This window comes from Hymenobacter perfusus (assembly GCF_003944765.1).
GTDB lineage: Bacteria > Bacteroidota > Bacteroidia > Cytophagales > Hymenobacteraceae > Hymenobacter > Hymenobacter perfusus.
In genome coordinates, this window is the sequence record NZ_RWIU01000002.1 from 112,196 (window position 1) to 168,227 (window position 56,032).

Below are 56,032 nucleotides of genomic sequence, written 5' to 3' on the forward strand. Positions count from 1 at the left end.
GCTGGTCGCCCGATTCGCGCAAGATTGCCACCTTCCGCCAGGACCAGCGCAACGTGGGCAGCATGTACCTGGTGAGCACCAACATCGGCCATCCGAAGCTGGAAAGCTGGAAATACCCCCTGCCCGGCGACAAGGACATTGCCCTGATTGAGCGCGTGGTCATCGAAGTAAACCCGGCCAGAGTGGTACGCTTCCAGTTGGCCCCCGACCCACACCGCGGCACCCTTTCCGACGATATTTCCAGCAGCGGCACCTTCGACGACGTGGACTGGAGCCCCGACACCCGGGAGCTGGCCTTCGTCTCGACTTCCCGCGACCATAAGGAGGAGAAATTCCGCCTGGCCGACGCCACCACCGGCACCGTGCGCGACGTGTTTACCGAAACCGTGGCTACGCAGTATGAGTCGGGCCAGGGGGCTATTAACTGGCGATACCTGCCCCGCAGCAAGGAAATTATCTGGTACTCGGAGCGCGACAACTGGGGCCACCTGTACCTGTATGATGCCGGCACCGGCAAGGTGAAGCGCCAGATTACCAAGGGCAACTGGGTAGTAACAAAGCTGCTGCGCGTGGATGAGCAGAAGCGGGAGCTGTACTTCCTGGCCGATGGCCGGGAGCCGGGCAACCCCTACTTCACCCACCTCTACCGCATCGGGCTGGATGGCAAAAACCTGAAGCTGCTGACCCCCGAGCCCGGCAACCACCAGGTGACCCTCTCGCCCTCGGGCCAGTACTTCATTGATACCTACTCCCAGCCCGACAAGCCCGGCCAAACGGTGCTGCGCGCCGTCGACGGCAAGCTGCTCTCGACGCTGGAGAAAACCGACATTTCCCGCCTAACCGCCACCGGCTGGAAGGCCCCCACGCCCATCACCGTAAAAGCCGCCGACGGCCAGACGGACCTGTACGGCCTCATGTTTACGCCTACTTCGCTGGATGCCAGCAAAAAATATCCGGTTATCGACTACATCTACCCCGGCCCGCAGGGTGGGGGCGTGGGCAGCTGGGCCTTTGCTTCGGCCCGCAACGACCACCAAGCCCTGGCCGAGCTGGGCTTTGTGGTGGTGGTGATTGAGGGCAGCTGCAACCCGCTGCGCTCCAAGAGCTACCACGATGCCTGCTACGGCAATATGGCCGAAAACACGCTGTCGGACCAGGTGAGCGGCATCAAGCAGCTGGCCCAGAAGTACCCGTATATGGATGTGGAGCGGGTAGGCATCTGGGGCCACTCGGGCGGCGGGTATGCCACGGCGGCGGCCCTGTTCCGCTACCCCGAGTTCTTCAAGGTGGGTATTTCCGAATCGGGCAACCACGAAAACCGCAACTACGAGGACGACTGGGCGGAGCGCTACATCGGTCTGCTCAAAACCAACCCCGACGGTACCACCAACTACGACAACCAGGCCAACGCCCTCTACGCCAAAAACCTGCAGGGCAAGCTCATGCTGGCCCACGGCCTGATGGATGATAACGTGCCACCCTACAACACCTGGCTGGTAGTGGACGCCCTCACCAAAGCCAACAAAAGCTACGACTTGGTGGTGTTCCCACAGGCCCGCCACGGCTTCGGCGCCTACGGCCCCTACATGATGCGCCGCCGCTGGGACTACTTCGTGCAGCACTTGGCCGGGGCCGAGCCCCCGCAGAACTACGAAATGAAGCCCGTACCCGACCCCCGCACCGCGGTGCAGTAAGAGCAGTTGAGAGCTAAAAACTACTTCCCCTCCTTGGAAAGGAGGGGTTAGGGGTGGTTGACAATCGTTGGACGGTTACTAGAATTAGATCTAAAAACTGTGCTGACGCTCATCAACCACCCCTAGCCCCTCCTTGGAAAGGAGGGGAACTGGTTTTTAGCTTTTGTCTCTGAGACTACAGGTCCGGCTTGGGCTGGGCGTTGCCGCCGGATTCCCGTAGCTTTGCGGCTTCCTGTTGAAACCCCACCCGTCTACTTTCTGATTTCGCCATGAGAATCCGTTCCACTACCGTGCTGGGCGTGCGCCACAACGGCCAGATTGCCCTCGGGGCCGACGGCCAGGCCACCATGGACAAGCACGTGGCCAAAAGCAACGTGCGCAAGGTGCGCAAGCTCCAGGATGGCAAGGTGGTCACCGGGTTTGCCGGTTCCACCGCCGATGCCTTCATGCTGCTCGATAAGTTTGAGGAGAAGCTGAACGGCTACGGCGGGCAGCTGCGCCGGGCCGCCATTGAGCTGGCCAAGGAATGGCGCAAAGACCAGTATCTGCGCAAGCTGGAAGCCATGATGGTGGTGGCCGATAAGGACGAGCTGCTCATCATTGCCGGCACCGGCGACGTGCTGGAGCCTGATTCCGACGTGGCTGCCATCGGCTCGGGGGCCATGTACGCCCAGGCCGCCGCCCTAGCCCTCAAGAAGCACGCCCCCCACCTCACCGCCCGTCAGATGGTGGAAGAAGCCCTGCACATCGCCGCCGACATCTGCATCTACACCAACCACAACCTCATGATTGAGGAGCCGGTATAGGTTGTCAGAAAGCAGGAAAAGAACGTCATGCTGAGCTTGCCGAAGCATCTCTACCGCCAAAGTAACCAGATAGCATTGCGGTAGAGATGCTTCGACAAGCTCAGCATGACGGCCAATAGAAACAACATAAAATACCTACCCATGCAAATCACCAACTTCCTCAAGCACCACTACCGCCACTTCAACGCCGCTGCTTTGATTGATGCCGCCGAGGGCTACAACAAGCACCTGGCCGATGGCGGCAAGATGATGATTACCCTGGCCGGTGCCATGAGCACCGCCGAAATGGGCATTCAGCTGGCCGAGCTGATTCGGCAGGACAAAGTCCAGATCATCAGCTGCACGGGCGCCAACCTGGAGGAGGATATCTTCAACCTCGTGGCCCACGACTTCTACGAGCGGGTGCCCAACTACCGCGACCTGACGCCCGCCGACGAGCAGGCCCTGCTGGAGCGCCACATGAACCGCGTGACGGACACCTGCATCCCCGAGGAGGAGGCCATGCGCCGCCTGGAGCACTCGGTGCTGAAATTCTGGGAAAAGGCCGACAAGGCCGGCGAGCAGTATTTCCCCCACGAGTTCTTCTACCAGATCCTCAAATCGGGGGAGCTGGAGCAGTACTACCAGATTGACCCCAAGGACAGCTGGATGCTGGCCGCCGCCGAGAAAAACCTGCCCATCATCTGCCCCGGTTGGGAAGACAGCACGCTGGGTAACATCTTCGCGGGTCACGTCATTTCGGGCGACATCAAAAACGTCCACACCGTGCGTACCGGCATCGAGTACATGATTTACCTGGCCGGCTGGTACACTGAGCAGGCCACCGAAGCCAGCCCGGTGGGCTTCTTCCAGATTGGCGGCGGCATTGCCGGCGACTTCCCCATCTGCGTGGTGCCCATGCTGCACCAGGACCTGGGCCGCACCTCGGTGCCGCTGTGGGGCTACTTCTGCCAGATTTCCGACTCCACCACCAGCTACGGCAGCTACTCCGGCGCCGTGCCCAACGAGAAAATCACCTGGGGCAAGCTGGGCCAGGACACGCCTAAGTTCATCATCGAATCGGACGCTACGATTGTAGCTCCGCTGGTGTTTGCCATGGTGCTGGGCCAGTAGGTTTCTGCTTAACCCACAAGTAAAGAAGCCTGCCGCTGATGTTCAGCGGCGGGCTTTTTACTTGTGTCTACTCAGGAAGCGGCAGCTGCTACTGCGGCTGCGGGGTGGTCCGGGGCGGCCGGGTACCGGTGGTGGTGCGCTGCTGTTCCTGCTTGGCCCGTGCCTGCTGCTTCACCGACTGCTTGATGCTGGACCAATTCAGGGCAAACACTACCACGACACCCACCAGGCTGAGCATAAGGTAGCCCAGCATAAAGGTCAGGAAGCCGCGCCAGAGGCGGCTCAGCCAGCCAAGAGCGGTGTGGTGCAGCAGGTTGCCGTAGGCCCACGAGGCGTACCCAATCACCAGCAGTATCGCGTAGAAACTGAATGTCTGGATCTGGGGCGTGCCGCTGTACACGTACGTGACGGGCATCAGCAACAGGGTGATAAAGTTATTGATGGCCGTGATGAAGGCGGCAATAATGAGGCACTCGGCGTAATTGTAGCCGCCACGCCGCAGAAATAAGCGGGCCGCCAGGGCCCAGGCCGGCACCGTTGCCACGTAAAACCAGCTCAGGTACTTCATGAAGAAGGTAGTGGAGGACGCCTGTAGCTGGTAGGCCACCTCAGGCATGGCCGGGTCGCGGGGCGGCAGCATGTTGATGTGCAGCACCGACGAGAGCAGCGCGTAGACGCCGGTGATGAAAAATAGCAGCGCCAGGGGCCGGAAATGGTCGACGCGCTTGCCGGCCAGGTACTCCCGGATGGTAGGGCCGGGCCGCCGGATCATGGTGCGCAGCGTGTACAGAATGCCCTTATCAACGTGCCAGATGCTGTGCAGCACGTCGTGGGGCATGTCGGCCATCGTGAAGCGGTGGGTGTGGTGCGCATCCTGCCCGCAGCGCCCGCAGAACCGGTCGGGCACGGGGTGGCCGCAGTTCAGGCAGGCCGAAGTAGCGTGCGCCGCCTCTGCAGGCAGTGAAGGATGCGCGGCAACAGGTGCGGAAGGCAGAGAAACGGAGGACATACGGAGAGAAACCGAAGGATTGAAGGATTAATAATAGCGGATATTACATAAAAAGCCCGCCGCTGACGTTCAGCGGCGGGCTTTTTTGTGAGGTACTGAAAGCGTTTATCCGCGTTAAAACAGTACGTGTTGGGCCAGTACTTTCTGCAAATCATAAATGTTGACCTGCTTATTGAATTTGCGCATCACGCTGGGTTGGGCTTCGCCGGAAACCCAGATTTTCAGTTCCGCATCCAGGTCCAGGTGGCCGGACGTTTCGATGCCGAAGCGGGAGATGCTCTTGTAGGCAATCGACAGATAGTCAATTTTCTTGCCCGTCAGGCCCTGCTTATCCACCAGAATCAGGCGCTTGTTGGTGAAGATAAAGACGTCGCGTACCAGCTTGAAGCCAATTTCAATGGCCTCGCCATCGGCCAGCAACTGGCTGTATTCGGCTTGGAGTTCGGAGGGTTGGGCCACGCCGGCGTTGCCGAGAATGGCGGAAAAGAATCCCATAAACGATAGAATGAAGTGAAAAGAAGGAAATTATGGAAGGAATTATTGCGGTGGCGCGGCCGTCACGCACCGGGGCCGCGTGACGGCCGCGCCACCGCCGCTACGATGGAGTTTGCGGAAACGGCGGGTTATGCGGCAGTTGGGGCAACTGGGGTTTTGGCGTGAAACACTTCGGGTCGTAGAGGGCCTTCACGGCTTCGGGCTCGTCGATGTGGAGTTTCAGCTGGTCCAGCAGGTCGCGGAAGTCTTCGCGGGTCAGATTTTTGGAGCTAAACGGATTTTTTTAAGAAGGGTAAAAGCATAAAGAAGAAAGAAATAAAGTGGAGCCGGGAAGGTAGCGCAACGGCCGATTTTCGCCAAAGCCCCGCCGCCGAAGTTGCCTGCTATACAGCAGGAACCCGGCCTTCCAAACCGCGGGGCGGCGTCTGTCAAGCGAAAACCAGCCATCCAAACCGCGGGGTGGCGTCCGGCGGGCGAAACCCGGCCTCCCAAACGGCGGGAAGGGCTGTCGGTTGCGGCCGGGTGCTGCTTTGCGTGCCCGGAACGCCTACCTTCGCCCCGTTCCACCCTCAGCCCGCCGCCATATGAGCATCGACCTTGCCAGCTTCCTGCACCACACGCCCGAGGAGGAGAAGACCACCGTGTTCATTCACATTGATGAGGACGAAATAGCCACCTACGATGCCCTGCTGGTGGCCCAGACGCGGTTTCGCAAGCTCTACATCACCCTGGAGCCCAAGCGCCGCTACCTCACCCACACCTCCCAGCCCGACGAGGAAGAGCCCGAAATCGACTTCCTGACCGACTACGAAGAAGTGGAAGCCCTGCTGGAAGACGCCGGCCTCGACGGCATCCACGACGGCGAGCAAGGCATCCTCTACCACAACCTGCTGTACCTGCTGCTGAACCCGTAGGAGGTATAGAAAACAGCTGTCATCCTGAGCTTGCGAAGGACCTTATCATGTTAGAACGGGTGTCGTCGCTACGACCCGTTCAGGCGTGATAAGGTCCTTCGCGCTGCTCAGGATGACAGCTGTTTTTGTCCTTCTTTTCCCTACCGCCCGGTGTAATCGGCCAGCAGGCCTTCGTAAATCCAGTTGGCGAGGGCCTGGCGGTTGTCGGGCACCACGAAGCGGCGCTGGTCCTTGGCGTTGCGGATGTTGCCCAGCTCCATGAACACGGCCGGGGCGTGGCTGGTGCGCACCTCGTACAGGCTGCCGCGCTCTGACACGTTGCCGGAATAAGGCCGGTTGGGCTGGGCGCGCTTGTAGCGGTTGGTGAACACCTTATGAATGTTCTTGGCCAGACGCAGACCCGAGGTGCTGTTGGCGTGGTGGTAGAAGAACACATCAATGTTCTGGCCCGCGCTGCGGCTGTCTACGTGCAGGCTCAGCAGGCGCTGGTAGGCCCCTTTGTGGTGGGCGTAGAGCTTGTTGACCTGGGCAATGCGCTGGCGCAGGCGGCCCAGCTGGCTCAGCGGAATCACCTGGTGCGGATAGGTCACCTCGTCGTAGTCGATGGGCAGCACGTTCAGGTCGCGGATGCCGTCGTTGGGGTCCTGCACCATCACGTACACGGTGGCCCCGTGCTCCATCAGCACCCGGGCCAGGCGCACGGTCACGTCGTAGGCGTACTCATCCTCGGCCAGTTTGTAGGTGCCGTACTGGCCAATGGCGCCGGGGTCGGGGCCGCCGTGGCCGGGCGAGAGGTAGTACACCGCTCCGCGCAAAGCCCGGTCGCGCACCGGCACCGGGCTGTACGCCGCCCCAAACAGGTTGGCCGTGAGCAGGGGCTGGGTGCTTTTGCCGCGGGAGGTGGGGTTGGTGGCCTTGAGGCTGCCGCTGGCTTTGGACTTTGCGCGGGCGGCCGTGGCTTTGGGGGCCGCCGCCGGCAGCACGTAGCTGCGGCCGGTTACCAGACCGCCCGCTTTCGTGAGCCGGCCCTGGTTGAGCCGCCGGAACTGCTGCTGCTGCTGGCGGGTGTTCAGGCCGTAGCGTTGCAGCAGCACCTGCACCCCGTCGCCGCGCCGGGCAGTGGCTTTACGAGGCTTGCTTTGGCCGAAAGCCACCCCGGTAAGCAGACAAAGCAGGAAGGCGAGAAGAGCAGCAGTACGCAAAAGCAAGGACGATTAAGAGGGTAGTGGAGCCGCCCGGGGCAGTCTGCCGCGCATGCGCCGGCCGTGGGTAACCAGCCGTTCACTCGTCGGGCCGATACGTAAGCGGAGTACAAAAAAGCAGTAAAACTTTGGGATACGGGCAATGCCAAGGGCAGTTTTGCAAACCCTGCCCCAGTCCGGTGGCCGCACATCTTTCCTGAAACTGTTAAACTGCCGCATGAAAATCTGGGAATTTCTGTTCGGCAAGCCGGTGTATGTGCAGGACGCAGAATTTGGCCGACTGCAATGGATAGCCACTGACCGCAAAGGGCAGGGCTATTTTGAAGGCACCCGCACCTTCGGACCTACCGGGCATACACTCAGTATCACCCTCAATGCGCCACGCACGGGCCCAACGGCCGCGCAACGCGCCTTCTGGCACGCCATTGAAGCCCGGTATCCGCAGCTGACCGACGCGGCTCAAGTACTGATCGAGGCGGAGTTGCGCCACTGGAAACCCGGCTTCACGGTGCATGATTTTCAGGCCGAATTCTGGCCGGTTGGGCTGGATATTCCCGCACTTGCCGAAGGCCAGCCCGTAGCGTGGGAGCTTGCCTTCGAAACGCACCATGACCCAAACCACATGATTACCGTCCTGTGGCGCGATTTTGCCCCGTCCGTTGTTCGTATTGACGGTTAACCCGCCTCCCCTCATCCTATGCCCACCACTGCCATCCCCAAGAAAATCCTGGCCCGCCAGCATGAAATAACCGCCGACTTCACCCGCCTCGTCCACGCCCACGTGGATGACATCGTGGCCGGGCGGACCACGGAGGCGCTGGAAATACGGGATTTTGCCGGGCAGCTGTGCATTCATCCCACCCACCTCAGCAATACGCTCAAGCTCACCACCGGCGAAGCGCCCTGCGCCATCTATGAGCGCAAGCTGGTGGCCGCATCCAAGGAGCTGCTGAGCAACCCGCGCCAGTCGGTGGCGGAAGTAGCGGCCCACCTGACGTATGATCCGTCCAACTTCACTAAGTTCTTCAAGCGGTTTGTGGGCCTCACGCCCCGGCAGTACCGGGAGGAGCTGTGGGCCGCGCAACGAACCGAAACTCCGGAAACTGTCACCAGTTAATCTGAACTACTCACCAGCGCCGGACAGCTTTCAAAGCCGAACTTTGCCCCATCATTCACCCTCACCGATTTAGCATGAGCACCACCAAAATAGCCCTGGTAACGGGCGGCAGCCGCGGCCTCGGCAAAAACATGGCCCAGCACCTGGCCCAGAAAGGCCTCGATGTCATCCTGACTTACCACAGCAAAAAGGACGAAGCCGAAGCCGTAGTGGCCGAACTGCAAGCCTTGGGCCGCAAAGCCGCCGCTCTGCCGCTTGATGCCTCCAGCGTGAGCAGCTTCGCTGGGTTTCTGGCGCAGGTGAAAGCCACGCTGCACACCGTCTTCGGCACCGAGCGGTTCGATTTCCTCATAAACAACGCCGGCACGGGCCTGTACCAGCCCTACCACCAGGTGACGGAGCAGCAGTTCGATGACATGCTGAACATTCACTTCAAAGGTCCCTACTTCCTGACCCAGGCGGCGCTGCCCCTGCTCAACGACGGGGGCGGCATCATCAATATTTCGTCGGGCCTAACGCGCATTGTGATGCCCAACTCCTCTGCCTACGCCAGTATGAAAGCGGCCATGGAGATGCTGACGAAGTATCAGGCTAAGGAGCTGGCCGGCCGCCGCATCCGCGTCAACGTGGTGGCTCCCGGCGCCATCGAAACCGACTTTGCCGGCGGCCGCACCCGGGATAACAAAGAGGTAAACGCCCACATTGCCAGCCTGACGGCCCTGGGCCGCGTGGGCCTGCCCACCGATATCGGGCCGGTGGTGGCATTCCTCTGCACCGACGAAGCCGGCTGGATTGATGCCCAGCGCATCGAGGTATCCGGCGGGCAGGGCATCTAACACAGTTTGCTTTCGGCTGACGCAAAACAGCCCGGCCTTTCCTGCACAGGAAAGGCCGGGCTGTTTGCGTCAGGTGGAGAAGGCCGTCTGTCGATTAGTACAGTTGCACGTTGAGGTGTACGCCGCCGTACTCGCCCATGCGCGCATCAATAGGGTAGGCCCCGCGCTTGATTTTGATGGCATGCACGCCCAGTGCGTCGGTTTCGGGCTGAGCCACGAAGAACTCGTCCGTCGGCCGGATGGTGAGCACCTTTACTCCCGCATCGAAGGGCGTGAGGAATTGTACATCGAGACGCTGACGATTCAGGGTCAGGCGGACGCGGGGAGTGCGCGGAGAGGGGCCACCGGTGCGCTCGGTCATATCGGCCGTGGCTGCTACGCCGCAGATGCCGTCGCCCCACAGGCACTGCTCGTACCGGGCATAGCCACGCATGTAGGAGTCGGTGGAGGCGGTGCGGGCCACGGCGCTGTTGGCCGCCGACGTTTGGCTGATCGTCTGATTAGGGGTGATTTCCTGTTCGCAGCCGCAAAGCAGCAGCAGGCTGAAGGGGAGAAGTTTGTTCACGCGTGTAGAATGGTTAGGTGGGAAGAGAACAGGGGCAAGATAGAAATTTGCCGCAGAGCATATCACGGAATAACAAAAAAAGACCAACCGGTGGGTTGGTCTTCTCAGGAGGTTTCGCTCCGCTTAAAACGTGCTTGGGATTAACCTAGACGTGAAAAAGCGGGCGGGCTGGATTCCAGATGCCCCAGGGAATCATAAGTAAAACAAGTAACAGTGCAATTAAAAACCAAGTAAATGCTTTCTTGTGCTTTAGCACAGGGTCAGTAGCTTTTTTGGATAAAGTCCGGCCCACCTGCGCGGCTATTACCGCCAGCAGCATGCCCACCAGGTGCTCTACGGCGAAGAACCGGCCGGTGGGGTCCTTCATCACGGCTCCACCAGCCGTTTCAAAGGCCTTAACGCCCACCGGGCTGATGAAATACAGAATAATACCCAGCAGCAGCTGCAGGTGCATGGAGCCCACGAAGGCCGCGCCCATGCCGTTATCGGCCCCCACGTAGGGTTTACGGCCCTGCCAGCCCGCGAAGGCGCGGAAAATGGCAATCAGGCCAAAAACGAGAACGAGCCAGCGCGTCCAGGAGTGGAGGAGGAGTACGGGTTGGTACATGAACAGAAAAGGTCAGAAGGTGAAGTGGAGGTGGTAAAGGTCGGGGCTGGTGGCGGAATTGCCACGGCCGGGCCGCAAATTAGGGGTTTGGGAGCTATTTGGCGGCTTCGAAAAGGGAAGGAACAGGCTCGTGCTTATGGCCTTCGAACGAGAAAATCTTTTCCGGCACAAACAGCTCGCCTTCTTCTCGCAGAATAGCCAGGTTGTTAACGGCCAGCTTCAGGTTGAACGTCTGCTGGTTGAGGTACTGCATCACGGGGCCCAGCAGCTCGGGCGTGGTATCGTGCAGGGCCAGGGAGATATGGGGCAGCCAGCAGTCGGGCCCGCTGAACTTGTCGGTGCGCAGGCACAGCGGCGCGGTGGCCCGCAGAATGCGCTTGTGCAGATGGTTGAGCGCATCGGAGCGCAGCACCGGGATGTAAATAACCGGATTCGGGCCCGGGAAGACGCCCAGGCCGGTGGTATGGGCCACGAAGGGCTGGGTGTGGCGGGCCACGTCGCGCAGTACCTGCTTCAGCGCGGAGAGCTTGCGGACTCCAGCCAGCTGGTAGGTAATGTGCGGATCGGGGGTGGCCTGCACGTCATCAAGCCCGAATTCTGATTCCAGGCTTTTAATCAGGCGGTTGATTCGATCCGCGTTCTGGGCGTTCAACAGAGAGGTTATAGCGAGCATCGGTCTTTTAACTGGAAGCACGTACGATTGGTTGGCCTGCTGACAAATCGGGCGGTCCGCCGGCCCCACCCGGGCCACTGCGGGCAGCCGGCCGCCGCTTCGGAACACCACCGGCCGCAGCAGGAGAAAGGCGGCGGGAATCGGGGGTATACAAAGCAGAAAATACGGGTGAGGCCCTGCGGGACGAAGGTAGGAGTTCCGGACCGGTTGGTTCGTTGGAAATCCGGGGCCGGCCCAAAGTGAAATAATGTAGGTACCGCTAATCTTCCCTGGCTGCTCTTTCGTAAGCCCAGCCGTGCCTGTTATTCCTCCCTTGCCTGCCGTTGATGTTTCTGCTTCTCGCCGCCGCTGGGGGCGTTGGCTGCTGGCCTTAGCCGGGCTGCTGGCCGTGGGAATCTGGGCTGGGCTCACGTTCTGGCTCGACCCCTGGCTGGGCCGTATGCTGGAGGATAAAGTGCAGACTGCCAGCCACGGCCGCTATCAGTTGCGCATCGGCGAGCTGCACACCAGCCTCTGGCACCGACGCGCCGAGCTGCGCGCCCTGCACCTGCGCACCATTGGGAGTACAGCTGATTCAGTACGGCTGCCACGGGTAGAAGCTACGTTGGGCACGTTGCAGATAGCGGGAGTTGGCCTCTGGCAGCTGCTCCGGCGCGGCGAGGTTCCGCTGGACAGTGTGGCTCTTGATGCGGTGACGGTGCAGCTGAGCGGGTGGCCCCAAAGCACGTCCTCGTTGCCCCTGCACCGGCAATTGCCCGTGGAAGGACTGCGGATCGGCAAAATTGCCGTGCGGCACGCCCGGGGCGTGTACGGCCCGGCAGCTGCCCCTGCGGCGCAGGTAGGAAACGCGGATTTTCTATTCCAGGATGTGCGCCTCAGTGCGGCCGGCGCGGCCGACTCCGGTCGTATTGGGTACGCGGCGGCCGTGGCAGTACAGGCCCGCAACCTCAGGGCGCAGGTGCCCGGCCATCGGCTGCACCTGCGCCGCCTGGTGGCCGCCTCCGGGTCGCGGCGGCTGGAGGCCGATTCCCTTACCATTCATCCGCTGCAACGCATTACTTCCCAGCGAAGTCGCAACGTGCGGGTGAGCCTGGTTTTGCCCCGGCTGGTACTGACCGGGCTCCATGCCGCTGGCCTCGCGCGCCGGCAGTTCCGGGCCGATTCGTTGCGGCTTTCCTCGCCCCGGATGGCCCTGACGCTGCCTGCCCGCCAGCCACCCGCGCTGCACGAAGCACTCCGCCCGTATCTGCGGCAGTGCCAGCTACAGACCTTGGCAGTTACCGATGCACAACTGCGGATAGCCGGTACGGAGCTGGCCCCGGCCGTGGCCGATGTGCACATCACCGGTTCCCGGGTGCAGGTGCTGCCCCACGTCGGCCGGCCGGTGGGCATGTATTACGCGCAGGCCTGGCAGGTACACACCGGCCGCGCCACGGCCACGCTCAACGCGCCCTACTACCACCTGGCCTGGCAGCGGCTGCGTGCCGACACGCGGGCCGGCCGGTTGCAGCTGACGAACGTACTGCTGCTGCCTACCATGTCAGTGGTGAAGCTGGCGCAGAGCAAGGGGCACCAGGCGGCCCACGTAACGGCCCGTATCCCTGAGCTGGCATTTACCGGGCTCGATTTTCCGGCGGCCCTGAACCAGGCGCAGCTGCGGGCTAGTACGCTTACGCTGCAGGCTCCCCGCGTCAGCACCCGAAGCGACGGACGCTTCCCGATCAACCCGGCTATTTCCCACGTGACGCCCGAGGCCCTGGGGCGGGTGCCGTTGCGGTTTACCCTGCAGCAGCTGCAGGTCCGGCAGGCCACCATCACTATGCTCTACCGGTCGCCCCGCAGCCCGCAGCCCGGCACCCTGCAGATAACCCGGTTTGCCGGCACGCTGCGCAACATCAGCAATGACCCGCGCCGCATGAATGCCGCGCACCCCCTTACCGGGGAGGCCAGCGGCCGGCTCCAGGATCAGTGCCTGGCCCGCCTGACACTGCGGGCAAATCTGCTGGACCCGGCCGGGCGGCATACCGTCACGGGTGTTTTCGGGGAGGCTCCGTTAGCCATTCTGAATGCCATGACGGTGCCAACCCGGGGCCTGGGTTTCAAAAGCGGCCAGATAAACAGGATTCGTTTTCAGATGGCGCTAAGTCAGACTGCCGCCGAGGGCACGATGTGGGGGCACTACACCGATCTGAAGCTGCAGCTGCTCAACCGGCAGAACAAACCGGGCCTGCTGCACCGCGCCGAGACTTCCCTGGTCAACGGCATTTTCATTCGGGACAACAACCCCCGGCGGCCAGGCCAGCCGCTGCAGCCAGGGCGGATGAGCTCGGGGCGGGAGCGGCGTTTCTCGGTGTTTTCGCTGTGGCGGCAGGGACTGGTGAGCGGCCTGCTGAACAGCGCCGGAGTGCCCTCGGGACTGGCCAAAAAGCTCAGCGAAGGAGAATAGCCCGTTACGCTGCCCGGGCAAAAGCCGGTGGAGCGTAACGGGCTATCAGGCAAAAAAGCGGGCCGGGTTAGAACTTCACCCGGGCAATGGTGAATACCGACACGGGCGGGTTCTGGTTGGCCTGCAGTGCGTTGAGGTTGGAGTACAGCACGTAGCTGTCGGCGCCCTCGCGGCGGGCCAGGGTAGTCGGGTACTGCGGCGGCGTAGTGAACGTGCCCGATACCGTTGCCGTGGCCCAGGCATCGGCCGAGGTGAGCCGGTACACTTTGGCCTGGGCGTTGGTTACCACCTGCAGCGTGTTGTTATCCTGCAGCAGCAGGCCATCGGCCCCCATCAGATTCTGGGCGCTGGCTACCTTGCTGAAAGCCGTAGGGTTGGTCAGCGGGACCTTGAACAGCACCCCTTCGTTGGACTTAGCCACCAGCAGATACCCATCCGGATGGTACACAATACCGTTGAGGCCAAACCCCCCGGCCGGCGCGGCCAGCTGCGCATTTTCCAGAAAAATGGTAGCCACGCCCTGCACATCCACTTTGTAGATAATAGGCGAAAAGCTGTCGGTGACGTACGCGTTGCCCTGCGCATCCACGGCAATGTCGTTGGCAAAGTGGTTCTGGCCGGGGCGCAGGGCCCCCAGGTCGGTGTAACTGAGGCGCTGGCCGTTGGCGCGGTTGAAGCTGGCCAGGCCGGCCAGCTTGCGTTGCGTGGCGGTGGAAGTACGCGCCGTGTTATAGCCCGGGTCAGACACTGCTACCAGCAGCCGGTTACGGCCCTCATCCAGCCGCATCCCAATGGTGGAAACCAGCACGGCATCATCGGCAAACTGCGCGTAGGTGCCGTCGTCCTTCACCTGCCCGATGGCTCCGCGCGTTTGGGAGCTCACGAAAAAGCGGTTGTCGGTGGCATCATATTGTACGCCTTCGGGGTAGAGGCCGGCCTGGGTGAAGGCTACCGCGTCGGGCAGGCCGGGAGAGGCGGTATCGTCGTCGTCGTTGGAGCAGGCGGGTGCCAGCAGGGCCGTAAGCAGGAGGGCGGCCAGGGTACGAACCGGAAAAGCAGGAAGAGAAGCAAGCATGACGTGGAAAGAATGTGTGTACATGCGTGCTTACGGCGCACGCTCGGCTTCGCCCGTGTAGAATTATGCCGACATCGGCGGCCCCGATACCTGCTGCTGCCGGAGCCAGTAGTAGGCAGTGGCCAGATCATCAAAGGACGCTACCGTGGGGTTGGCCAGATACTGCACAATGGCTTCTGAGGCCCGGCGCTGCGGAAAAGTGGGAGCGTATACCCAGGCCATGTAGTGCAGGCCCGCTGCATGCATTGCCTGCAGCCAGCTGATACCCCACTCCGTTACCTGAAAGGATGGGTGCGTGATGTTGGAGTTGTCATTGAGCAGCTTGGCTACGGGCCGCTGCCGAATCACCCCCGATATCAGAAGGCAGCCCTGCCGCGTCGAGTCTTGGTCATGCACGCCCTGCCAGTTCACGTACAGCCACTGGTTGTCGTGGTCGTAGCTGATGGTTAGTTGTGGTAGTTCCAGGATAGGTTCGAGTTGCATAGCGTCGGGTAGAGCAGCAAGGGCGGGATACGGGGGCAGAACGAGCAAATAGCAGTTGGCAAAACGATGGTCCGGCAGACCTTGTTGCCTGAAATGCGCTTAGCCAATAACAGGTTTGGGACTAATCATGTGTAGAGACACGAGATGACGTGCGGTAGGCAATAAATACGTGACCTGCCTCCGGTTAGATGTATTTCCCTGCTACCTTGGAAAACCAAACCTGCCTCTTCCCGCACCTCATGAACCGCCGAATATTTTTGCGCAACGGCTCCCTCGCCGGCCTCGCCCTTTCCACCGTTTCCCTCGCCGCCTGCTCCACCGGCTCCGATAAACCCGCCGCTCCGGCCGCTGATGCCGGTCCCGACACCGGCTTCGAGCTGCACGAAGCCACCGTGGCCGACTTGCAGGAGAAAATGAAAAGCGGGCAGCTCACGGCCCGCCGCATCACGGAGCTATACCTGCAGCGCATCGAACAGCTCGATAAAGCCGGCCCAAAGCTCCACGCCGTGCTCGAAATCAACCCCGACGCCCTGAAGCTGGCCGACCAGCTGGACGAGGAGCGCAAAAACGGTAAGCTGCGCGGCCCGCTACACGGTATTCCGGTGCTCATCAAAGACAACATCGACACCGCCGACCAGCAGCAGACTACCGCCGGCTCCCTGGCCTTGGCTGGCCACAAGGCCCGCCAGGACGCTTTTATCGTGCAGAAGCTGCGGGCGGCCGGGGCCATTGTGCTGGGCAAAACCAACCTGAGCGAGTGGGCCAACTTCCGTTCCACGCGCAGTACCAGCGGCTGGAGCAGCCGGGGCGGCCAGACCAAGAACCCCTACATTCTCGACCGCACGCCCAGCGGCAGTAGCTCCGGCTCGGGCGCGGCGGCGGCGGCCAATTTCTGCGCCCTGGCCATCGGCACCGAGACGGATGGCTCCATCGTGTCGCCGGCCTCGTGCTGCGGGCTGGTGGGCCTAAAGCCCACGGTGGGCCTGTGGAGTCGCGCGGGCATCATCCCCATTTCGGCCACCCAGGATACGGCCGGCCCCATGACGCGTACCGTCCGCGACGCGGCTATTCTGTTGGGTGCGCTGGCTGGCGAGGATGCCCGGGATGCCGTGACCAGGGAAAGCACCGGCAAAATTCAGCCCGATTACACGAAGTTTCTGACGGCGGACGGCCTCAAAGGCAAACGTCTCGGGGTGGAGAAAGGCCATCTGAAAGGCTCCTCCGACGCCATTGCGCTGCTGAACGCGGCCCTGGAAGTGCTGAAAGCCCAGGGGGCTACCATCGTGGAGGTGGAAGTGGAAAAGCAGACCGACCCGCTGGGCGAGGCCGAGTACGACGTGCTGCTTTACGAGTTCAAGGATGGGGTGAACAAGTACCTGGCTACGGCCGGGGCGAGCGTCAAAACCCTCACCGATGTCATTCGCTTCAACACCGCCAACAAACCGAAATCCATGCCCTTCTTCCAGCAGGAAATTCTGGAAGCGTCCGACAAGCTGGAAGGCCTGAGCAGCCCCAAGTACCAGGCCGCGCTGCGGAAGTCGCACGAAGGAGCCCGCGCCGCCCTGGATGGCGTGCTGCGCGAAAACAAGCTCGATGGCATCGTGGCCATTACCAACGCCCCCGCCCGCTGCATCGATTTGATTAACGGGGACGGGGGCGGCGGCCCGGGGTTTTCGTCGCCGGCGGCTATGGCCGGCTACCCGCACATTACGGTGCCCATGGGCCAAGCGTACGGCCTGCCGGTGGGCCTCTCGTTTGTGGGCGGTGCCTACCAGGAAGGGCCGTTGCTGACGCTGGCCTATGCCTACGAGCAGGCCTCTAAAAAGCGGGTTGCTCCGGAATTCAAAGCCCCGTTTGTGGGGTAGACTCACTCCGGCATCCATATGTGCAGCACCCAGGTCCGGCGGCGGCTTCGGGTGGTAGTTAAGCTACCGTCTGGAGCCGCCGCCGGCTGCGTCGGACAGGCTAGGAAGACCAGATTTTTACTTGTTTTTTAAGTGGGCGACAGGGGTGCCAGGTCGCGGGCTTAGTTGGTGGAAAGAGCCAAGAAGGGGATTTTTCCGGGTGTGCCGTAGGTGTTTCGCTCACCGCCGCCGCCGGGAAGGCGCGGGTACCGGGCTTTGGAAATTGCGCGGGAAGCTGACTTATTTGAGCCGTATATCCCTGATGCAAAGCTGCCTGCGGTAGCCCGCTTAGGGTGGTTGCTCTACATCGGTGCAGATTATAGCCGGCCCGATGGTACCGGCCTCCCGTTGCCGCTGCCTCCCGGGCCGGGCGGGTCTGCCTCGCTCTTTCGAATACCCTACCACCACAACCTTTCTACACCCATGAAAAGACTGTATTCCTACGGGATAGGCACGGCCCTGCTGTTGGGCAGCCTGCCCGCCCTGGCCCAGAACCGGCCCGCCGGCCCGGCGTATTCCCTCGGTAGCAGCCAGGCCCTGGTGCAGCAGCTCGAAACCCAGGTTGCCGCCGATGCCGCCCGCCGCCAGCGCCCCACCGTGGCGTTACGGGTATCGGCCGCCACGGCCTTTACCGGCAAAGTCAACTTCCGCCAGGACCTCAGTAAAACCGGAGAATACGTGGTGGGGGAAATCCAGGATGTTCCTAATTCCTCCTTCTTCCTGCGGATTGAAGGCGCAGCCGTGGAAGGTAATATCCTGCTGAAAAACACGAAGCAGGCCTACCGGTATTCGGCGGATAAGAAGGGCAGGGTGATAGTGCAGGAGGTGGATATCGACAAGGTTATCTGCCTCGACTACAACAAGCCCGTGGGCTACCGTGACCCGGTGCCCTCGCCCGCTACGGCCAACCGGGCGGCAGTGGTGTCGCTGCAGAGCTACCCCGGGGCCCGGGGCTGCATCATGCTCGACTTTGATGGGTACTACGTACCGGCCGGTGGCCGCTGGAACAACGGCAACCCCATCAACGCGGCCGGCTCCGGCATGAGCGACGCCGCTATCCAGGAGTTCTGGGAGGTGGTCAGCGAAGATTACCGGCCCTTCAGCATGAACGTCACGACCGACGAGAATGTGTTTAACTCCTACCCCAAGAACATGCGCATGCGGTGCGTGGTGACGCCCACCAACACGGCAGCCCCGGGCGCGGGTGGGGTGGCCTACATCGGGGCCTTCAGCCAGAACACCGACGAGCCGTGCTGGGTGTTCGTACTGGCGGGTAAATCGGGCGGCGACGCAGCTTCCCACGAGGTGGGCCATACGATGGGCCTGGGCCACGATGGCCGTAACAACCCCGCCGAAGGCTATTATACCGGCCAGGACAACTCGGGCCCCTGGGCTCCCATTATGGGTGCTGGCTATTACAAACCGGTGGCGCAGTGGAGCCGGGGCGAATACAACCGAGCCAACAACCAGGAAGATGACCTGGCAATTCTGGCTAGTACCACCTGGAACGTGGGCTACCGCAATGATGACCACAGCAACGGCCTGGCCGGGGCCACGGCGTTGGCCCGGAGCGGCAACAGCCTGTCTGGCTCGGGCATTATTGAGCGAACCGTTGATCAGGATTACTTCTCCTTTTCCACCAGCGGCGGCGCGGTTACTCTTAACCTGAGCACAGTAGGCCGGCACGGCAACCTGGATATCGTGGGCCGCCTGTTCAACAGCAGCGGCGGCCTCGTGGGTGCCTATGATACCCAAGGCAGCCTCAGTACCACGCTTAGTGCCAACCTGGCCGCGGGCACCTACTACCTGCAGATTGACGGCACCAGCTTCGGCAACCCCGCTACCGATGGCTATTCCGACTATGCCTCGCTGGGCACGTTCAGCATCTCGGGTACGGCTCCGGCCGCTGTCAGTGGCGTGGCTACCGTCTTCAAGGACTGCAACTACACGGGCACGGCCGTAAGCCTGCCCGTGGGCGACTACAACCTGGCCGCCATGCAGGCCCGGGGGATTCTCAATGACGATATTTCATCCCTGACCGTGAACGGTGGCTACCAGGTGGTACTGTACGAAAACGACAACTTCACCGGTACGTCGCTCACCATTACGGGGGGCAATACCTGCCTGGTGGGCAACACGCTGGGTACGGGCAACTGGAACGACAAAGCTACCTCGCTGCGGGTGCAGCCGGCCAGTAGCGCATTCAGCGTGACCTTGCAGGCCGAAGCCGCCAGCGTAAACAGCGGCATGACCGTGGAAGCCTGCTCGGAAGGTGGCCAGAACGTGGGCTACGTGGACGCGGGCGACTATCTGGTGTGGAACGGCATCAATTTCCCTGCTTCCGGTACCTATACCATCGAGTACCGCGTGGCCAGCCCTTCGGGCGGGACCATTTCGGCGGATCTGAACGCGGGCGGTATTCAGTTCGGCAACTCGGCCATTCCCGGCACCGGCGGCTGGCAGAACTGGGCCACCGTATCCAAAACGGTAACTATCAATGCTGGGACCTACAACTTCGGTATCTATGCCCAAACCGGCGGCTGGAACCTCAACTGGGTGCGCATTACCAAAGCCGGTACCGCCCGCATGGCATCAGTAGCCGCCTCCGATGTCAGCCTGGGTGATGCGGCCGAGGTCCTAGAGCTCTACCCTAACCCGGTAACGGACCGGCTGCTGCTGCGCGCGGCGCAGGACCTGACCGGCAGTCAGTACCAGATTCTGGACAGCTGGGGCCGGCCGGTACTTAGCGGGGCCGGGGGCACAGGTAGCATTGATGTATCGGGCCTGAAACCGGGAATGTACGTGCTGCGGCTACTTACCGCCGACAAGGAGCCGGTGACGCGCCGCTTCCAGAAATAGTCAGCATCCACTTCAGCGGGTAAGGTCAGATGGCCTTGCCCGCTGTCTTTTATCAGCCCATGAAACTGAACAGCAGCTTTCAGCGGAGTAGCAGACGAGTGGTGGGCGGAATGTTGCTGGCCCTGCTGACGTGGGCCGGCCCGGTCGCCGCGCAAACCAAAAGCCTGAAGCGTGGCGTGGCCTATGGCTACCACTCCGCCGCCGATATGCAGGTGCTGGCTCCCGGCATCAGCTGGTGGTACAACTGGGCCTCCCAGCCCGACGCTGGCGTGGCCGGCGTGTACCCCAGCCTGGGCGTAGAGTACGTGCCGATGCAGTGGGGGCGTAACTTGGGCAACGGCCCCGTGACGGCCAATCAGCTGGCGGCTAACATTCCCAATAGTTCCCGCTACCTGCTGGGCTTCAACGAGCCGAATTTTCTGAGTCAGGCCAACCTCACGCCCTCCCAGGCGGCGGCCCTGTGGCCGGTGCTGGAGGAGGTGGCCCGTCGCAAAAACCTGGCTCTGGTGTCGCCGGCCGTAAACTACTGCGGCAGTTGCGTTGCAGAAAACGGCGTGACGTACTATTCGCCCACGCAGTACCTGGATGCCTTTTTTGCCGCCTGCCCCAGCTGCCGCGTCGATTATATTGCGGTGCATACCTACGTGTGCGAGGAGCGGTGGCTGCGCGAGAAGATTGCCGAGTTGAAGCGGTACAACAAGCCCATCTGGCTAACGGAATTTGCCTGCGGCGACCTGCCCGCCAGCCAGATTACGCTGCCCGCGCAGCAGAAGTATCTGCTGGATGCCGTGAACTACCTGGAAAAGGAGCCGGCCATCTTCCGCTACGCCTGGTTTTCGGGTCGCAACAACGAAATTCCGAACATCAACCTGCTGGGCAGTTCCGGCCAGCTGACGGCCCTGGGCCAGCAGTACGTGAGCCTGCCGGCAGGGTGGGAGCCGGGCCGCATCCGGCCCGTGAGCATAACGGCTTCCTCCCAGGAAAGTACTGCCACCAGCGCGGCCAACGCCACCGATGAAAATATTAACACCCGCTGGGCCAGCACGTTTGCCGATCCGCAGTACCTGACCCTGGACTTCGGTAGCCTGCAGCAGATTAGCCGTGTGCAGCTCAGCTGGGAAGCGGCCTACGCCAAAGACTACCAGCTGCAAACCTCCCCGGACGGCCTTACCTGGACGACTATCCAGACGGTGCTGAACGGCGACGGGGGCGTAGACAACATTACCGGCCTGAACGCCCGGGGACGCTACCTGCGCCTCTACGGCAACCGCCGGGCCACTACTTACGGGTATTCGCTCTGGGAAATAGAAGTGTTCGGCGGCCCCGTAAATGCGCCGTTGGCTACGCGCGGCCAGCAGGATGCGGAAGCCCTGCACCTCTACCCAAATCCCGCCGATACGGAACTGCACCTTTTCCTGCCTGGTAACACCCGCCTCCGCCGCCTGACGGTAACGGATGCGCTGGGCCGCCTTGTGTTGACAAGTACCGCCCCCGGTGATGCCCTCAACATAGCTGTACTGCCCGCTGGCCTTTATGTGCTGCGCGCCACTACCACCGACCAGCGTCAGCTCACGCAGCGTTTCATGAAGCGCTGATTCCGGTATCCCGTCCCATTTCCACAACCACATGCTAGCGGTATGAAAACAGCTGCTTGCCGATTGAAACCATGAGGAGGCAATGCTGGCTGCTGCGCCGTCTTCGTAACCAATCTGGTGAGCTTCGCCAAGCAGTGTAATCCGGATGGGGAGAGAAGTTGACCGGGTTTGTGGACAGGTGAAAAGCAGCGACCCCATCAGCGGAGTAAAAGTGGCTCCGTCGGCACTGCCAAGCGGGGCGTACACATTGCGGCTTGTGACTCTGCAGCACCAGAAGGTGATGCGTCAACTTATCAAGCAGCAACGCTATTGTTGCCAAACGGATAATAAACAGCGCCCCAAAAGCTTAATCAGGCTTTCAGGGGCGCTGTTTATTTGCAGCAGAAACACCGCCAGGCTTTACGGGACGAATTGCTCCGTAAGGCGTACCACCTCGCCCTGCCGGGTTTCCACCACAAACGGCGCGTAGGTGAGCGAGGCCGGCGGCGACGCCAGCACCTGGGCCGGAGCCAGGGGCCGTTGGGCCAGCCCGTTGCCGCCGTTCTGCCAGAACCGGAACGTAGCCCCGGCCTGCAGCGGTAGAGTCCGCTCTTTCTTGTTCTCGTTGACGATATAGTAATCGTTGGGCACGGAGTAGATGGTGTCGCCGTTCTGCACTTCGGCCATGGCATCCCCACGACGCTGGGCGGCGGCCACCGCATCGGCTCCTTTCAGGAACTGCACGTAGTCCACTACGGCGTAGTACCGGCCTTTCTGCTCGTAGAAGCGGCGCACGTAGGCGTGCCCCCGGCCCGTGTTGCCTACTTTTTCGGTGGTCGACTGCTCGCCCTCCAGCTCGGCCGGCACTAGGTCGCGGGATTCGGCCACGTCGGTTTCCTGCTCCGCAGAGCGGCAGGCGGCAAAGGTGAGAAGCAGGGCAACAGGGAGCAGACGGCGGTTCATGCGGCAGGAGTAGGGGAGAGGTTCGGCCCGCAAGATACAGGGTGAACCGGCCGCTACCAGATACGCGGCGAGTTCTACACGCCCGACCCGGTTCCGGTGGCCACGCTGCCGGCGCTGCAGATGGAGTGGGCAGAGGAGTTTGAGGGAGAAGGAAGCCGTAATACCAGAAACGCCGGACTACCGGCCCGCTTCGAGCTTATACCACTGAAGCTGAGCTACCGTGTCACGGAAGCTGATTCGACTGTGCTTTTTTAGGCCCTCCCACTGGGTGACGTACGTGATTTTGTAGTCTTTGCCAACTCGCTCCAACTTTGTGATGTCTGTGCTGGTATCGGTGATGGTGCTGTCCTTGAACGCGCGGATCTCAGTGAAAAAATCGACGTTGTCGTTTCTGTACAAACCAATGAAATCAATGTTTTTCCGAGGGTTGATGAGGACTGCACTGGCCACAAACGCTGTGGCCTCATCGCCGAACGGGTACGTTTTCTCTTTGAATGTATAGACGCGTTTAATATTTCCGCTAACGTGCCTGGCCAGTATGGATTCAAGTTGAAAAGTGATATCACGGGGTAAATAGTCAGTCACTGAATCTAATGGACTGGCTACTGTATCGACGGCTTCACCAGACGTGTACAATTCCCTGCTTGCGGGTAATCGAATAGCAGTTCTCTTATACTTTTTGACTTCAGAATCACAACCGAAAAGTAGGCTGGCGGTCAACATCAGCAGGATGTATTTCATAAAAACGGAGTCGCGCTAATCGAATAGGTAAAAGCGGTGCGGAAGATAAGCCCGACCGTTCATTACAAAAGAATGGGGAGGAAGAATAATGAACTCAGTAGGCACCTACCTGACAATCCACAATGCCCCGCTAACAAACCATACTGCCAGAGCGGTAACCAACAAGATAAACTCGCCAGGTTTATAGCTGTCCGTAATATTCATTCGGAATAAAGCATAAGCTGCTCCGCACGCCAAGAGCAGTGCCACTAAAAGACACAACCCGAAACGACCTATTGATATGGGACGATGCGAAGCTATGAAACCCAGAAACAGCAGACCGGGAAGCAATAGCCAAATTGCCACTTTCGAAACTAAAGTGGTCTTTCGGGCCTCCGGTGTGCCGCCTTCGAGAAAAAGGACTGAAAGCAACTCTAATAGATATAGCATCCTGAAATGAGAAGCAGTGAATGTCCCACCAGTAATGATGTCAGACAGTAGCCTGTGTAACCGTTCGGTTTCACCTGCTTAAACCCGTACCTTTGCGGCTTCAAGCCCCGCAAAGTAGGATGATTTCCATTACCGACCTCGACTTCCATTTCGGCTCCCGTACGCTCTACGACAAAGCCAGCCTCCACATCAAACCCAAGGACAAGATTGGCCTCATTGGGCTCAACGGCCGGGGCAAATCCACGCTGCTGCGCATTCTGGTGGGCGAGTACAAGCCTGACGGCGGCTCCATCTCGATGAGCAAGGACGTAAGCCTGGGCTTCCTCAACCAGGATTTGCTCAGCTACGACTCCCACGAGTCCATCCTGATTGTGGCCATGCAGGCCTTCGGCGAGGCGCTGAATATCCAGAAGAAGATTGACGAGGTGCTGCTGGAGTTCGAAACCAACTACACCGACGATTTGGTGGAGAAGCTGGCCGATTTGCAGGAACGGTTCGAGGCGCTGGGCGGCTACACCATGCAGGCCCGCACCGAGGAGATTCTGGAAGGCCTGGGCTTTACCACCGAGGAGCTGCAGCGCCCCCTGAAGCTGTTTTCGGGCGGCTGGCGCATGCGCGTAATGCTGGCCAAAATCCTGCTCCAGCAACCCTCCCTGCTGCTGCTTGACGAACCGACCAACCACCTGGACTTGCCCTCCATCAAGTGGATTGAGAACTACCTGGCCGGCTACGAAGGCGCGGTTATCATCGTGAGCCACGACCGGGAATTCCTGGACCGCACCACCAACACCACCGTGGAAGTAACCGGCGGCAAGCTGGTGCCCTATGCCGGCAACTACTCGTTCTACCTCGAAGAAAAGGAGGAGCGCAACGCCATTCAGAAGGGCGCGTTCGAGAACCAGCAGGCCCAGATCAAGCAGGCCGAGCGGTTTATTGAGCGGTTCAAGGCCAAGGCCAGTAAAGCCAAGCAGGCCCAGAGCCGCGTGAAAGCGCTGGATAAGCTGGAGCGGATTGAGGACGTGGCCGCCGACGACGCGAAGGTGAACATCAAGTTCAATTTCACCGTCACGCCCGGTCGCCACATCCTGCGCATGGAGCATGTGGGCAAGAAATACGGCGAGAAAATCATCTTCCGCGACACGCACGTCCACATCGAGCGGGGCGACAAAATTGCCCTCATTGGGGCCAACGGTAAAGGTAAATCCACGCTGATGCGTTTGGTGGCTGGTTCCGAAGCGCCCACCAACGGCAACCACCAGCTGGGCCACAACGTCATCATGTCGTTCTACGCCCAGCACCAGCTGGAGAGCCTGCGCATCGAAAACGAGATTCTGCAGGAGATGGTAGAGGCCGGTTCGCGGCGCTCGGAAATGGAGTTACGCTCGGTGCTGGGCTCGTTCCTGTTCACCGGCGACGAGGTCTACAAGAAAATCAAGGTGCTTTCGGGCGGCGAGAAAAGCCGCGTGGCCCTGGCCAAAACGCTGATTTCGGAGGCCAACTTCCTGCTCCTCGACGAACCGACCAACCACCTGGACATGCAGTCGGTGAACATCCTGATCCAGGCCCTCGACCAGTACCAGGGCACTTACATCGTGATTAGCCACGACCGGTTCTTCGTGGAGAACGTAGCCAACAAGATCTGGTACATCGAGGACTTCCAGCTGAAGGAATACCCCGGTACCTACGCCGAGTACGAGCAGTGGCAGGAAGACCGGGAGAAGGCGGCCAAGAAAGCCGGTCTGCCCTCGCCTTCGGCCCCCAAGCCGCTGCCCAAAGAGGAAAAGAAAATCGACCCCTCGCCCGCCAAAACCCCTTCTCCCGACCAGAAAAAGGCCCTCAAAGAGCTGGCCGAAGTCGAGAAGAAGATTGACGAGCGGGAAAAGGAGCTGGCCCAGTACGAAGCCCAGCTGGCTGATCCGCAGATATACAGCAACGCGGCCCAGTTGAAGGACGCCACCGTAAAATTTGAGCAGGTGAAGAAAGAACTGGCCCAACTCAACGACCGTTGGGAAATGCTGGCTGAAATGTAATCTACCCCGATAACGGCCTTTGCAACGCCCCGCTGGAAGCTCCGTGCTTCCGGCGGGGCGTTTTGCATTATTGGGGCCATGCTGCACTGACAGCGCAACATTGAACGGGGTAGAGACGCGTATTCGCGTCTCGTCGTTGAACGGCCGGCTCCGCGCCAGCCAAACAATATCACCAACGGCGAGACGTGAATACGCGTCTCTACAGTGGCCACCGAAAAACATTCAGGAGCATTATTTTGTCTTTCCAGATAAGAATCATTCTTATCTGAGTGGCATTCCCTACTTTTGAGCCCGATACCGGAACGCCGCTGAACTGGCTGGTTTGACCATCTGGCCGCTACGCGTTGGCGGTGGCTCCGAAGTATTCCCAGCGTTCCGTTTACATCTTCCTAAACAACCTCATGGCGCACGAACAGAAGGGGCATGCCCCCGAAAACAACACCACCGAGTACTTCATGAACGACACCTCCGTGGCCAAGTGCCCGGTGATGGGAGGCGCGTTGAAGCAGGCGGCCGGCAGCGGCACCCGCAACCGCGACTGGTGGCCCAATCAGCTTCGCCTCAACATCCTGCGGCAGCATTCTACGCTGTCGGACCCGATGGACCCGGGCTTCAACTACGTGGAGGAGTTCAAGAAGCTCGACCTGAACGCGGTGAAGCAGGACCTGTTCGAGCTGATGACCACTTCCCAGGACTGGTGGCCCGCCGACTACGGCCACTACGGCCCATTCTTTATCCGCATGGCTTGGCACTCGGCTGGCACCTACCGCATTGCCGACGGCCGTGGCGGCGCCGGCTCGGGCATGCAGCGTTTCGCCCCGCTCAACAGCTGGCCCGATAACGCCAACCTCGACAAGGCCCGCCTGCTGCTGTGGCCCCTGAAGCAGAAGTACGGCCGCCAGATTTCCTGGGCTGACCTCATGATTCTGGCCGGCAACTGCGCTTTGGAATCGATGGGCCTGAAGCCGTTCGGCTACTCGGGTGGCCGCGCCGACGTGTGGGAGCCGCTGGACGAAATCTACTGGGGCTCGGAAAAGGAGTGGCTCGGCGGCGACCTGCGCTATTCCGGCGACCGGCAGCTGGAAAAGCCGCTGGCAGCCGTGCAAATGGGCCTCATCTATGTGAACCCCGAAGGCCCTAACGGTAACCCCGACCCCATGGGCTCGGCCCGCGACATCCGCGAAACCTTCGGCCGCATGGCCATGAACGACGAGGAAACCGTGGCCCTGATTGCCGGCGGCCACACCTTCGGCAAAACCCACGGGGCCGCCGACCCCGCCAAGCACGTGAAGCACGAGCCCGCCGCCGCCGGTATTGCCGAGCAGGGCCTGGGCTGGCTGAACTCCTACGGCACCGGCAACGCCGCCGACACCATCACCAGCGGCCTGGAAGGCGCCTGGACGTCCACGCCCGCCCAGTGGGGCCACGACTACTTCAAGTACCTGTTTGAGTACGAGTGGGAGCTGACCAAGAGCCCCGCCGGGGCGCACCAGTGGCGGCCCAAGAACAACGCCGGCGAAGGCCTGATTCCGGACGCCCACGACCCCGCGAAAAAGCACGCCCCGTTCATGCTCACGACCGACCTGGCTCTGCGCGTGGACCCCGTATACGAGAAGATTTCGCGCCGCTTCCTCGAAAACCCAGAGGAGTTTGCCGATGCCTTCAGCCGCGCCTGGTTTAAGCTTACCCACCGCGACATGGGCCCCATCTCGCGCTACGTAGGCCCCGAGGTGCCTGCCGAGGAGCTGATCTGGCAGGACCCACTGCCGAAAGCCGACTACGCCCCGATTGACGAGGCCGATTTGGCCGCGCTGAAGCAACACCTGGCCGATTCGGGTCTGACGGTGGCTGAGCTGGTGCGTACGGCCTGGGCTTCGGCCTCCACGTTCCGCGGCTCCGACAAGCGCGGTGGTGCCAACGGTGCCCGCATCCGCCTGATTCCCCAGAAATACTGGACGGCCAATAACCCCGCCGAGCTGGACAAAGTGCTGGACAAGCTCACGGCCATTCAGCAGCAGTTCAACGCCGGCCAGACCGGCGGCAAGCAGGTGTCCCTGGCCGACCTGATTGTGCTGGGCGGCGGCGTAGGCATCGAGCTGGCGGCCCGCGCGGCGGGCCAGTCGGTGGAGGTGCCCTTCGCCCCCGGCCGTACTGATGCCACCCAGGAGCAGACCGACGCGCAGTCGTTTGAGGCCCTGGAGCCCACCGCCGACGGTTTCCGCAACTACCTGGCCCAGCACCATGAGGCCGTGGCCGAAGCCATGCTCATCGACCGCGCCCAGCTGCTGACCCTCACGGCTCCCGAGCTGACGGTGCTCATCGGCGGCCTGCGCGTGCTCGACGCCAACTACGACGGCTCGCGCCACGGTGTGTTCACCGACCGCCCCGGCCAGCTCACCAACGATTACTTCGTGAACCTGCTGGACATGGGCACCACCTGGCGCGCCACCTCCGAGGCCGACGAGCTGTTCGAGGGCTTGGACCGCAAAACCCGCGAAGTGAAGTGGACCGGCACCCGCGTGGACCTCATCTTCGGCTCGAACTCGGAGCTGCGCGCCATTGCCGAAGTGTACGGCACCAACGACGCTCAAACCAAATTCCTACGCGACTTCGTGGCCGCCTGGACCAAGGTGATGAACCTGGACCGCTTCGACCTGCACCGCTAGCCTAAGCTCTTGGCCACCCGGCCAGAAAGTAAAATCGCCCCGCTCGAAGCTTTACGCTTTGGGCGGGGCGGTTTTGTTTATTTGGGGATATATCCTTCGTGAAATGCTCTGGTTCCTTTGGCATCAAGTCTGCCAACGATTACGCCAACTGAACTTCTAGACAACTCAAAACCAGGCCGCAGATAATAATGCTCTCTTGCCCCGACTGGCAAGTATTCGTCATCTACATTCTCCTGATTGAGTTCAGCTATTTCTATGAGCAGTTTCGCCAAAGATTTAAGTCCTTCGGGGCTTCCGTGTATCAGAACCTCATTCCACTTTTCTATTTCTCCCTCATATTCCTCTTCGTTGTAAGAGACGGATATTTCTAGGGATCCTTTGATTTCGTTGCCTTTTGTCTGTTTGTAGTCCATTGTGATTCCGTTGTTGTGTCAGCTAGGTAAAGCTATAAACAGAGCTGTCCCAACGATTACATGCAGCAAATTCCATCCGAAGCTATAGGCTTTGGGTGGAATTTGCTGCTTTAGTGTATAAGGAATCGGTCGGTTATCATAGCGCGAAGCTTTTGCTTCGCGTATCATATAGATCTGCATTTCCAGGATACGATACTGGTTGCTGCTAGTCGTTCAATGAAACGCGAAGCCAACACTTCGCGCTACATTCGCCCTTATGCCTCGTTTCTCTCCGCTTCTGTTGCTACTGGCTACGGCCTGCGTGCCACTCGGTACGCCCATCACCGACCCCAACGCCGCCCGCCGGCCCGCCACCCCCGGCCAGCGCCCCACCGAATATTACGCCGATAAAACCCTGCGCTACCAAGACGCCGTCTACGACCCCAACGTGCAGACGGTGCAGTGCTACGTGCCCACCGGCCAGGCCAACGAGGTGTTCAGTCCGCCCGTTATTTCTTTGAGCCAGGGCCAGCAGCCGGTGCTGGAGTTTGACGTGCTGGGCGGGCAGGGGCAGCGCCTCACGGCCAAGCTGGTGCATTGTGATGTGAACTGGCAGCCCTCGGTGCTCACGGACATGCAGTTTCTGTCGGAAATCAACGAGCAGACCATTACCAACTACCGGGCCTCGGTGAGTACTAAGGTGCCCTACTACCACTACCAGCTGCAGATGCCCCGGGTGAAGCTCTCGGGCAACTACTTGTGGCTGGTGCAGGGGCCGGGCGGTACGCCGCTGCTCAGCCGCCGGGTACTGGTGTACGAGGAGGGCGCGGTGCAGATTGCCATGAAGCAGGGCATTCCGGTGGCCGGGCAGGAACGCTACACCTTGCAGCAGGTAGATTTTGGCATCCGTTACACTATGAATGTGGTGAATCCGGCCCAGGAAATCAAGGTGATTCTGCGCCAGAACTTCCGCTGGGACAACGCGAAGTACAACCTGCGCCCCACCTTCGTGCGCGACGCCGACCGGCAGCTGGACTACCAGTACTTCAACTTCGAAAACGCCTTCCCCGCCCTGAGCGAGTTTCGCTTCTTCGACCTGCGCACGTTCCGCTCCCTGGGTATTGGCGTGGCAAAGCTGGACGCCGAAGCCTCGCCGCGCACCGCCCTGCTCCAGCCCGAAACCACCCGCAACGGCCAGCGCTACACCCAGTACGACGACATCAACGGCCAGCGTGTGCTAGAGAGCCGCGAGTACGGCAACGGCGACACCAACGGCGAGTACCTCGACGTGACCTTCCAGCTCCGCGCCGAGCAGCCGGCCCCCGGCCCGGTGTACGTGCTAGGTGCCCTCACCGACTGGCAGTTCAAGGACGAATTCAAGCTCACCTACGACGCTCCTAGCCAGGTGTACACCGGCCACACGCTGCTCAAACAGGGCTACTACAACTACATCTACGCCACCCAAACGGCCCAGGGACCCAGCAGCGTGGCTTGGGAAGGCAGCTACCAGGAAACCGAAAATCAGTATGATCTGCTGGTGTACTACCGCCCGCCCGGCACCCGCACCGATTTGCTGATTGGGTACCAGCAGCTGCGGGTGAATGGCCGCCAGCCCTAGCGCGCAATGTCGGCGGTTGGGGGCGGGGCTGCGTATGTAGGAGTTCTGTTGATTTCCAACTGCTTTCTATGTCGCACTATAACCTGATTCTGGTGGTGCTGGGCGTGGCCATCCTGGCCGTCGCTTGGCTGCCGTCGTTGCTGAAGAAGTTTCCGCTGTCTTACCCCATTCTGTTCGTGGGGCTGGGGATGCTGGTGTTCGGGTTGCCCTTGGGCTTGCCCAACCCCGACCCGAACGAGCATTCCACCTTCACCATGCACCTCACCGAAATCTGCGTGACGGTGGCCCTCACGGGTACGGGGCTTAAAATTGACCGTAAGTTTTCCCTCTGGCGCTGGCGGGCTCCGTTGCAGCTGGTGCTGGTGCTGATGGGCATTACCATTGCCGTGTTTGCGGTGGTGGCCTGGAAGCTGGGCGGATTGGTGCCGGCCTCGGCCCTGCTGTTGGCCGCCACACTGGCCCCCACCGACCCCGTGCTGGCCGGCGACGTGCAGGTGGGTAACCCCGGCGAGGGCCGCGAAGACAACGTGCGCTTCGCCCTGACCGGCGAGGCCGGTCTCAACGACGGGCTGGCTTTCCCCTTCGTACACCTGGCCTTGGTGGTGCTGGCGGCCTCGTCGCTGCACCTAGGGCAGGAGCTGCTGCACTGGGCCTGGATGGACGTGCTCTACCGCACCGGCATGGGGGTGCTGGCTGGCTGGCTGGCGGGACGGGTGCTGTCGTTTCTGATTTTCGATTTGCCTCGTCGTGTGCAAATCAACCCCGAGGCCTACGGATTTGTGGCCCTGGCCGTCACGCTCACGGCGTATGGCGTTACGGAGTTGCTGCACGGCTACGGCTTTCTAGCCGTATTCGTGGCCGCCGTCACGCTGCGGGCCCACGAGCGGAGCCACGAATACCACACCGAGATGCACGAGTTTACCGACCAGCTGGAGCGGCTGCTCATCGTGGTGATTCTGCTGCTGTTTGGCGGGGCCATTGTGCGCGGACTGCTGGCCCCACTCACCTGGACCGGTGCGGCGTTGGGTCTGTTTCTGCTCCTGATTCTGCGGCCGATGGGCGGTATCCTCACCCTGGGCCGCAGCCGCGTAAGCTGGCCCGAGCGGCTGGTCATTTCCTTTTTCGGCATCCGGGGCATCGGCTCGTTTTTCTACCTGGCTTTTGCGCTGCACGAAGCGCAGTTTGCTGATGGCCGGCAGCTGTGGGCCATTACCGGCTTCACGGTACTCACGTCCATCGTTCTGCACGGCACGCTGGCCACGCCCGTTATGGATTGGCTGGACCGGCGACACGGTCGGCCCACGGCCGGTGAGCTGGATGAGCAGCAGCAGGCGGAGAAACCCCAAGGCTGATTCGGCACGGAATTGGTCTTGACGGGTCACGAACTGTAACCTTGCCACCGTCGGGCTTCGTTGCAGGCGTATCTTGTTGTGCGCACCCTCCCATTCCCACGCTCATTCACCTTACTTATGCCCACTCCCTCTTATTTCCTGTACGCCGGCGCAGCGCTGGCTTTGCTGCCGGCTGTCGGCTCGCGCTACTTGACTCCCGCCCCGGCTCCGAAACCCGTTGCTGCCGCAGTGGCCCGGCCCGTGCAGGGCGCCCAGCCCGATCCGCAGGTCATTGCTCAGTTCGGCCTGCTCGATAACGCCAAGCTTCAGAGCTACATCGACCAGAAGGGCATGCAGATGGGCCGCATTTCCGACCGCCCTGCCGATGTGAAAGGCTTTACGGTGGTCGATTCGCCCATCATCAACGCCTTTGCCACCCCCGATGGCCACGTGTATTTCACGCGCGGTATTCTGGCCTATTTCAACAACGAAGCCCAGTTCAGCGGGGTGCTCGGCCACGAAATCGGGCACATTACGGCCCGCCACGGCCAGAAGCAGCAGACCCGCTCCACCATTGCCAACGGCGCCCTGATTCTGGGTTCCATCCTCTCCAAGCGGGTGGCCTCCATTGCCCAGCCAGCTTCGCAGGTAGTAGGCATCGGTTTGCTGAAATATGGCCGCGACGACGAAACCGAATCCGACCAGCTGGGCGTGAAGTATTCCAGTAAAATCGGCTACGACCCGGCTTCCATGGCTGATTTCTTCCTGACTCTCTCGCGCACTGAGCAGAGCAGTGGTGCGGCCACGGTGCCTACTTTCCTGTCGTCGCACCCCAACTCTGCCGACCGTTACACCAACGTGAAGAAGCTGGCCGCCCAGGCCGAGCAGCAGGCTGGCCGCCAGCTGTCCGTGAACCGCGACCAGTACCTGCGCCTGATTGAGGGCCTGCCCTACGGTGACAACCCGCGCGAAGGCTACGTGGAAAACAGCGTGTTCTACCACCCGGACCTGAAGTTCCAGTTCCCGATTCCGCAGGGCTGGAAGTCGCAGAACTCGCCCAGCCAGTTCCAGATGGCCGAGCCCAATGGCAAAGCCGTGCAGATTCTGCTGCCCGCCGGCAACAAAGGCCTCGACGAAACCGCTCAGGCCCTGGCCGAGCAGCTCAAGCTCCAGAACGCCCAGGCCCAGAAAACCACCGTCAACGGCCTGCCAGCAATGGTTATCCAGGGCGACCAGGTAGGGCAGGACCAGCAGAGCGGCCAGCAGGGCATCACGGCCAGCACCCTCACCTACCTCATCCAGGACGGCCAGACAATTTATGCGCTGGTAGGCCTCTGCGGCCCCGGCACCCTCGGCACCTACGGCAGCACTTTCCAGCGCACCGCCCAAGGCTTCAAGCGCCTCACCGACGTCAGTAAAATCAACCGCCAGCCCGAGCGTATCCGCATCAAAACCGCCAAAGCCGGCCAGACGCTGGCCTCAGCCCTCGCCGCCAACGGCGTTTCCAGCAAGCGATACGAGGAAATGGCCATTCTCAACGGCATGAAAACTACCGACAAGATGACTGCTGGAATGCTGTTTAAAGTGGTGGGAAAGTAGGCTTTAGGCTGCACCTCTTGTGAAAGCTAGACTTCAAGTTTTTTGAGGTCTAGCTTTTCTATGAATTGATGGATGCTTTCCACAGTTGAAAGAACCCAAACATCGTCTCCTGATGGATCTTCGGGAATGAAATCGAATGCCAGGTAACAATTAGCTATTGCAACCTCCATTTCCTCAAAGTGAAGCAGTAATAGGTGAGGGCGAGTATCGGGGAAGCCGAACACATTGAAACTTGTGAGTTGCTTGCCCAGAAGGCTCTGCCAGAATACTGTATCAGGCTTGAATCTCTCGCTGGATTGGCAAAAGGATGCTGCTGATGCACTCAATGTGTATTGGGGCCATCCTTGAACTCCATCCCATCCAACAAAGACAGATTGCTCATCTTCAAATACAAGTTCTACTTGCTGTGCGATGATGTCAATGCCCTGCTCATTTGTTGTTAAAGCTTCTATGCCAACAACATCGTGATAAAAGCACGCGGCAAGTCTCTGCAAAACGACCTTATTTAGAGGCTGAAAGACGTGCTCGATAAGTAGTTGACGGCTCATTTCTTCCCGATGATAAACACAAAAACGCCCCAGCCGACTTGCTCGGCTGGGGCGCTTAAGTTATTGGTTGCCGCTGAAGAAACGGCGTTAGGCCTTCTTTAGGAACTCGGTTTTAAGAACCATTGTGCTGCCGCCAGCCCGGCCTTCAATTTCGGCGGCACTGTTGGTGAGGCGGATGTTCTTAACTACCGTGCCGCGCTTGAGCGTGAGCGAGGAGCCTTTCACTTTCAGGTCCTTGATGAGCGTCACCGAGTCGCCTTCCGCGAGCAGGTTGCCGTTGCTGTCTTTTACGTCCATGTAGCTGCTACTGAAAACAATCGTCTACAAAATCCGCGTTTACACGTTGAAGCGGAAGTGCATGATGTCGCCGTCCTGCACCACGTATTCCTTGCCTTCCACGGCCATTTTGCCGGCTTCCTTGATCTTTACTTCGGTTTTGTACTCCTGGTAGTCGGCCAGCTTGATCACCTCGGCCCGGATGAAGCCCTTCTCGAAGTCGGAGTGGATGACGCCGGCAGCGGCCGGGGCTTTGTCGCCGCGGTGCACCGTCCAGGCGCGTACTTCCTGCACGCCGGCCGTGAAGTAGGTAATCAGGTTGAGCAGAGTGTAGGAGGCGCGGATCAGGCGGTTCAGGCCCGACTCGGTGAGGCCGTACTCGCCCAGGAACATCTCCTTTTCCTCGGGGTCTTCCATCTCGGCAATCTGCGACTCAATGGCGGCCGAAACCAGCACCACTTCGGCGCCTTCCTTGGCTACGTGCGCCTGCAAAGCCGCCGTGTGGGCGTTGCCGCTGATGGCGCTGGCCTCATCCACGTTGGCCACGTAAATCACGGGCTTGATGGTGAGCAGCTGCAGATCGGCCACTGCTTCCAGCTCCTCGGCCGACACCGTGAGGGCGCGGGCGTTCTGGCCGCCTTCGAGCGCATCCTTGAAACGCTGCAGCGCGGCCACTTCCTTCTTGGCTGCGGCGTCGCCGTTTTTGGCCGAGCGCTCCGACTTGGCCAGCTTCTTATCGATGCTTTCCAGGTCTTTGATCTGCAGCTCGGTATCAATCACGTCCTTATCGAACACGGGGTCCACGCCACCGGCTACGTGTACGATGTTGGGGTCGTCGAAGCAGCGCGTTACGTGGATGATGGCATCTACCTCGCGGATGTTGGCCAGGAATTTGTTGCCCAGGCCTTCGCCCTTGCTGGCGCCCTTCACGAGGCCGGCAATGTCCACGAACTCAATGATGGTGGGCAGCACGCGCTTGGGGTTCACCAGCTTTTCCAGAATCTGCAGCCGCTCATCGGGCACAGTAATCACGCCCACGTTCGGCTCAATGGTGCAGAACGGATAGTTGGCCGATTCGGCCTTGGCGTTGGAAAGGGCGTTGAAAAGCGTGGATTTGCCGACGTTCGGCAGGCCGACGATACCGCAGCGGAGACCCATATGGTGGAGTTGTGAAGTTGTGAAATGGTGAGTTGGCGTTCCAGACGCGCAATTCGTGGCGCAAAGGTACGGGGCTTTTTCGGGGAAAGCACCGCCGGGTGAGGAGTGTTGCACCGGAACTACGCACGGGTTGAACCCCACGCTACCCGGGCGGTGTTCAGTCCGCATGTGTGAACACCATAAACCCGCCCATAAACTGCAGCGCCTGGGGTTTTACCTGGCCGCCGGCGTATTGGTATTGCTCAGCCAGTATTATGTTCTGTAAGCTGCCCGAATCCTTGTTCTGAAACGCATAAAAAAAGCCCATCCGAGAAACGGACGGGCTTTTTTTAGATGAAAAAGCAGTGGTTTACTTAGCCAGTTTGGCTTTCAGGTTTTCGTCGAGGGCCGCCAGGAACTCCTCGGTGTAGAGGTAATCCTTGCCGTGCTCCACCTTGTTGCCGTGGATGCAAACGGCCAGGTCCTTGGTCATCTTGCCGCTTTCCACGGTTTCGATGCAGACGGCTTCCAGCGCGTGGCAGAAGTCGATCAGCTCCTGATTGTTATCCAGCTTGCCGCGGAACTCCAAGCCGCGTGTCCAGGCGAAGATGCTGGCAATGGGGTTGGTGCTCGTGGGCTTGCCTTTCTGATGGTCGCGGTAGTGCCGCGTGACGGTGCCGTGGGCGGCTTCGGCTTCCATCGTGCCGCCGTCGGGCGTCACCAGTACGGAAGTCATCAAACCAAGCGAGCCGAAGCCCTGGGCCACGGTGTCGGACTGCACGTCGCCGTCGTAGTTTTTGCAGGCCCACACGAAGTTGCCATTCCATTTCAGGGCCGAGGCCACCATGTCGTCAATCAGCCGGTGCTCGTAGGTGATGCCGGCTTCCTTGAACTTAGTCAGGTAATCGGCTTCGTAAATCTCCTGGAAGATGTCCTTGAAGCGGCCATCGTACTTCTTGAGGATGGTGTTCTTTGTGCTCAGGTACAGCGGCCAGCCCTTACTCAGGGCCTGATTGAAGCACGCGTGCGCGAAGCCGCGGATGCTTTCGTCGGTGTTGTACATGGCCAGAGCTACGCCGTCGCCTTTGAAGTTGTACACCTCAAACGACTGGGTTTCGCCGCCGTCCTCGGGCTGAAAGGTTACGGTGAGCTTGCCTTTGCCCTTGGTCACGAAATCGGTGGCGCGGTACTGGTCGCCGAAGGCGTGGCGGCCGATGCAGATCGGGGCCGTCCAGTTAGGCACGAGGCGGGGCACGTTGCTCATCACAATCGGCTCGCGGAACACGGTGCCGTCCAGGATGTTGCGGATGGTGCCGTTCGGCGACTTCCACATCTGCTTCAGGCCGAACTCCACTACACGCTCCTCGTCGGGGGTGATGGTGGCACACTTGATGCCCACGCCGTACTGCTTGATGGCGTTGGCGGCGTCGATAGTTACCTGGTCGTTGGTTTCGTCGCGGTACTCAATGCCGAGGTCGTAATACTTGATATCGAGCTCCAGGTAGGGCGTTATCAGCTTGTCCTTGATAAACTTCCAGATGATGCGCGTCATTTCGTCGCCATCCAATTCTACTACCGGGTTAGCTACTTTGATTTTCGTCATTGTTGCGGGCTTAAGTGGGCTGTGTGGGTTACGACTTGCGAAGGAAGGCATCGGGCGGCATCCGGCCAACTAAAACCGGAAAAGTGTACGGCTATCCTCAGCGCAAGGCGGCAAAGCTACGTGCTGTTGGCCAAATCCGGCCGGTTTTCTGAACAGGCGTGTCGGCGAATAGTTCGGGGCCGCCTGCAACGCACGACGGCGCGCCAGGGCCGAAGCCGGGCGCGCCGTGCGGTGGGAAGCGGACAAAAACTGAAGAAGTAGGAGGTGTTTCGCTAGACTTCCGGAAAAAGGAGTGACTTAAAAGTTATCGTCGGCGCGGTTGGGGTTGAAGCCACCTTCACGCTCCTCGTAGGCGGGACGGGGGCGGTCCAGCTCGGCCACTTCTTCGGCCGTCAACAGTTCCTCCCGCACGTAGTCCACGGCATCTTGCAGGGCGTCCACAAACTTGAGGAAATCTTCCTTGTATAGGAAAATCTTGTGCTTCTCGTAGGAGAAGGTATCGTCGTCGCGCAGTCGACGCTTGCTCTCCGTGATGGTCAGATAATAGTCCTGTCCGCGGGTGGCTTTCACGTCGAAAAAATACGTGCGCTTGCCGGCCTTAATGCGTTGGGAGTAAATTTCTTCCTGGTCGTGACGGTCTTCCACTGGCCTTCTAAGTAAAGTTTTGCTATTCCAAGATGATTGAAGTTCAGCGCAAAATACGTTGTTTCCAGTAGATATAAAAATTTTAAGGCTCGTATTTTCCTATTCCGGGATTAATACTGGCAAAACGCTATGTAAACGGCTGTATATCCTCAAATACCATAATTGACAGGTAATGAAACGGCTGGTATAAAAGAAAGATTATATATTCTGGATAATGGATGGAAAATAGGTTGTAATAGTTGGGGGCAGCGGCCGTAGCGTTGAAGTAGTCCTGGTAGTTCCACCCCCGAATCCTGTCGTATCTTGCTCCTCCCGCATTTGCTTTTGCCATGGCCCAACCGCTCGATCTTGCCGCCGTCCGCTCTTTCTCCAACCTGGAGTTTCTGGCCCGCCAGCTGGTAGAAGGTTTCATCACAGGCCTGCACCAGTCGCCCTACCACGGGTTTTCGGTGGAGTTTTCGGAGCACCGCCTATACAACCCCGGTGAAAGTACCCGCCACCTCGACTGGAAGGTGTTTGCCCGTACCGACAAGCTGTTTGTGAAGCGTTACGAGGAGGAAACCAACCTGCGTTGCCACCTGCTGCTCGACGTGAGCCCCAGCATGTATTACCCGGCCCCGGGCTACGACAAGCTGCGGTTTTCGGTGCTGTGCGCGGCGGCCCTCACCACCCTGCTGCAAAAGCAGCGCGACGCGGTGGGCCTGGTCACCTTCGCCAACGAAGTGGAGCTGCAGACGCCGGTGCGCTCCACCAGCACCCACCGCCACACCCTGCTGCTCACGCTGCAACAGTTGCTGGAGCGCGCCCCCGCACCCGGCCGGGCCGGCACCAACGTGGCCGGCGTCATCCACACCATCGCCCAGCAAATCCCGAAACGCTCGTTGGTGGTGCTGTTTTCCGACATGTTAGGCCGCGCTCCCGAGGAGCAGACCGAAACCCTGGCCGCGCTGCAGCACCTGCGCCACCAGCACCACGAGGTACTGCTGTTTCACGTGATGGACCGCGCCACCGAAGCTAATTTCGAGTTTCAGGACCGGCCTTACCTGTTCGAGGACCTAGAAACCGGGCAGACCATCAAGCTGCAACCCAACCAGGTGCGCGAACAGTACCAAGCCACCATGCGCCAGTATGAGCAGGAGCTGGCCCTGCGTTGCGGGCAGTACAAAATCGATTTTGTGCCGGTGGACATCCGGGAGCCATTTGATAAGGTGCTGTACGCCTACCTGGTAAAGCGAGGCAAGGTGCGGGGTTGAGGCCCGGCTGTTTTGACTTTCTGAACGATGACCCTTTGGTTTTGCCGCGTTTGCGGCCTGGATTACGACGAGTCGCCCTGGGGGCCTGATGGCCGGCAGCCGGATTTCAGCAGTTGCGGCTGCTGCGGCGTTACCTTTGGCTTCGACGACGCGACGCCCGCGGCGGCCCGGCAGTTCCGGGCGCAGTGGCTGGCCGCCGGAGCCGCCTGGTTTTACCCGCGCCAGCGGCCGACCGGCTGGGAACCGGCCCCGCAGCTGGCCCAGCTCGACCCGCTTTACCGCTAACCCTTGCCTGCATGGATTTTTCCGACCTGCTGTTTTTGTTGATTATGGTCTGCCCGCTGTCGGCGCTGATGACGGTGTACATTGCCCACATGTACGGCCGCCGGTTCTGGCCGTGGCTGCTATTCGGGTTCTGCGTGCCGCTGGTATCCACGTTTATTGCCATTGTACTGGGCATCCGGGAGGCACGCCGCCGCGAAGCTAACGGCGAAACCAACGACTAAGCGGCCCCGGCAGCCGGCGGAGTATCCGGCGAGTTATCCAACGACTGCCAGAGGTACTTGCTGGCCAGGGTGCGGTAGGGCCGCCAGGGCTCGGCTAGCTCCGTCATGCGGCGCAGCAGGGCCCGGCCGGTTTCCTGCAGGCCGTAGTGGCGGCGCATGGCGTTCTGGATGCCTAGGTCGCCTTCCGGGAATACGTCAGGCTGGTCGAGGGCAAACATTTGGAGCATCTGGGCGGTCCAGCGGCCTACGCCCTTAATCTGGGTGAGGTGCTGGGTGAATTCGTCGTCGGAAAGCTGACTGAGGTGGGCGTGGTCGAGCTGGTCGCGCTGGGCGAATTCGGCAATGGCGCGCAGGTAGCCCGCTTTCTGCCGCGAAATGCCCGCCGTGCGCAGGTCTTCCTCGGTGAGTAGGAGCAGGGCGGCCGGCTCAGGATAGCCATCGGGTTGGAACAGGGCCTGCACCTTGCGCCAGATGGCTGCTGCTGCCTTGGTGGAAATCTGCTGGCTCACGATGGCACGCAGCAACGCTAGGTACAGGTCCTCGTGGGCGGCGGGCGCAATGGGCCGGCCCCGGGCAATGAGGCCGGCCATTACCGGGTCGGCGGCGGTGAGGTGGCGCAAAGCGGCGGAATCGGGCGGGTTCATCATAGGATCAGCAGGCTAGACCAGCGCAATATCGAGGCGGGAAGTGGGAACCGAAAACTCGGCCAGCAGCTCACCGGTGGGGGAGAAGCGCACGGCCGTCAGGTACAGGCCGTTGTAAGCCCCCGTATCCAGGTACACCGTGTTGCTGGTGTGGTCGAATACGGTCTGCCCGTCGGGGCTGGGGGTATGGCCGACTACCTGCCGCTGCGCTGCAAAACGGTGCAGCGGGCCGCGCCGCCAGAGTACGCCCTGGGGGTTGTCAGGGTCGAGGGGCGCGGGCGTATCGGCAAAGCCGGCGTGACTGATGAGCAGGTGCTCGTTCTGCCAGCACAAGGGCCGCTGAGCCAGCCAGGCCAGATGTTCGCGCAGCATTTCGGGGCGGCCCCGGTACTGCTGCACCGTGGCGCGGCCGCCCCATTCCAGCCAGGGCGGGTTGGGGCCGCCGGGACCGAAGTGGCGCAGCATCTCGTGCTCGTGGTTACCCTTGAGCCACACGGTATGGCCCGGATGGGCAGCTTCCAACTCGCGGGCCAGCTGCACACACTCCGGCGCAAAGCGGCCCCGGTCCACCAGGTCGCCTACCTGCACCAACAGCTCGGTGGCGGGCTGCCAGTGCGTGAGCAATTCGCGCAGCGTGTGGTAGCAGCCATGCACATCGCCTAGCACAAAGAGGTTCATACGGCAGTGGCCAGCGGTTCGTGTTGGAGGCTGCACAAGTCGAGGCCCGGCGCCCAGTAGTCGGGCTGGGTTTCCAGGAGCTGAAAACCAAGTTTCTGGTAGAAACCGGCCGTCAGCTGGGAGGTTTCCACCTGCACGGGCAGATGCGGAAACAGCCGGGCCGCTTCCCGCAGCCGAAACTCGGTAAGCAGCCGGCCCAGACCCTGCCCGTGGCGGCTGGCATGTACCAAATCCCAGGTCAGATCCACCTGGTCGTCGTCGAGGGCGTAGCCGGCGGCGGCCACCACGGTGCCGGCCGGATCTTCTTCGGCGGCCTCGTCCGGTGTTTCCACGACCACGAAGTAGGGCAGGCCGGTGCGCAGGTAACGGAGCAAATCGACTTCCTCCGGCGCAGTGAAGTAGCGGGGCACGTTCGAGTGAAACAGGGCCAGCACGGCCGCTTCGTGGGCGGCGGCATCGTAGGGCAGCAGGTGGAGCATAGGGCGGGAATCAGGAAAGGATATGGATTGGCGCACGGCGGAAACCGCCTGCTGGCCCGGCCGGCTGTGCCTGCCGGACCGGACAGTGCTAACGAAATTATCAGTGGTCCGGGTCTGGCTCCGGGCTGCTGAGGCCCAGCCGCTTCACCAGCGGCCCGATGGTAAGGCCCTGCACGATGATGCTGAAGATAACCACTATATAGGTGATGCCCACGATCAGGTCGCGGGGCATGGAATCAGGCAAGGAAAGGGCCAGGGCCACCGAAATACCCCCGCGTAGCCCGCCCCAGGTAAGCACCCGCAGCGTGGGCCGGTCGAAGTGGTAGTAGCGGCTGAGCACGCTCAGGGGCACGGCTACCGCAACCAGGCGGGCTATCAGCGTGATGCCGATGGCCAGCGCGCCAATCAGCAGGATGGTGCGGTTGATGTCGAGCACCAGCATTTCCAGGCCGATGAGCACGAACAGCACCGCGTTCAGAATCTCATCCAGAATTTCCCAGAATTTATCCAGGTACTCGCGGGTGATGTCGGACATGCCCAGGCTGCGACCCTTGTCGCCCACAATCAGGCCGGCCACCACAATGGCCAGCGGCCCCGAGGTGTGCAGGGCCGTGGCCAGCGCCGTGCCGCCCATCACCAGGGCCAGGGTAATGAGCACTTCCACCTGGTAATGGTCGATGGTGCGCAGGGCCCAAAAGCCGGCGTAGCCCAGGGCCACGCCCAACGCAATGCCGCCCACCGCCTCCCGCAGAAACAGCTCCCCGATAACGGCGGCCGTGGCCTGCTCGGCCCCGAACTCGGCAATCTGAAACAGGCTCACGAACACCACCACCGCAATGCCGTCGTTGAACAGGGACTCGCCCACGATTTTGATTTCCAAGCTTTTATCGATGCGGGCTTCCTTGAGAATACCCAATACGGCAATGGGGTCGGTGGGGGAAATCAGGGCCCCAAACAGCAGGCAGTAGATAAAATCGACGGGTTGGTAGAGCAGTGGTAGTATCACATACACGGCCGTAGCCACGATGACGGTGGAAAGCAGCGTGCCCACCGTGGCCATAGCGGCTACTGCGCCCCGCTCGCGGCCCAACGTGCGCACATCTACGTGCAGAGCCCCCGCAAACAGCAGGAAGCTCAGCATCACCTGCATCAGAATGGTGTGGAAATCAATGCCGCGCACCATCTCGCTGGCCGTGAGCACCCACGGCACCCCCAGCCGGCCCAACCCGATGGCAAGTAGCGAAGACACCAGCGCCAGCACCATTAGCCCGATGGTGGAAGGCAGGCGCAGAAAGCGGTGGTTGATGTAGCCAAACGTGGCGGCCAGCACCAGCAGCAGGGCCAGAGTATTGTATAACTCCATTCAGTAAGCAGGACAGGAAAAAGGAATACTACCCAGACGTAAGGTTGCGCTGCTTCGTTGGAAAAACCGAAAAGTTGGGCCGGCCGCTTCCCCGGTCCTGCGGCAAGCCGTCGGGCCGGTTGCGGTGAACTGACGTTGTTAGGGCCTCACCCTCGCGTCGTTGTTCACGCGGCAACCGGCCCAACGGCTTGCCGCCGCCGGGCCGAGAACTTACAAAGTCGCCAGGGCCGCCTCGATACGGGTTATCATGATGTCGTCCACGTCGAGGTGGGTGACGAAGCGGATCATCTGGGGGCCGAAGGAGGAAGCCTTAATGCCGTGCTGCTCCAGTTGAGCCAGGAAGCCGTCGGCGGGCGTGGTGTCGTGGAGGCGGAAGATGACCAGGTTGGTTTCCACGGGCAGCACTTCGGCCACGTAGGGTTGGGCGGTCAGGGCGGTGCCCAGCTGCCGGGCGCGGCGGTGGTCGTCGGCCAGGCGCTCCACGTTGTGATGGAGGGCGTAGAGGCCGGCGGCGGCCAGGTAGCCGGCCTGGCGCATGCCCCCGCCCATCACCTTGCGGATGCGCTTGGTTTTCTGGATGAACGCCTGGCTTCCCAGCAGCACCGAGCCTACCGGCGCGCCCAGCCCCTTGCTCAAACACACCGAAATGGTATCGAACAGGCGGCCGTACTCGCGGGCATCCTGGCCGGTAGCTACCAACGCGTTGAAGATGCGGGCTCCATCCAGGTGCAGCGGAATGCGCTGGCGCTGGGCTACCTCAGCAATGGCCCCGATTTCGGCCAGCTCGTAGCAGCTGCCGCCGCCGCGGTTGTGGGTGTTTTCGAGGCTGATGAGGCTGGTGGTGGGATAGTGCACGTTCTGGGGCCGGATGGCGGCCTCCACCTGCGCGGCCGTGAGGCGGCCCCGGCTGCCGGGCAGCAGCGCCACCGAAGCCCCCGAGTGAAAGGCAATGCCGCCCACTTCCCACAAATAAATGTGCGAGGTCTGCTCGCAAATTACTTCACTCAGCGGCTCGGTGTGGGCTTTGATGGCAATCTGGTTGGTCATGGTGCCACTGGGGCAGAACAGGCCGGCCTCCAGCCCGAACCGGTCGGCGGCTTCCTGCTCCAGGGCGCGCACCGTGGGGTCTTCCTCGTACACGTCATCGCCTACGCGGGCCTGAAACATGGCCTCCAGCATGGCCGGAGTGGGGCGCGTGACGGTGTCGGAGCGCAGGTCGATTATGGGGTTGCTCATAAGAAGTTGGCAAGGGAAAAGCGGGAAAGGTTTCCCGGTGTCAAATTTAGTCGTTACTTTTGCCCCTCGTTTACAGAAAGACTTTAACCGACCCGGAAAAATGAGCATTACCCGTCTGAAGCGGAAGCACCGCAAGAACATTGCCCGCGCTAACAACAAGCAGCGCATCATTAAGCAACTGCTCCTGACCCCCGTTCTGAAGAACGTGGACCTCGAAGAGCTCAAGTCGCGCTTCACCAAGAGCGAAGCCAAAACCGAAGCTGCTGCCTAAGCGCGTTTCCCGCTGACTTGCCCGTCCCGGAGTCGGTGGGTTGTAAGTCAGAACTTCCAAAAGAGCCTTTCCTGGAAACAGGGAAGGCTCTTTTTTGTGTGCGTCAGGCTGTCATTGCGAGCCGGAGGCGAAGCAATGACGGCCACTCACTTCGGCCCCAGTTCCACGGCCTGCAGGTTCTGCACGCGGCTGTCCGCCACATCAAACCGAAGTAAAGTGCGCACCTTATGAAAACCCTGGCGGCCGGCGGCTCCGGGGTTGAGGTGCAGCAGGCCCAGGCGCGGGTCGGGCATGACTTTGAGAATGTGGGAATGGCCACTGATGAAGAGGCCCGGCCGCCGCTCCTGCACCAAGGTGCGGCCGGCGGGGCTGTAATGGCCCGGATAGCCGCCAATGTGCGTGATGAGCACCCGCAAGCCCTCCAGCTCGAACTCCTGCACCAGCGGCTGGGTCAGGCGCACGTCGCGGCCGTCGATGTTGCCGTACACGCCCCGCAGCGGAGCCACGGTTTCCAGCGTGTCAATCACCTCGGCCGTGCCGAAGTCGCCGGCGTGCCAGATTTCGTCGCAGCCGCGCAGATGGTGCAGGATGCGCTCATCCAGGTAGCCGTGGGTGTCGGAGAGCAAACCGATTTTTTTCATGGGGCGAAAGTAGACAGTCGTTGCCGGTTGTGGGTTGCTGGTTGTCAGTTAGGCGTACGGCACATCGGGTAACTCGCAATCCATGATTGGCAGGCCGGCAACTGAACCGGCTACAACCCGTATCTTGCCCGGCCCCCCGGGCTTTCGTTTCCGGGGAAATATGCTGTGTTTTGCAGCAACCCGCCCGAATCACCTTTTTGCTCCCCCAGATTACCCCGCGATGAACGTCTTCATCAACGATATTCCGCTGATTATCAAAAAAAACAGCGAGAAGGTGTACAAGCACAAGTACGACCTGATTCTGAACCCGGAAGATGAATTCATCTCCAAGGATCTGATTGGCGACGTGCTGGTGCGCGACGTGACCGACGTGTTCGTGGACCGCCTGCTGCGCCTGATGGAAGTGAAGAAGCTGAAAAAGCTGAAATCACTGACGTTGCTGGCCCGCAAGAAAAAACGGCTGATTCTGCACCTGAAAGACCAGTTCAAAATCGTGAAGGCCGCCGGTGGCCTCGTGGTGAAGGACGGGCAGGTGCTGATGATTTTCCGCCTCGGCAAGTGGGATTTGCCCAAAGGCAAGCTCAAGAAGGAGGAAGACCCGGCCCTCGGTGCGTTGCGCGAAGTGGAAGAGGAGTGCAACATCCAGATTGAGCTGGGCGAAGATCTGCCCAGCACCTGGCACTCCTACGCCTACAACGGCAACAAAATCCTGAAAAAAACGAACTGGTACATAATGCGCTGCCTTGATGACACGCTCATGAAGCCCCAGGCTGAAGAGTATATCGAGGAAGTCCGCTGGATGACGCCCCAGGAGGCGCTGCAGGTGCTCGATGAGTCGTACGCCAGCATTGCGCTGGTGGTGCGGCACTACCTGAGCGAAGTGGCCGGGCAAACCCCCGCCAACCAGGATGCCAACTAACTCTATTTTTCTCCTTTTCTTCCTCGCGTATGCGTCTAGCTCGTCTCCTTCCTGTTGTGTTGCTGTTGTCGGGCCTGGGAGCCTGCACCGGGTCACAGTCCGTTTCTGAATCTGGCAACCCGGCCACGGGCAGCGCGGAAGCCTCCCGCACGGCGGCCGTGGACATGCCCAGCTTGGTAGGCCGCAACATTGATCAGGTACGCCGCGCTTTAGGAGCACCGCGCGAAACCAAGGACCAGAAAATCGGGCTGGACCCCACCGCCGAGCAGATGAAGGCTACCAAAGGAGAGGACTGGATCAATACCTTTGAACGCAACGGCACGACCGTAGTGGCTACCTTTAACGCCCGCACCCGCAAAGTGCGCGACTTTGTGGTGGTAGGTGCCGACGAGGACGAGTTGCTGCGCAAAGCCAATCTGAGCCTGACGGCCCCCGATTACATGGTACTGCCCGTAGCCAACCCCCAAAACAACCGCGAAATCATCGGCATGCGCGTCGTAGCCCGCAGGTAAGGTGAAATTACATGTAAACAGCCCCCTGTCGTTTAGGTACGACAGGGGGCTGTTTACATGGAAGGAAGGGCAAAGGGTTTATTCCTGAAGAGCCGGCGCGGGGAGGGCAAACGGTACGAAGTCGTTGACGTTGCCGCCGAAGCGGTGAATTTCGCGAATGATGGTGCTGCTGATAGCCGCCAAAGCCGGCGAGGTAATCAGGAATACAGTTTCCAGCTCGGGGTTGACGTGGCGGTTGGCCTGGGCAATTGTGTTTTCGTACTCGAAATCGGTGGTGTTGCGCAGGCCGCGCAGCAGGAACTTTGCACCGGTTTCGCGGGCGAAATCGGCCGTCAGGCCTTTGTAGGTTTGCACCGAAACCTTGGGCTCATCCTGAAAAACCTGTTCAATCATGCCGGCCATCTGTTCCACGGGCAGATACCGCTGCTTGCTGCTGTTGTTGCCGATGGCAATAATCACTTGGTCGAAAAGTGCAGTGCCCCGCCGGACCACGTCGAGGTGGCCATTGGTGAAGGGGTCGAAGGAGCCGGGAAACAGGGCAATACGCATGGGAGAGAGAGTAAGGGAGTACCTGAGTAAGGAAGTAACGGACTACGTGTGAAGGAGCAGAACGAAAGGTGTGGACTCCCCGATTACTACGTTACTCCGTCACTTAGTTACGCTACTCACAGAGGTGTAGCGCATATAGTTCGAAGTAGCGGTACTCAAACAGGTCGTTGAGACGGTAGCTGTAGCTGAGGTCGAAGGGGCGGTTGCCGAAGCGCAGGTTGCGGATATATTTGCGCAAAATGGTGAACAGCTCCGAATCGTGCATCAGGTCGCCCCACACCATCACCATATCCTGGTCGGGATTGAGCTGGAGTTCCTGCATCACGAGGATGGTGTAGTAAATCAGGTCCTCGGGGGTACTAAAGGGAAACACGTTGCAGAACTCCGGCTGCTTACCGTTCATGGCCAGCAGCGTTACTTCCTGCTGCCCGATACTCAGGTAGATACGCCGGGGGCTGCCCTGTTCGCTCTGATGGGCTACCCCTTGCAGCAGGGCGCTGGTCTGGTGTACCAGGCGGCCCGCCGGGTAGGCGTTGCGAAACCAGCTGCTCAGGCCGGTATCAACGGCAAAGAGGCTGGTGATATCGAGGCCGGGGTGGGTGTAGTGGTGTACCGATTCCCGCTGCGGGTCGAGGGCGTGGTGTAACTGCAGGCAGGCCGCTTCGTCGCCGGCCCGGAACAGGGGCGCGGGCAGCAGCGTGAAGGCCCGATTCTGCACGGCCAGGCGCACCCGGTTCCAGCCGGTGCGGCCCAGCAGGTCGTGGTCGGCGGCCAGGGCCAGGGCCTGCTGCGCCACGGACACCCCGGCTTCGGGAGCCGTGTACTCGTCCAGCGCCACAAACTTATTGCGCCGCACATCAGCCACCCCTACGCGCAGCCCGGCCGGACCGGCCGTGAGGTACAGATTATATGCCGCCAGGCTGTCCAGGTCCAGCGTTTCGTCGCGCAGGCGGTGCAGAGCTGCCGGGGGCATGGTGACAGTGGCAGTGGACATAGGCAGAAATAAAAAGCAGGAGCAGAAATCAGGAGATGCCCGCCAAAGGTACACCCACGGCGGCCAACCATAAAACCGGGCTGTGGCATGAGGCCATTTGTAAGCAGAGCAGAAGGGCCAGGCGCCGGAGCCGAATAGGAGCAGGGCGTAATATTCTTCTGGTGTTGCTTGTATCAAGGGGCTGTGGGCAAACCCGCTGGCCCACATTGATTACGGCCTCATGCGTGCTTTCTGTCCCACATTCCTTGCCTGAATGAGCAGGCATACCCCCGCCACAAAAAAACAGGATACTACCCTGCAGGACGCTCCTACTGAAACCGTATCTGCGGGATGAATACGTCGTCGGTGCTGATAATGTCACGCAGCACCGGATGCACCTGCGTGGGCAGCAGCAGGCCCAGTTGCCGGGGCGTGAGGAAAGCCAGCTCGGTGAGCAGCTGCGCCTCGGGGCTATGCTCCGGGTCGTGGCCCAGCCGGGGCGGGCGGCCGGGCTGTATCGGCTGAACTTCAAAGAACAGCTCCAGCGCCTGCAGCCCGGGGCCCTTGAACTCGTGCAGATGCAGGAAGCGGCCCACGCTGACGGCCAGACCGGTTTCTTCCTCAAACTCACGCTTTAGGCACTGCTGCAGCGTTTCGCCAAATTGCCAGCCCCCGCCCGGTGGCGACCAGAAGGGTAACTGCTGGGGCAGCAGGCCCCGGTGAGCGGTCAGGAGCAGGGTGCCATCCTGCACCAGCAGGCCGCACACCCGCACCCGGGCTACCCCGGCATATGCCTGCAGCAATGGGTCAGGGACAGAAGCGTTGGAAGAGGGCATAGAGCAGCAGTAGGCGAAGCGCAAAGCTACACGCTTCGGCCCAAACGCACCTTAGCCCGCTATATTACGCTGGCTACCCCTTTGTGCCGCCCGCCGCTGCTGCCAGCGCCGCAGATGGCTGAGCATCCAGATTACCACAACCACCGCCAGCCCCGCTACCAGCAGCGGCAGGGCCAGCCCCAGCACCGACCCCACAATGGCCAGCACGTTTTCCAGCGTAGCCAGCACGGGGTTGCCCAGGCCGGCCGTGGTAACGGTGGAGCCGGCGCGCAGCAGGGAAGTACCCGTCTGGATGATGCCGGCCGTACCGCCCCCCACCAGAATGCCCAGGCCCCAGCGTACCATCGGCGGCATATCAGGCAGCGCAGACGTCATGAGAATGGTGCCGGCAATAAAGGAAGCCGGCCCCGTGATAGTATCCAGCACATTATCAACCACCGGTACATAATATCCCAGCACCTCGGCTACGGTGGCGGTTCCCAGGGCTGCTACCGCCGGCCAGGTGCCCAGCCACGCGAAGCCGGGCGCGGGCGTGAGGTATCCGGTACGGTAGGCCAGAGAAGCCGCCAGCAGCGGCACGAATACCCGAAAGCCACTGCACGCGGCCAGTGCCAGGCCCAATGAGCCAGCCAGCAGAAAATCAAGGTGTTCCATGTGGGAAAGGATGGCCGGCAACCAAGTGGCCGTCTGAAGATGGGAAGCTACTGGCTAAAATATACAACTTTGCAGGTGTATGACCTCTGATTCTCTCGAAGCCCGCATCCGCCGCAAACTCACCCGCCAGCACTTTATGCACCACATCGGGGCCAACCTGACCCGCATTGAGGAAGGCCGGGTAGAGGCAGAGCTGCTGTTGCAGCAGCACCACCAGCAGCATAGCGGCTTTGCCCACGGTGGCCTGGTCGCCTCCATGGCCGATCTGGCGGCCGGTTTCGCGGCCGTTACGCTGGTGCCAGAAGGAACCGGCGTGGTAACGGTGGAGCTGAAAACCAGCTACCTGCACCCCGGCGTGGGCCAGCGGCTGCGGGCGGTGGGCTGGGTACTGAAAGCGGGCCGCCGCCTGCACTTCTGCGAAGCCGAAGTATGGTGCGATTCGCTGCTGATTGCCAAGGCTACGGCTACTATGGCCGTGGTGGAACCGGCCGCCGGCTGATTTGGTATGCATGCGTCGGAATGTGCTGAATTCTTCCCAACTTGAGACGGTAGAGTAGCTTCCTGCCAGCGTCCTCACTATTTGTTATGAAGTGGATTATTACCGTATTTCTATTGCTGCTTGGGGGGCCTTTGCTGGCCCGTCAGTCGTACTGGAATGCTGATTACGACTCACTCCGACATGTTCTGCAGGGGCAGACTACCGATACGGCCCGGGTCCGGACACTGACTCATCTGCTGCATCTTACGGAGCTTACGGAGCCGGCCGGCCGGCAGCAGGCCGCCGACATGATAACCGAACTGCTGCGGCTGAATGCCCGGACGCGGCAACTGGCCAGTGCCGCACCCTATCAGGAGCTGCAAGCTGGCCTGCGGTTGTGGCAGCGGGAGCAGTACAGTGGTGCGCTGGACGCTATGCAACAGGCCATTGAGCTGTTTGATGAAGCGGGGCAGCCCGTACCATTTCTACTCATCGACCTGGCTCCGCTCTACAATAAACTCAGAGAATCTACTACCCGGGTTGCGTATTTCAACCGCAAGCTGCGCCAGTATCAGGTGCATGGCCCCATCGAAAACGCGGCGGCCTGCTACCTCACGCTGGGCGGCTCCTACCGCCATCGGGGCGACTATAACCAGGCCATCAGCTACTACCTGCGCGCTGCCGACCTGTTTGGTACGTTCAACCACCGGCTGCACGCCGCCGAGCTGATGGTGGCCGGCAATACCTACGCCGAGTGGGGCAACCCCGGTAAAGCACTACAGTATCTGAAGCAGGCCGTCGAAACAAATGAGCGGTATCACATTAAAGGCATTGCGCAGTTTTATTCCAAGCTGGCCATTGCCCGCCTGTATCTGCAGGCAGGTGATGTGGCCGCCGCGCAGCTTTACACCAACAAAGCCTTTGCAACGGCCCGGGAGGCAGGAACCAACAAGCCTTCCTACACTGCCTATGCCCTGATCCTGCAAAGCCAGGTGCTGCTGGCGCAACGCCGTGCCGCCGCCGCGCTGCCACTGCTTACGCGCGCCCAGCAGCTGTCCGATTCCCTGAAAATGGAAATCACCGGCCGTCCCGGCGAGTTTGCGCTGGACGCAACCTGGGCCGACTATTATGTGGCTCAGGGAAAATATCCGCAGGCGCAGAAGCACCTGCAGCAGGCATATGCGCTGGCTACTGTCGCCAATTTTCAGATGCTGCGGCCCAAGTATCTGCGGGAGTTGGTGCGCTTTGAAGCAGCCCACGGTACCGCCGCCAAAGCCCAGCAATACAGCCTGGCCTACTTAGCCTTGCAGGATACGCTCAACAAAGCGCAGGGCAATAACCTGCTGGCGCAGTACGAAGGTGAGCGGGTAGAGCAGGCACAGAATACCCAGATTGCCCGGTTGTGGCAGGAAAAAGTAGTGCAGGCCCTACGGCTGCGGCAGCGTAACCAACTTCTGGCCGTGACGGTGGCGGCCCTGCTGCTGATTTCGGGGCTGGGGGCGCTGGTTTACCGGCAGCTGCAAACCAACAAGCGTACTCTGGCGCAGCTGCGCCAGACGCAGAACCAACTGGTGCAGTCGGAGAAATGGGCCTTTGTGGGCGAAGTATCGGCGGGTATTGCGCACGAGCTGCAGAACCCGCTCAACTTCATGAAGCGCTTTGCGGAGGTCAGTACTTCGCTGGTGGATAACATGGATAACTACCAGCACAATGCCGGCCTGGAGCAGGAAATTCTGGTGGGCCTGCGTCAAAACCTGCAGGAAATCAGCCAGCACGGCATGCGGGCTTCGGCCATTATCAAAGATATGCTGGAACACGCCCGCACCGGCACCGGCCAGCGCATCACTACCGACCTGAATGCCCTGGTGCTGGAATACCTGCAGTTGGCCCGCCAAAGTCAGGAATTTCGTGAAACGGCGGCGGTAGTAGGCGTTGAAACCCGCTTGGCGCCCGATCTGCCCCCCGTGCCCGTCGTTCCGCCCGATATGGGCCGGGTGCTGCTGAACCTGTTTACCAACGCCTTCTACGCCGTGATGCAGCGCCAGCAGGCCGGGGAGGCTGGCTACGAGCCTCAGGTACGCATCGATAGTCGGCTGCACGCCGGGGTCGTGGAGGTGCGCGTGCACGACAACGGTACCGGAATGCCGCAGGAAACCCGGGAGAAAGTATTTGAGGCTTTTTTCACCACCAAGCCTCTGGGCGAAGGTACGGGCCTGGGCCTCTCGCTCAGCCACGATATTGTGCAGGGCCACGGCGGTACCATCAGCGTCACCTCTGAGGAAGGAAAGGGCACCGAGTTCGTCATCACGCTGCCCACGGAGTAGCCTGAAACCACCCTGCCAGAACAACTCCCCCGTTACGCCCGCAATCAGCTACCCGAAGGGAGCCTAAACCGACGTAGCTTTGTTATCCCGATTACAACGCTATGCTCTCCCTTCGAACTCCGTCCGTCCGCGACCATTTTGCCTACGAACCTACCCAGGACCAGGCCACGCTGTTTCAGCAGTTGGATAAGTTTCTGGGTGACGCCTTGCCGGGGCGGAAGGCCTTCATTCTGCGCGGATACGCCGGTACCGGCAAAACCACGGTGGTGAGTGCCCTGGTCCAGTGGCTGCACCAGATGGGCCGCAAATACGTGCTGATGGCCCCCACCGGCCGCGCCGCCAAGGTCATGGGCACCTACTCGGGCGTGGCGGCCAGCACCATTCACAAGAAAATCTACCGCCAGACCAGCGGTACGCCGGCCCAGGGACTCTCGTTCCAGCGTCAGCCCAACCGCGCCCAGGATACCCTGTTTATCGTGGATGAGGCGTCAATGATTTCCGACGAAAAGGCCTTTGGCGAAAACGGACTGCTCGATGACCTGATGAATTACGTGTTCGAAAAGCCCTCGAACCGGCTGCTGCTTATCGGCGACACGGCCCAGCTGCCACCGGTGGGCCAGCTGCTCAGCCCCGCCCTCGATGCCGATCTGCTGCGCCACCGCTTTCGGGCCGAAGTGGCCTCCGTGGAATTGCGCCAGGTAATGCGCCAGGCCGAGCAGTCGGGGATTCTGATGAATGCCACCGTGCTGCGCGAGGAGCTGCGGGAGGAAAAGCCGGTGATTCAGTTCTTCACCAAAGGCTACTCCGATATCTTCTCGATGGGCGGCGATAAGCTGGAAGACGGCCTGCGCTGGGCCTACAAGAACTTCGGTCACGAGAACAGCACCATCATCTGCCGCTCCAACAAGAACGCCAACCAGTACAACCAGTTTATCCGGCGCATTCTGTTCGAGGCCGAGGATGAGATAGAGTCGGGCGACTACCTGATGGTAGTGCGCAACAACTACTACTGGCTGCCTAAGGATTCCGACATCGGCTTTCTGGCCAACGGTGACTTTGTGCAGGTCGTCAAAATCATTCGGACCACTGAGGAGTTCGGCTTCCGCTTCGCCGATGCCCGCGTGCGGCTGGTAGACTACCCCGATGAGCCGGATATGGAAATCAAGCTCCTGCTCGATACGTTGCACACCGAAAGCCCTGCCCTGCCCGCCGACCGGAACAAAGCCCTCTACGACGCTGTCAGTGCCGACTACGCCCACCTCGAAACCAAGAAGGAGCGCACCGCTGCCATCCGCAAAGACCCGTTCCTGAACGCTTTGCAGGTGAAATTTGCTTACGCCCTCACTTGCCACAAAGCCCAGGGTGGCCAGTGGCAGGCCGTGTTCGTAGACCACGGCTACCTCAAGGACGAGATGGTCAACTCGGAGTTTGCCCGCTGGCTGTATACCGCCGTCACCCGCTCGTCTGAGAAGCTGTTTTTGTTGAACTTCAACAAGAATCTAATCGGCGACGCGGTGGAGGAATAAGCGTCGGTCCGGGCGAAGCAGGAAAGGCAGTTTGCCAGCCCAACCAGAACCCAAACCCGGGTGTTGTGTGTTATGCTTCATGCCGGCTTCACACATCGGGATGAAAACTGACACGTAACTTGGCCGAGCGGCTCAAACTTGTATTTTTGCTACCTTCCTTAACGCACGTAACATCATGAAAAAAGCACTTCTGCTGGCCCTTTCGCTGTCGGTTATGGGTTTCGCGGCTCAGGCCCAGACAGCCGCCGTGAAGCCCGCCAACGCCCAGACCAAAGTAGCCGGCCCGCAAATCCAGTTTGAGGAAATGAAGTACGACTTCGGCTCCATCCATACCGGCGACGTGGTAGAGCACACCTTCAAGTTCAAGAACGTGGGTACTCAGCCGCTGGTGATTTCCAACATTGGTGTGAGCTGCGGCTGCACCACTCCCGACTGGACGCGGGAGCCCGTAATGCCCGGTAAATCCGGCACGGTGACGGCCAAATTCAACTCGGCCGGCAAAATGGGCATGCAGAATAAAGTGCTGACCATTGAATCGAACTCGGCGGCTGGCAATGCCATGGTTTCCCTGGTCGGTGATGTGAAGGAAGCTGGTGCCACTGTTTCGGCTTCGGCCGCTCCGGCTCCCGCCGCCACCGACGTAGCCCCCGGCTCCGGCGACGCCAAGCAGAAAGTGAAAGCCGGCGACAACAAAATCAAAGCCAAGCGCAAGGCCTCCTAAATCAGGCGTTATAGCCCCATAAAAAAGCAGCCGGCCACTTGTGGTCGGCTGCTTTTTTATGGGGTTTACCTTAGCAGAAACAGGAGACAGCCAGCTTACAGCTGCCGAGCTGCCAGCAACAGCACAATCCAGCCGGCAATGAGCAGCACCCCCCCGATGGGCGTAACGGCTCCCAGCTTGGTAATACCGGTGAGGCAAAGCACATACAGCGAGCCGCTGAAAACGAGGATGCCACCCAGCCACAGCCAGGCTGCCGTGCCCAGGCTGCGCAGTTCCGGTTTCAGGTACCACAGGATACCGACGGCCAGCAGGGCCAGCGTATGAAAAAACTGGTAGCGCACGGCTGTTTCAAACGTTTCGAAGCGGCCCGTCGCCTCCAGCATTTTGCGCAGCCCGTGAGCGGCAAAAGCCCCGATGCCCACGCTAAGCGCCCCCAGCAGGGCCGCCAGTTGAATAATAAGTCGTGCGGTCATAAGTCGTTGTTCGTTTTTCGTTGCTCTGTTTTTTGTTACGTGTTTTTCGCTGTTGGTTCTTCGTAGCTCGTTTGGGGGCTAGGAAGGCGTATCTGCTCCAGATATCCGAAAACGAACAACCTTTAACGAAAAACGCATTATCCCCGGGCACCGAAGATGGCACTGCCGACGCGTATCAGGGTACTGCCTTCGCGCAGGGCCAGGGGAAAGTCGGAGCTCATGCCCATGGATACTTCGCGGAAAGCTGCATCCTCGGGGAAATAGAGGGCTTTGAGCTTGTCGAAGTAGCCGCGCAAAGTGCGGAACTCCCGGCGCAGTTGGTCTTCGTCGGGGGTGAAGGTGGCCACGCCCATTACGCCGGTCAGGCGCACATGGCGGCAGGCCCGGAACTCAGCCGAGCCCAGAATTTCCTCGGCTTCGGGCAGGGAGAGGCCGGTTTTGGTTTCTTCGTCGGCAATGTGGAACTGGAGCAGTCCTTCAATTATCCGGTCATGCTTGGTCGCCTGCCGGTCAATTTCCAGCAGGAGCTTCAGGCTGTCAATGCTTTGGATAGTGTGCACGAAGGGCACAATGTACTTGACCTTGTTGGTCTGCAGGTGCCCGATGAGGTGCCACTCCACGTCGGCGGGTAGCTCGGGCTGCTTGGCGGCCATTTCCTGCACCCGGTTCTCGCCAAACAGGCGGGCCCCGGCGTCGTAGGCTTCCTGCAACCGTTCCACTGGGTGCGTTTTGGTGACGACTACCAGCCGGGCGGCCGTGCCGGTAAGTTGCTGCTGAATATGCTGTAGATTCTCTTTAATCACGGATTTTTTCGAATTAAGGCGGATTTCGGGGACGGCGCGGGGCTGGGATGTTCCGGCCGGTTGTATCCGACGTGGGGCAAAGCTACGTGCTGAGGCTGGAACACGGCCGACAGCACTTGAAACCGCACCAGCTGGCCGGATGTTGAGGAATGTTCAGGCTTGCTGGCCTTTTCATCCGCAAAAGCCTGCCAATCTGCCCTAATCCGTGAGCTAGTCTTCCAGCGCGTTGGTTAGAAACGTGTTTTTCAGGGCCAGCCACAGCAGCCACAGACCGATACACCAGAACAGATAGGTGCGGTAGTAGTCAAGTGTGTTACGGTAGCGGGTCTGCTTGATTTCGGACTTCTCGTAGCGGTTAATCTGCCCGAAAATCTGCCGGAGGCCGGCATTGTCGGTGGCGCGGAAGAACTGGCCCTCGGCCGCCTGGGCAATCTGGCGCATGGTGGTTTCGTCGAGGCGGGTTTCCACGAAGCGGGGCTGTCCGGCTTCGTCAGTGCCGTAGGGTACGGTGCCATCCTGCCCCAGCCCGATCGTGTAGATTTTGAGGCCGTAGGCGTGGGCCAGCTGGGCGGAAGTCAACGGGTCGAGGGAGCCAGCCGTGTTTTCGCCGTCCGAAATCAGGATGCAGACTTTGGTTCGGGAACGGGAGTCGCGGAGGCGGTTGGTGGCCACACCAAGGGCGGTGCCAATGGCCGTGCCGTCGTTCGGAATCATGCCCAGACGCAGCCCCTGGAGGTTGTCGCGCAGCAGGTCATAGTCGGTGGTGAGCGGGGCCAGGGAGTAGGCGTCGCCGGCAAATACCACCAGGCCCACCCGGTCGCCCTGGCGGCCGTCGAGGAATTC

General features: G+C 60.7%; 55 protein-coding genes (2 of these 55 cut by a window edge). 26 read left to right on the top strand and 29 right to left on the bottom strand.

Going from position 1 to position 56,032, the window contains the following annotated elements; genetic code table 11:
- From EI293_RS06655 to EI293_RS06665, 3 genes are all read left to right on the top strand, one after another.
- On the top strand, window positions 1–1,694 hold the 3' portion of the coding sequence (locus EI293_RS06655) for a S9 family peptidase (RefSeq protein ID WP_125436381.1). Its footprint begins 640 nt before the window's first position; the window shows 1,694 of its 2,334 coding nt (coding positions 641–2,334); its start codon lies off the left edge, out of view; the stop codon is at window positions 1,692–1,694.
- A 269-nt stretch (window positions 1,695–1,963) separates the two neighbouring features.
- Window positions 1,964–2,500, top strand: coding sequence for an ATP-dependent protease subunit HslV (gene hslV, locus EI293_RS06660; RefSeq protein WP_125436382.1), 537 nt, complete (start codon window positions 1,964–1,966; stop codon window positions 2,498–2,500).
- A gap of 141 nt (window positions 2,501–2,641) precedes the next feature.
- A complete protein-coding gene (locus tag EI293_RS06665) occupies window positions 2,642–3,613 on the top strand; it encodes a deoxyhypusine synthase family protein (protein ID WP_044002654.1) in 972 nt (323 codons plus the stop codon).
- An 88-nt stretch (window positions 3,614–3,701) separates the two neighbouring features.
- Here the strand turns inward: EI293_RS06665 and EI293_RS06670 are convergent, their stop codons facing one another.
- Window positions 3,702–4,622 carry a DUF3667 domain-containing protein gene (locus EI293_RS06670; protein ID WP_125436383.1) on the bottom strand — a complete coding sequence of 307 codons (921 nt, stop codon included), beginning with the start codon at window positions 4,620–4,622 and terminating at the stop codon, window positions 3,702–3,704.
- Window positions 4,623–4,736: 114 nt separating this feature from the next.
- Window positions 4,737–5,117 carry a PH domain-containing protein gene (locus EI293_RS06675; RefSeq protein WP_125436384.1) on the bottom strand — a complete coding sequence of 127 codons (381 nt, stop codon included), beginning with the start codon at window positions 5,115–5,117 and terminating at the stop codon, window positions 4,737–4,739.
- A gap of 584 nt (window positions 5,118–5,701) precedes the next feature.
- Here EI293_RS06675 and EI293_RS06680 point away from each other — a divergent pair.
- On the top strand, window positions 5,702–6,031 hold the full coding sequence (locus EI293_RS06680; RefSeq protein WP_125436385.1) for a hypothetical protein: 330 nt from the start codon (window positions 5,702–5,704) through the stop codon (window positions 6,029–6,031).
- Between the two features lie 140 nt (window positions 6,032–6,171).
- Here EI293_RS06680 and EI293_RS06685 read toward each other — a convergent pair whose 3' ends face one another.
- Complete coding sequence (locus EI293_RS06685) at window positions 6,172–7,233, bottom strand: N-acetylmuramoyl-L-alanine amidase family protein (RefSeq protein WP_246010564.1); 1,062 nt, start codon at window positions 7,231–7,233, stop codon at window positions 6,172–6,174.
- Between the two features lie 217 nt (window positions 7,234–7,450).
- On the opposite strand from EI293_RS06685, the gene EI293_RS06690 reads away from it, so the two are divergent.
- The 3 genes from EI293_RS06690 (at window position 7,451) to EI293_RS06700 (ending at window position 9,186) form a co-directional block, all read left to right on the top strand.
- Window positions 7,451–7,912 (top strand): hypothetical protein, encoded by a 462-nt coding sequence (locus EI293_RS06690; RefSeq protein ID WP_125436386.1) that lies wholly within the window; start codon window positions 7,451–7,453, stop codon window positions 7,910–7,912.
- Between the two features lie 18 nt (window positions 7,913–7,930).
- Window positions 7,931–8,350, top strand: coding sequence for a helix-turn-helix domain-containing protein (locus EI293_RS06695; protein WP_125436387.1), 420 nt, complete (start codon window positions 7,931–7,933; stop codon window positions 8,348–8,350).
- 74 nt (window positions 8,351–8,424) lie between these two features.
- Window positions 8,425–9,186: an SDR family NAD(P)-dependent oxidoreductase gene (locus EI293_RS06700; RefSeq protein ID WP_125436388.1), complete on the top strand. Its 762-nt coding sequence runs from the start codon at window positions 8,425–8,427 to the stop codon at window positions 9,184–9,186.
- A gap of 94 nt (window positions 9,187–9,280) precedes the next feature.
- Here EI293_RS06700 and EI293_RS06705 read toward each other — a convergent pair whose 3' ends face one another.
- The 3 genes from EI293_RS06705 to EI293_RS06715 form a co-directional block, all read right to left on the bottom strand.
- On the bottom strand, window positions 9,281–9,751 hold the full coding sequence (locus tag EI293_RS06705; protein ID WP_125436389.1) for a hypothetical protein: 471 nt from the start codon (window positions 9,749–9,751) through the stop codon (window positions 9,281–9,283).
- 145 nt (window positions 9,752–9,896) lie between these two features.
- Window positions 9,897–10,358 carry a hypothetical protein gene (locus EI293_RS06710; protein WP_125436390.1) on the bottom strand — a complete coding sequence of 154 codons (462 nt, stop codon included), beginning with the start codon at window positions 10,356–10,358 and terminating at the stop codon, window positions 9,897–9,899.
- A gap of 94 nt (window positions 10,359–10,452) precedes the next feature.
- Window positions 10,453–11,031, bottom strand: a complete 579-nt coding sequence (locus EI293_RS06715; RefSeq protein ID WP_125436391.1) for a 2'-5' RNA ligase family protein — start codon at window positions 11,029–11,031, stop codon at window positions 10,453–10,455.
- Between the two features lie 313 nt (window positions 11,032–11,344).
- Here EI293_RS06715 and EI293_RS06720 point away from each other — a divergent pair, with 313 nt between their 5' ends.
- The gene (locus tag EI293_RS06720; RefSeq protein WP_125436392.1) at window positions 11,345–13,477 is read left to right on the top strand and encodes a hypothetical protein; all 2,133 of its coding nucleotides are present in this window, start codon (window positions 11,345–11,347) and stop codon (window positions 13,475–13,477) included.
- Between the two features lie 67 nt (window positions 13,478–13,544).
- Here EI293_RS06720 and EI293_RS06725 read toward each other — a convergent pair whose 3' ends face one another.
- Window positions 13,545–14,552 carry a gluconolaconase gene (locus EI293_RS06725; protein WP_125436393.1) on the bottom strand — a complete coding sequence of 336 codons (1,008 nt, stop codon included), beginning with the start codon at window positions 14,550–14,552 and terminating at the stop codon, window positions 13,545–13,547.
- A gap of 63 nt (window positions 14,553–14,615) precedes the next feature.
- On the bottom strand, window positions 14,616–15,035 hold the full coding sequence (locus tag EI293_RS06730) for a hypothetical protein (protein ID WP_125436394.1): 420 nt from the start codon (window positions 15,033–15,035) through the stop codon (window positions 14,616–14,618).
- A gap of 239 nt (window positions 15,036–15,274) precedes the next feature.
- On the opposite strand from EI293_RS06730, the gene EI293_RS06735 reads away from it, so the two are divergent.
- The 3 genes from EI293_RS06735 (at window position 15,275) to EI293_RS06745 (ending at window position 21,393) form a co-directional block, all read left to right on the top strand.
- Window positions 15,275–16,900: an amidase gene (locus EI293_RS06735; protein WP_125436395.1), complete on the top strand. Its 1,626-nt coding sequence runs from the start codon at window positions 15,275–15,277 to the stop codon at window positions 16,898–16,900.
- Between the two features lie 462 nt (window positions 16,901–17,362).
- Window positions 17,363–19,798, top strand: a complete 2,436-nt coding sequence (locus EI293_RS06740; protein ID WP_125436396.1) for a carbohydrate-binding protein — start codon at window positions 17,363–17,365, stop codon at window positions 19,796–19,798.
- A 59-nt stretch (window positions 19,799–19,857) separates the two neighbouring features.
- Window positions 19,858–21,393 carry a glycosyl hydrolase gene (locus EI293_RS06745; RefSeq protein ID WP_170170282.1) on the top strand — a complete coding sequence of 512 codons (1,536 nt, stop codon included), beginning with the start codon at window positions 19,858–19,860 and terminating at the stop codon, window positions 21,391–21,393.
- Between the two features lie 399 nt (window positions 21,394–21,792).
- Here the strand turns inward: EI293_RS06745 and EI293_RS06750 are convergent, their stop codons facing one another.
- Complete coding sequence (locus tag EI293_RS06750; protein WP_125436397.1) at window positions 21,793–22,335, bottom strand: hypothetical protein; 543 nt, start codon at window positions 22,333–22,335, stop codon at window positions 21,793–21,795.
- Window positions 22,336–22,512: 177 nt separating this feature from the next.
- Window positions 22,513–23,076 (bottom strand): hypothetical protein, encoded by a 564-nt coding sequence (locus EI293_RS06755; protein WP_125436398.1) that lies wholly within the window; start codon window positions 23,074–23,076, stop codon window positions 22,513–22,515.
- Window positions 23,077–23,624: 548 nt separating this feature from the next.
- Here EI293_RS06755 and abc-f point away from each other — a divergent pair.
- Both abc-f and katG read left to right on the top strand, forming a co-directional pair.
- A complete protein-coding gene (gene abc-f, locus EI293_RS06760; RefSeq protein ID WP_125436399.1) occupies window positions 23,625–25,535 on the top strand; it encodes a ribosomal protection-like ABC-F family protein in 1,911 nt (636 codons plus the stop codon).
- 401 nt (window positions 25,536–25,936) lie between these two features.
- A complete protein-coding gene (gene katG, locus EI293_RS06765; RefSeq protein WP_125436400.1) occupies window positions 25,937–28,201 on the top strand; it encodes a catalase/peroxidase HPI in 2,265 nt (754 codons plus the stop codon).
- A 77-nt stretch (window positions 28,202–28,278) separates the two neighbouring features.
- Here the strand turns inward: katG and EI293_RS06770 are convergent, their stop codons facing one another.
- Window positions 28,279–28,614 (bottom strand): Imm32 family immunity protein, encoded by a 336-nt coding sequence (locus EI293_RS06770; RefSeq protein ID WP_211339510.1) that lies wholly within the window; start codon window positions 28,612–28,614, stop codon window positions 28,279–28,281.
- A 256-nt stretch (window positions 28,615–28,870) separates the two neighbouring features.
- On the opposite strand from EI293_RS06770, the gene EI293_RS06775 reads away from it, so the two are divergent.
- The 3 genes from EI293_RS06775 (at window position 28,871) to EI293_RS06785 (ending at window position 33,141) form a co-directional block, all read left to right on the top strand.
- Window positions 28,871–30,211, top strand: a complete 1,341-nt coding sequence (locus EI293_RS06775) for a type IX secretion system plug protein (RefSeq protein WP_125436401.1) — start codon at window positions 28,871–28,873, stop codon at window positions 30,209–30,211.
- A gap of 68 nt (window positions 30,212–30,279) precedes the next feature.
- Window positions 30,280–31,563 (top strand): cation:proton antiporter, encoded by a 1,284-nt coding sequence (locus EI293_RS06780; RefSeq protein WP_125436402.1) that lies wholly within the window; start codon window positions 30,280–30,282, stop codon window positions 31,561–31,563.
- Between the two features lie 117 nt (window positions 31,564–31,680).
- Window positions 31,681–33,141 (top strand): M48 family metalloprotease, encoded by a 1,461-nt coding sequence (locus tag EI293_RS06785; RefSeq protein ID WP_125436403.1) that lies wholly within the window; start codon window positions 31,681–31,683, stop codon window positions 33,139–33,141.
- Window positions 33,142–33,167: 26 nt separating this feature from the next.
- Here EI293_RS06785 and EI293_RS06790 read toward each other — a convergent pair whose 3' ends face one another.
- The 5 genes from EI293_RS06790 to EI293_RS06810 all read right to left on the bottom strand — a co-directional run bounded on the left by EI293_RS06790 (window position 33,168) and on the right by EI293_RS06810 (window position 37,350).
- Complete coding sequence (locus tag EI293_RS06790; RefSeq protein WP_125436404.1) at window positions 33,168–33,689, bottom strand: hypothetical protein; 522 nt, start codon at window positions 33,687–33,689, stop codon at window positions 33,168–33,170.
- A gap of 87 nt (window positions 33,690–33,776) precedes the next feature.
- Window positions 33,777–33,986, bottom strand: coding sequence for a zinc ribbon domain-containing protein YjdM (locus EI293_RS06795; protein WP_125436405.1), 210 nt, complete (start codon window positions 33,984–33,986; stop codon window positions 33,777–33,779).
- A 39-nt stretch (window positions 33,987–34,025) separates the two neighbouring features.
- Entirely contained in the window at window positions 34,026–35,123 is a 1,098-nt protein-coding gene (gene ychF / locus EI293_RS06800; RefSeq protein ID WP_125436406.1) for a redox-regulated ATPase YchF, read from the bottom strand.
- A gap of 349 nt (window positions 35,124–35,472) precedes the next feature.
- Window positions 35,473–36,705, bottom strand: coding sequence for an isocitrate dehydrogenase (NADP(+)) (locus EI293_RS06805; RefSeq protein ID WP_125436407.1), 1,233 nt, complete (start codon window positions 36,703–36,705; stop codon window positions 35,473–35,475).
- 297 nt (window positions 36,706–37,002) lie between these two features.
- Window positions 37,003–37,350 (bottom strand): DUF3276 family protein, encoded by a 348-nt coding sequence (locus tag EI293_RS06810; RefSeq protein ID WP_125436408.1) that lies wholly within the window; start codon window positions 37,348–37,350, stop codon window positions 37,003–37,005.
- Window positions 37,351–37,679: 329 nt separating this feature from the next.
- Between EI293_RS06810 and EI293_RS06815 the strand changes: the two genes are divergently transcribed.
- From EI293_RS06815 to EI293_RS06825, 3 genes are read left to right on the top strand one after another with little or no spacing between them, the layout of a single operon-like run.
- Complete coding sequence (locus EI293_RS06815) at window positions 37,680–38,603, top strand: DUF58 domain-containing protein (protein WP_125436409.1); 924 nt, start codon at window positions 37,680–37,682, stop codon at window positions 38,601–38,603.
- A gap of 27 nt (window positions 38,604–38,630) precedes the next feature.
- Window positions 38,631–38,888, top strand: a complete 258-nt coding sequence (locus EI293_RS06820) for a hypothetical protein (protein WP_125436410.1) — start codon at window positions 38,631–38,633, stop codon at window positions 38,886–38,888.
- Between the two features lie 11 nt (window positions 38,889–38,899).
- The gene (locus EI293_RS06825; protein ID WP_125436411.1) at window positions 38,900–39,109 is read left to right on the top strand and encodes a hypothetical protein; all 210 of its coding nucleotides are present in this window, start codon (window positions 38,900–38,902) and stop codon (window positions 39,107–39,109) included.
- On the opposite strand, the gene EI293_RS06830 is transcribed toward EI293_RS06825, so the two are convergent.
- From EI293_RS06830 to EI293_RS06850, 5 genes are all read right to left on the bottom strand, one after another.
- Window positions 39,106–39,756, bottom strand: coding sequence for a DNA-3-methyladenine glycosylase family protein (locus tag EI293_RS06830; RefSeq protein ID WP_317127204.1), 651 nt, complete (start codon window positions 39,754–39,756; stop codon window positions 39,106–39,108). The two genes, EI293_RS06825 and EI293_RS06830, sit on opposite strands and share 4 nt — an antisense overlap.
- A 12-nt stretch (window positions 39,757–39,768) precedes the next feature.
- Complete coding sequence (locus tag EI293_RS06835; RefSeq protein ID WP_125436412.1) at window positions 39,769–40,431, bottom strand: metallophosphoesterase; 663 nt, start codon at window positions 40,429–40,431, stop codon at window positions 39,769–39,771.
- On the bottom strand, window positions 40,428–40,910 hold the full coding sequence (locus EI293_RS06840) for a GNAT family N-acetyltransferase (RefSeq protein WP_125436413.1): 483 nt from the start codon (window positions 40,908–40,910) through the stop codon (window positions 40,428–40,430). The genes EI293_RS06835 and EI293_RS06840 overlap by 4 nt, the downstream gene beginning before the upstream one ends.
- Before the next feature lie 100 nt (window positions 40,911–41,010).
- Complete coding sequence (locus EI293_RS06845) at window positions 41,011–42,273, bottom strand: cation:proton antiporter (protein ID WP_125436414.1); 1,263 nt, start codon at window positions 42,271–42,273, stop codon at window positions 41,011–41,013.
- A 210-nt stretch (window positions 42,274–42,483) separates the two neighbouring features.
- Window positions 42,484–43,509, bottom strand: a complete 1,026-nt coding sequence (locus EI293_RS06850; RefSeq protein WP_125436415.1) for a threonine aldolase family protein — start codon at window positions 43,507–43,509, stop codon at window positions 42,484–42,486.
- A 100-nt stretch (window positions 43,510–43,609) separates the two neighbouring features.
- Here EI293_RS06850 and EI293_RS22060 point away from each other — a divergent pair, with 100 nt between their 5' ends.
- Window positions 43,610–43,780 carry a hypothetical protein gene (locus EI293_RS22060; protein ID WP_170170283.1) on the top strand — a complete coding sequence of 57 codons (171 nt, stop codon included), beginning with the start codon at window positions 43,610–43,612 and terminating at the stop codon, window positions 43,778–43,780.
- Window positions 43,781–43,926: 146 nt separating this feature from the next.
- On the opposite strand, the gene EI293_RS06855 is transcribed toward EI293_RS22060, so the two are convergent.
- On the bottom strand, window positions 43,927–44,421 hold the full coding sequence (locus tag EI293_RS06855; RefSeq protein ID WP_125436416.1) for a metallophosphoesterase family protein: 495 nt from the start codon (window positions 44,419–44,421) through the stop codon (window positions 43,927–43,929).
- A 220-nt stretch (window positions 44,422–44,641) separates the two neighbouring features.
- Here EI293_RS06855 and EI293_RS06860 point away from each other — a divergent pair, with 220 nt between their 5' ends.
- A complete protein-coding gene (locus EI293_RS06860; protein ID WP_125436417.1) occupies window positions 44,642–45,340 on the top strand; it encodes an NUDIX hydrolase in 699 nt (232 codons plus the stop codon).
- Between the two features lie 29 nt (window positions 45,341–45,369).
- Window positions 45,370–45,852 carry a hypothetical protein gene (locus tag EI293_RS06865; protein ID WP_125436418.1) on the top strand — a complete coding sequence of 161 codons (483 nt, stop codon included), beginning with the start codon at window positions 45,370–45,372 and terminating at the stop codon, window positions 45,850–45,852.
- 78 nt (window positions 45,853–45,930) lie between these two features.
- Here EI293_RS06865 and coaD read toward each other — a convergent pair whose 3' ends face one another.
- The 4 genes from coaD to EI293_RS06885 form a co-directional block, all read right to left on the bottom strand.
- Window positions 45,931–46,401, bottom strand: coding sequence for a pantetheine-phosphate adenylyltransferase (coaD, locus tag EI293_RS06870; protein WP_125436419.1), 471 nt, complete (start codon window positions 46,399–46,401; stop codon window positions 45,931–45,933).
- A 112-nt stretch (window positions 46,402–46,513) separates the two neighbouring features.
- Window positions 46,514–47,395: a DUF3822 family protein gene (locus tag EI293_RS06875; protein ID WP_170170284.1), complete on the bottom strand. Its 882-nt coding sequence runs from the start codon at window positions 47,393–47,395 to the stop codon at window positions 46,514–46,516.
- A 308-nt stretch (window positions 47,396–47,703) separates the two neighbouring features.
- Window positions 47,704–48,210 (bottom strand): NUDIX domain-containing protein, encoded by a 507-nt coding sequence (locus EI293_RS06880; protein WP_125436421.1) that lies wholly within the window; start codon window positions 48,208–48,210, stop codon window positions 47,704–47,706.
- Window positions 48,211–48,261: 51 nt separating this feature from the next.
- Window positions 48,262–48,864, bottom strand: a complete 603-nt coding sequence (locus EI293_RS06885; protein WP_125436422.1) for a DUF4126 domain-containing protein — start codon at window positions 48,862–48,864, stop codon at window positions 48,262–48,264.
- Between the two features lie 79 nt (window positions 48,865–48,943).
- Between EI293_RS06885 and EI293_RS06890 the strand changes: the two genes are divergently transcribed.
- From EI293_RS06890 to EI293_RS06905, 4 genes are all read left to right on the top strand, one after another.
- Window positions 48,944–49,363 (top strand): PaaI family thioesterase, encoded by a 420-nt coding sequence (locus EI293_RS06890; RefSeq protein ID WP_125436423.1) that lies wholly within the window; start codon window positions 48,944–48,946, stop codon window positions 49,361–49,363.
- A gap of 86 nt (window positions 49,364–49,449) precedes the next feature.
- Complete coding sequence (locus tag EI293_RS06895; RefSeq protein ID WP_125436424.1) at window positions 49,450–51,666, top strand: ATP-binding protein; 2,217 nt, start codon at window positions 49,450–49,452, stop codon at window positions 51,664–51,666.
- Between the two features lie 101 nt (window positions 51,667–51,767).
- A complete protein-coding gene (locus tag EI293_RS06900) occupies window positions 51,768–53,192 on the top strand; it encodes an ATP-dependent DNA helicase (RefSeq protein WP_044002639.1) in 1,425 nt (474 codons plus the stop codon).
- Between the two features lie 175 nt (window positions 53,193–53,367).
- Complete coding sequence (locus EI293_RS06905; RefSeq protein ID WP_125436425.1) at window positions 53,368–53,913, top strand: DUF1573 domain-containing protein; 546 nt, start codon at window positions 53,368–53,370, stop codon at window positions 53,911–53,913.
- 95 nt (window positions 53,914–54,008) lie between these two features.
- On the opposite strand, the gene EI293_RS06910 is transcribed toward EI293_RS06905, so the two are convergent.
- From EI293_RS06910 to EI293_RS06920, 3 genes are all read right to left on the bottom strand, one after another.
- A complete protein-coding gene (locus EI293_RS06910; RefSeq protein WP_125436426.1) occupies window positions 54,009–54,386 on the bottom strand; it encodes a DUF423 domain-containing protein in 378 nt (125 codons plus the stop codon).
- A 137-nt stretch (window positions 54,387–54,523) separates the two neighbouring features.
- Window positions 54,524–55,189, bottom strand: a complete 666-nt coding sequence (locus tag EI293_RS06915) for a YggS family pyridoxal phosphate-dependent enzyme (protein WP_125436427.1) — start codon at window positions 55,187–55,189, stop codon at window positions 54,524–54,526.
- A 210-nt stretch (window positions 55,190–55,399) separates the two neighbouring features.
- On the bottom strand, window positions 55,400–56,032 hold the 3' portion of the coding sequence (locus EI293_RS06920) for a vWA domain-containing protein (RefSeq protein ID WP_170170285.1). Its footprint extends 411 nt past the window's final position; the window shows 633 of its 1,044 coding nt (coding positions 412–1,044); its start codon lies beyond the right edge, outside the window; the stop codon is at window positions 55,400–55,402.

Bases quoted from the DNA above. Each gene is read 5' to 3' on its own strand.
- EI293_RS06725 (WP_125436393.1), bottom strand. From the start codon at position 14,552: ATGCTTGCTTCTCTTCCTGCTTTTCCGGTTCGTACCCTGGCCGCCCTC.
- EI293_RS06885 (WP_125436422.1), bottom strand. From the start codon at position 48,864: ATGGAACACCTTGATTTTCTGCTGGCTGGCTCATTGGGCCTGGCACTG.
- EI293_RS06670 (WP_125436383.1), bottom strand. From the start codon at position 4,622: ATGTCCTCCGTTTCTCTGCCTTCCGCACCTGTTGCCGCGCATCCTTCA.
- hslV (WP_125436382.1), top strand. From the start codon at position 1,964: ATGAGAATCCGTTCCACTACCGTGCTGGGCGTGCGCCACAACGGCCAG.
- EI293_RS06730 (WP_125436394.1), bottom strand. From the start codon at position 15,035: ATGCAACTCGAACCTATCCTGGAACTACCACAACTAACCATCAGCTAC.
- coaD (WP_125436419.1), bottom strand. From the start codon at position 46,401: ATGCGTATTGCCCTGTTTCCCGGCTCCTTCGACCCCTTCACCAATGGC.
- EI293_RS06785 (WP_125436403.1), top strand. From the start codon at position 31,681: ATGCCCACTCCCTCTTATTTCCTGTACGCCGGCGCAGCGCTGGCTTTG.
- EI293_RS06900 (WP_044002639.1), top strand. From the start codon at position 51,768: ATGCTCTCCCTTCGAACTCCGTCCGTCCGCGACCATTTTGCCTACGAA.
- EI293_RS06845 (WP_125436414.1), bottom strand. From the start codon at position 42,273: ATGGAGTTATACAATACTCTGGCCCTGCTGCTGGTGCTGGCCGCCACG.
- ychF (WP_125436406.1), bottom strand. From the start codon at position 35,123: ATGGGTCTCCGCTGCGGTATCGTCGGCCTGCCGAACGTCGGCAAATCC.
- EI293_RS06815 (WP_125436409.1), top strand. From the start codon at position 37,680: ATGGCCCAACCGCTCGATCTTGCCGCCGTCCGCTCTTTCTCCAACCTG.
- EI293_RS06805 (WP_125436407.1), bottom strand. From the start codon at position 36,705: ATGACGAAAATCAAAGTAGCTAACCCGGTAGTAGAATTGGATGGCGAC.
- katG (WP_125436400.1), top strand. From the start codon at position 25,937: ATGGCGCACGAACAGAAGGGGCATGCCCCCGAAAACAACACCACCGAG.
- EI293_RS06710 (WP_125436390.1), bottom strand. From the start codon at position 10,358: ATGTACCAACCCGTACTCCTCCTCCACTCCTGGACGCGCTGGCTCGTT.
- EI293_RS06850 (WP_125436415.1), bottom strand. From the start codon at position 43,509: ATGAGCAACCCCATAATCGACCTGCGCTCCGACACCGTCACGCGCCCC.
- EI293_RS06750 (WP_125436397.1), bottom strand. From the start codon at position 22,335: ATGAACCGCCGTCTGCTCCCTGTTGCCCTGCTTCTCACCTTTGCCGCC.
- EI293_RS06860 (WP_125436417.1), top strand. From the start codon at position 44,642: ATGAACGTCTTCATCAACGATATTCCGCTGATTATCAAAAAAAACAGC.
- EI293_RS06680 (WP_125436385.1), top strand. From the start codon at position 5,702: ATGAGCATCGACCTTGCCAGCTTCCTGCACCACACGCCCGAGGAGGAG.
- EI293_RS06895 (WP_125436424.1), top strand. From the start codon at position 49,450: ATGAAGTGGATTATTACCGTATTTCTATTGCTGCTTGGGGGGCCTTTG.
- EI293_RS06690 (WP_125436386.1), top strand. From the start codon at position 7,451: ATGAAAATCTGGGAATTTCTGTTCGGCAAGCCGGTGTATGTGCAGGAC.
- EI293_RS06675 (WP_125436384.1), bottom strand. From the start codon at position 5,117: ATGGGATTCTTTTCCGCCATTCTCGGCAACGCCGGCGTGGCCCAACCC.
- EI293_RS06780 (WP_125436402.1), top strand. From the start codon at position 30,280: ATGTCGCACTATAACCTGATTCTGGTGGTGCTGGGCGTGGCCATCCTG.
- EI293_RS06695 (WP_125436387.1), top strand. From the start codon at position 7,931: ATGCCCACCACTGCCATCCCCAAGAAAATCCTGGCCCGCCAGCATGAA.
- EI293_RS06740 (WP_125436396.1), top strand. From the start codon at position 17,363: ATGAAAAGACTGTATTCCTACGGGATAGGCACGGCCCTGCTGTTGGGC.
- EI293_RS06890 (WP_125436423.1), top strand. From the start codon at position 48,944: ATGACCTCTGATTCTCTCGAAGCCCGCATCCGCCGCAAACTCACCCGC.
- EI293_RS06715 (WP_125436391.1), bottom strand. From the start codon at position 11,031: ATGCTCGCTATAACCTCTCTGTTGAACGCCCAGAACGCGGATCGAATC.
- abc-f (WP_125436399.1), top strand. From the start codon at position 23,625: ATGATTTCCATTACCGACCTCGACTTCCATTTCGGCTCCCGTACGCTC.
- EI293_RS06700 (WP_125436388.1), top strand. From the start codon at position 8,425: ATGAGCACCACCAAAATAGCCCTGGTAACGGGCGGCAGCCGCGGCCTC.
- EI293_RS06790 (WP_125436404.1), bottom strand. From the start codon at position 33,689: ATGAGCCGTCAACTACTTATCGAGCACGTCTTTCAGCCTCTAAATAAG.
- EI293_RS22060 (WP_170170283.1), top strand. From the start codon at position 43,610: ATGAGCATTACCCGTCTGAAGCGGAAGCACCGCAAGAACATTGCCCGC.
- EI293_RS06825 (WP_125436411.1), top strand. From the start codon at position 38,900: ATGGATTTTTCCGACCTGCTGTTTTTGTTGATTATGGTCTGCCCGCTG.
- EI293_RS06735 (WP_125436395.1), top strand. From the start codon at position 15,275: ATGAACCGCCGAATATTTTTGCGCAACGGCTCCCTCGCCGGCCTCGCC.
- EI293_RS06770 (WP_211339510.1), bottom strand. From the start codon at position 28,614: ATGGACTACAAACAGACAAAAGGCAACGAAATCAAAGGATCCCTAGAA.
- EI293_RS06910 (WP_125436426.1), bottom strand. From the start codon at position 54,386: ATGACCGCACGACTTATTATTCAACTGGCGGCCCTGCTGGGGGCGCTT.
- EI293_RS06905 (WP_125436425.1), top strand. From the start codon at position 53,368: ATGAAAAAAGCACTTCTGCTGGCCCTTTCGCTGTCGGTTATGGGTTTC.
- EI293_RS06835 (WP_125436412.1), bottom strand. From the start codon at position 40,431: ATGAACCTCTTTGTGCTAGGCGATGTGCATGGCTGCTACCACACGCTG.
- EI293_RS06775 (WP_125436401.1), top strand. From the start codon at position 28,871: ATGCCTCGTTTCTCTCCGCTTCTGTTGCTACTGGCTACGGCCTGCGTG.
- EI293_RS06840 (WP_125436413.1), bottom strand. From the start codon at position 40,910: ATGCTCCACCTGCTGCCCTACGATGCCGCCGCCCACGAAGCGGCCGTG.
- EI293_RS06865 (WP_125436418.1), top strand. From the start codon at position 45,370: ATGCGTCTAGCTCGTCTCCTTCCTGTTGTGTTGCTGTTGTCGGGCCTG.
- EI293_RS06755 (WP_125436398.1), bottom strand. From the start codon at position 23,076: ATGAAATACATCCTGCTGATGTTGACCGCCAGCCTACTTTTCGGTTGT.
- EI293_RS06875 (WP_170170284.1), bottom strand. From the start codon at position 47,395: ATGTCCACTGCCACTGTCACCATGCCCCCGGCAGCTCTGCACCGCCTG.
- EI293_RS06830 (WP_317127204.1), bottom strand. From the start codon at position 39,756: ATGATGAACCCGCCCGATTCCGCCGCTTTGCGCCACCTCACCGCCGCC.
- EI293_RS06745 (WP_170170282.1), top strand. From the start codon at position 19,858: ATGAAACTGAACAGCAGCTTTCAGCGGAGTAGCAGACGAGTGGTGGGC.
- EI293_RS06855 (WP_125436416.1), bottom strand. From the start codon at position 44,421: ATGAAAAAAATCGGTTTGCTCTCCGACACCCACGGCTACCTGGATGAG.
- EI293_RS06795 (WP_125436405.1), bottom strand. From the start codon at position 33,986: ATGGACGTAAAAGACAGCAACGGCAACCTGCTCGCGGAAGGCGACTCG.
- EI293_RS06665 (WP_044002654.1), top strand. From the start codon at position 2,642: ATGCAAATCACCAACTTCCTCAAGCACCACTACCGCCACTTCAACGCC.
- EI293_RS06880 (WP_125436421.1), bottom strand. From the start codon at position 48,210: ATGCCCTCTTCCAACGCTTCTGTCCCTGACCCATTGCTGCAGGCATAT.
- EI293_RS06820 (WP_125436410.1), top strand. From the start codon at position 38,631: ATGACCCTTTGGTTTTGCCGCGTTTGCGGCCTGGATTACGACGAGTCG.